The organism is Phascolarctobacterium succinatutens YIT 12067 (assembly GCF_000188175.1).
Taxonomy (GTDB): domain Bacteria; phylum Bacillota; class Negativicutes; order Acidaminococcales; family Acidaminococcaceae; genus Phascolarctobacterium_A; species Phascolarctobacterium_A succinatutens.
Genome location: NZ_GL830930.1, coordinates 57,672 through 107,442 on the forward strand (window position 1 = coordinate 57,672; position 49,771 = coordinate 107,442).

Sequence of the window (49,771 nt, forward strand, 5' to 3'; positions counted from 1 at the left end):
ACTGTTTTTATGTATTATCTGCTTGGGCATTGCCCTGTGGCATGCTGTGGCAGTGGCGCTGGCGGTGGCAATTTTTGCTCCGGTCGGCGATTTGATCGAATCTATTGTCAAACGCAGCTTTGATATTAAGGATTCCGGTAAGATTTTCCCCGGTCACGGCGGTGTGCTGGACCGTTTCGACAGCCTGCTGTTTACGGCACCGGTTGTGTATTACCTGCTGATGATTATCAGCGCTTTATCTATGTTTCAAGAATAGAGGATAGCAAATGAAGAATATTTCTATTTTGGGCAGTACAGGCTCTATCGGTCGTCAGACCTTGGAGGTGGCTGCTGCCAATCCTGAAAAGCTGAAGGTACGCGCGTTGGCTGCGCATAAAAGCGATGAGCTTTTAGAGCAGCAGATTAAGCAGTTTGAGCCTGATATTGCCGTTTTGACGGATAAGGACGCTGCTAAGCGCTTGGCTGACCGCTATCACGGCAAGACGGAAATCTTAGCCGGGGAGGAAGGCCTTCTGACTGCCGCTACCTACGAGGGAGCGGATACGGTGCTTGGTTCTATGGTAGGCTATGCCGGCCTGCGCCCGACGTTGGCTGCTATTGCCTGCGGCAAGAACATTGCGCTGGCGAATAAGGAAACACTTGTTGCTGCCGGCAGCATTGTAATGGAGGCTGTGCGTAAGCATGGTGTAAGCCTGACTCCTGTGGATAGTGAGCACAGCGCTATTTTCCAATCTCTGCGCGGCGGTACGCAAAAGGAAGTCAAGCGTCTGATTATTACGGCGAGCGGCGGTCCCTTCCGCGGCAAAAAACGCAGTGAGCTGAAAAATGTAACTTTGGCGCAATGCCTCAATCACCCAAATTGGAGCATGGGGCAGAAGGTAACGCTTGATTCCTCTACACTGGCCAACAAGGGCCTGGAGGTTATGGAGGCGCATTGGCTGTTTGATATGCCTTATGATAAAATTGCGGTCGTTGTGCATCCGCAGAGCATTGTACACAGCTTGGTAGAATTTTGCGACGGCAGTGTGATTGCTCAACTGGGTGTGCCTGATATGCGTTTGCCGATTCAGTTCGCTTTGAGCTGGCCGGAGCGCTATAATTACAGCTTTGAACAGCTTGATCTTGTTGCTGCGGGTAACCTTACTTTTGAAGCACCTGATTTAGAAGCATTTCCTTCCTTGAAGATTGCTATTGACTGCGGTAAGGCCGGCGGCACTCTGCCATGTGCCTTTAATGCTGCCAACGAGGAGGCTGTATATGCCTTTTTGGCAGGCAAAATTAAATATCTGGATATCCCTTATATCACTGCTACGGTTACAGCGCAGCATAACAATGTTCTGCGTCCGCAGCTGGAGGATATTGAAGCAACGGATGCCTGGGCGCGTGCTGCTGCCAAAGGGGTTATTGCTAAATTATAGACTGAAGGCCGGCAAAGCTTGCCGACTATCGTAAGGAGGTAAAATGCTAACAATATTAGCCGCTGTTTTTGTTTTTGGTGTGCTGGTTACGGTACACGAATTCGGTCATTTTATTACGGCGAAGCTCACAGGTATGCGTGTTGATGAATTTGCCATCGGCTTTGGTCCTAAGCTGTATCAGCAAAAGGACGGCGATACTCTGTACAGCCTGCGGGCTATTCCGTTGGGTGGCTATAATAAAATCGCAGGCATGGATCCTGACGATCCGCCTGAACCGGGAACCTTTAAATCTAAGCCGATACCGTCCAGAATGCTGGTTATTCTGGCAGGTGCGCTGATGAATTTCCTGTTGCCTATTATTCTTTTCAGCGGTATTTTTATGCTGGAGGGCAGACAGGAGCTGGTGAATGAGCCAATCCTGGGCACTGTTGTAGACGGCATGGCTGCGGAAAGAGCAGGCCTGCGTAACGGCGACCGCATTCTGACGATTAACAATAAGCCTGTCGCTACCTGGACGGAGGTTGTTACCAATTTGCGTGCGAGCGGAACTAATCCGGTAACGCTGACTGCAGAAAGTAAGGGTGCTGTAAAAAGCTACACCATGACTCCCGTGTATGACAGAGAGGCAGGCCGTCCCTTAATCGGCATCAGCCCTAAGTTCAACAAGGTCAGCCTTGGCTTTTTCGGCTCGATTAAAGAAGGCTGCGTCTATACAAAAAATATTATCGTTTCTATGCTGAACGGCCTGTACAAGATTGTTTCCGGTAAGGCTCCGGCTGAGGTGGCCGGTCCTATCGGTGTGGCGCAGATGGCCGGTCAGGTGGCGGAAAAGGGCATGCTGCCGTTGATTACCTTTGTTGCCTTTTTGAGCATCAATCTGGGCGTTATCAACCTGCTGCCGCTGCCGGCTCTGGACGGCGGACATTTTGTACTGCTGCTTTTGGAAGGCCTGCGCGGTAAACCGCTCGGCAGCAAGGCTATGACTAACATCCAGATGGTTGGTATTGCGCTGATTTTAGCGCTGACAGTATTTTCCACCTTTAAAGATATAACACGTTAAGAGGTGAACGAAAGTGATAGAACGTAGAAAAACCCGCCAGCTGCACGTAGGCAGCGTGGCTGTGGGCGGCGATGCTCCGATTGCCGTTCAGTCTATGACTAACACACATACAGACGATGCTGCTGCAACCTTGGAGCAGATTCAGCGTCTGGCAGATGCAGGCTGCGATATTATCCGCTGTGCCGTGCCTGATATGGCAGCGGCGGAGGGCCTGAAAACTATTTGTAAGGAAAGTCCGGTTCCTGTCATTGCCGATATTCATTTTGATTATAAGCTGGCTCTGGCAGCGATTGAAGCAGGTGTTGACGGCCTGCGCTTAAACCCCGGCAATATCGGCGGTGAAGAAAAGGTGCGCGCTGTGGTTGAAGCAGCGAAGGAACGCAATATTCCTATCCGCATCGGTGTCAACGCCGGCTCTCTGCCGAAGGATTTGCTGGAAAAATACGGCCATCCCACTGCGGAGGCTCTTGTGGAGGCGGCTTGGCGCCACGTGCGCATTCTCGAAGCGATGGATTACCGTAACATTAAGATTTCACTCAAAGCGCATGATGTGCCGCTGACACTGGAGGCTTATCGTCTGATGGCAGCGCAGTGTGATTATCCGCTGCATGTCGGCATTACGGAGGCAGGCACTGTCAACAGCGGTATTATCAAATCCGCAGTAGGCATCGGTACGCTGCTTGCCGAAGGCATCGGCGATACTATTCGCGTTTCGCTGACCGGTGACCCGGTGAACGAGGTGCGTGTAGCGTATGACATTCTGAAATCCCTTGGCCTGCGTGAGCACGGACCGACCTTAATCAGCTGTCCGACCTGCGGACGCACCCGCATCAGTCTGGAAAAGCTGGCGCTGGAGGTTGAACGCCGTCTGGCGGATGTTGAAGAACCCATTACGGTTGCCGTTATGGGCTGTGTGGTCAACGGACCCGGTGAAGCACGTGAGGCTGACGTCGGTATTGCCGGCGGCATCGGCGAGGGACTGGTATTCCGCAAGGGCGAAATCCTGCGCAAGGTTCCCGAAGATCAGCTTGTAAGCGAGCTTTTTGCTGAAATAGATAAAATTTTACTTGAGAGGAAGGTATCCCGTTAATGAAAGTTTCTAAAATGTATGCACCCACTCTGCGTGAGGTTCCGTCCGAGGCTGAAATCCCGAGCCATCAGCTGCTGCTGCGTGCCGGTTTTATGCGTAAATCCACCAATGGCATGTACACCTATCTGCCACTGGCTTGGCGTGTTATTAAAAAAATCGAAAATATTATCCGTGAAGAGATGGACCATGCAGGCTGCCAGGAAATCATGATGCCGATTATGCAGCCGGCAGAAATCTGGAAGGAAAGCGGCCGTTGGGACGCTTACGGTGCAGAAATGGTACGCTTGAAGGACCGTCACGGCCACGAATACTGCCTTGGTCCTACCCACGAGGAAATGGTTACTACTCTGGTTAAGAACGATGTGCGTTCCTACCGCCAGCTGCCGCTGAACCTGTACCAGATTCAGGACAAATTCCGTGACGAACGCCGTCCGCGCTTCGGCCTGATGCGCAGCCGTGACTTCATTATGAAGGATGGCTATTCCTTCGACCGTGATGAAGCAGGTCTGGACGTTTCCTATAAGGCTATGTATGATGCTTATGACAAAATCTTTACCCGCTGCGGTCTTAACTTCCGTCCGGTAGAAGCAGACAGCGGTGCTATCGGCGGTACCGGTAGCCATGAGTTCATGGTGCTGGCAGACAGCGGTGAAGCAGAAATTACCTACTGCACCAAATGCGATTACGCTGCCGATATCGAAAAGGCAGAGCTGTATCCGATAAAGGCTCCGGCAGAAGAAATGCAGGAGCTGAGCGAGGTTGAAACTCCGAACTGCAAGACTATTGCCGACGTTTGCGCTTTCCTCAACGCTCCGATTGAAAAATCCGTAAAAGCTGTTGCATACCAATGCGAAAAAGGCCTGGTACTGTGCTTCGTTCGCGGTGACCACGAGGTTAACGAAACCAAAGTACAAAACACCGTAGGCGCAGTTGAGCTGGAAATGGCTGAGGCAGAGCTGTTGGCTAAGGCTGGCACTGTCGGTGGTTATATGGGCCCTGTAGGCCTTGATCCCGAAAAGGTTATTATCGTTTGCGATGCAACCGTTATGAATATGCACAATGTTTGCTGTGGTGCTAACCATGAAGGCTTCCACTACATCAACGCTAATCCGGGCCGTGACTTCACTCCGACCTACGTTGCCGATATCCGTCTGATGGCTGAAGGCGATCCCTGCCCGCACTGCGGCGCTCCGATTGCTAAGGCTCGCGGTATCGAAGCAGGCCAGGTATTCAAGCTGCACACCAAATACAGCGCAGCTATGAAATGTACCTATCTGGATGAAAACGGCAAAGAGCAGCCGATGGTAATGGGCTGCTACGGTATCGGCGTTGGCCGTACTATGGCTGCCTGCGTTGAACAGAGCCATGATGCCGACGGCATGATCTGGCCTGTTGCTATTGCTCCGTATGAAGTACTTGTTGTACCTGTAAACGTAAAGGACGAAGCATCCTTTGCTAAGGCTGAGAAAATTTACAACGAGCTGCACAAAGCAGGCGTTGAGGTTGTTATCGACGACCGCAAGGAGCGTCCGGGCGTAAAATTCAAGGACGCAGATTTGATCGGCTATCCGCTGCGCGTAGTTGTAGGTCCTAAGACTCTGCAGACCGGCGAGCTGGAAGTAAAAGTTCGTAAGACCGGCGAAGTAAGCATGCTGCCGCTGGACGGTGATTATATCACTGCTATCAAGGAGATGCTGCAAAAGCTGTAAAAATAACTCAGTTCCCGTGTCTGCGCCCGGCGCAGGCAGAGGGAACAGAAGCTGTGAGGTGATACTGGCATGGATTTAATTAATACTTCTTTTTTGCATAACAAAGAGGTTGTTATGGTTATCAGGCTGGTTGTTGCTGCAATTCTCGGCGGTATTGTCGGTATAGAAAGAGGCAGTGGTGACCGTCCTGCCGGTTTCCGTACACATATTCTTGTGTGCGTGGGCTCGGCGCTGTTTATGCTCGTTTCGCTTTACGGCTTTGATGATGTCTATCCTCAGACTGCCAAGCTGGAGGAGGATATCGGCCAACGCCGTGACTCGGCGCGTATTGCAGCCCAGGTTGTCAGCGGCATAGGCTTTCTCGGCGCAGGCACCATTCTGCACGAGGGTTTAACTATTCGCGGTCTGACAACTGCTGCCAGTCTGTGGATGGTTTCCGCAATCGGCCTTGCTGCCGGCAGCGGTATGTACTTCCTCAGCAGCGTGGCAACCATTATCACCATGATAACTCTGGTTACATTCCATACCTGGGAAAAGCGCTTTGCTGCCAACAGCCGCAGTGACCGCCAGTTTATCCGCATCATTACTACAAACCGTTCCGGTGCTATCACCGATGTTACCGGTTATCTGTCGCTCAACGGCGTGCAGGTAAAATCACTGAACGTAAAGCGTGATAAGGAAAAGAATCGTCTGGTGTTGGAGGTCTTTCTGAAGCTCGGCAAGACTGCGCCCGATGGCGGAGATTTGGTTAGAGGGTTGCAGGGGATTGAGGGTGTTGTTGGTGTCGAAAACATGAGATAACCTATAGCACGCCATCTGCGTTGTTGCGTCGCCTCGACGTACTAAAAGTACGCCGTCGGCATCCGCGCCTAGCATCTGACGCACTCTAGCTTATCTCAGAAAAATAGAAGATAGCACACCATCTGCGTTGTTGCGTTGCCTCAACGTACATCATAATCCAACAACTTCTCCCGTCATTATTAGGAAAGGATTTAATGTGAATAAAAAATATTGCCTGATTCCTGATGAAGAAAAATTTTATAGTTTTTTAGCTTCGCTGACCTTTTCCCCGGTGGAACTGATGCAGCTTAAGCTGATGCATATCAATCAGATTTGTGTAGACGAGTCTGCCTGTCAGTGGGAGGTGCACTTTAGCTGTGCCGCCCATCTTACCGGCGGCCTGCTGCAGAAGGCGGCGCAGCAGCTTGCAGCCGCTTTTTCTTTGCAAAGCGTAGATATGATTTGCGACGGCGATGGCTCCAAATGCCAGGTGATGCAGCGTGAGCCGCAGGCAGAGGTAGAGATTACCGACTGCACCGGCGATCCGCTGCCGGAGGAAATTCCTTTACCGCCGGAGCCGCCTGATATTGAAATCGGCGAAACTCTGCCGCCGGAGCCTCCTTGTGAAGTGTCCTACAACAATCCGGAGGAGGACCCCGAGTATCTGCAGGCCATGGCAGCCTTATACGGTGAAAAGAAGGCTGACGGCCAGCTGTGGGGCAAAAAAATTAAGGGTACGCCACGTAAGCTGGATACCGTGACAGAGGAAGAGCGCAACGTTGTTATCGAAGGCACCTTTGTCAAAAGTCTGGATAAGGACGGTGCGCTGCAGACCTTTATTGATAAGGAAACGCGCGTGGGTTCTATTGTGCTTACCTTTAACGTTAGTGATGATACCGGCGGTATTTTCGTTAAGCTGCGTTTTGACAAGCGTGACGGCGGCGATCCTCGCAAGGAATGCAACGAGTTCAAAAATCTGCTGAAGCCCGGTATGCGCCTGCGTCTGCAGGGTGATGTTGCGCCAGACCGCTTTGCCTTTGACGAGATGTGCATGGTGCCTCGCGGCATTATGAAGCTCGATGCTAAGGAGGAGCGCATGGATAATGCCGAGGTCAAGAGGGTTGAGCTGCATTGCCATACGAAGATGAGTAAGCTTGATGGCCTGACGCCGATGGAGGGCCTCGTCAAGCAGGCAATCCGTTGGGGCCACAAGGCTTTGGCGATTACCGACCATGGCGTAGTGCAGGCCTTTCCGTTCTGCTTTGATGCGGCGGAGGGCAGTGACCTGAAGCTGATTTTCGGCATGGAGGGTTATCTTATCAGCGACCGCCAGACGAAGGACGATGCCGTTGATACGGAAAATCCCGATGCTGCGACTAAGGGTAAGAGTAAAATCAGCAGTCACCATATTATTATTCTGGCGAAGAATGAAATCGGTCTGCGTAACCTGTACCAGCTCGTTACTATCAGCCATCTGCGTTATCTGAATAAGCGTCCGCTGCTGCCGCGCGCTGTTATCGAGGAGCATCGTGAAGGTCTGGTTCTCGGCTCGGCCTGCGAGGCGGGCGAGCTGTATCGCGCGGTGCGCTTAGGTGCGAGCGATGAGGAGCTGGAGGAAATAGCCGGCTTTTATGATTATCTGGAAATTCAGCCTACGGGCAATAACCAGTTTTTGGTGCGCGAAAATTACTGCACGGAGGAGGATTTGCGGGAGCATAACCGCAAAATCTATGAGCTGGGCAAACGCTTGGGCAAGCTGACTGTAGCAACCTGCGACGTGCATTTCCTCAATCCTGAGGATGCACAGCTGCGTGCGATTCTGCAGGCCGGTCAGGGTTATAAGGATGCGGATTTGCAGCCGCCGCTGTATCTGCATACTACAGAGGAGATGCTTGAGGAGTTCTCTTATCTGGGAGAGGAAGCAGCCTACGAGGTTGTTGTTACCAATACCAATAAGATTGCGGATATGATTGAACGCATTAAGCCTGTTCCCGACCGCGATCAGTTGTATTCGCCTTCTATTCCCGGTGCGGAGGATGCCGTGCGTGATTTGTCCTATGCCAAAGCGCATGAATGGTACGGCGAAAAGCTGCCGCAGATTGTTGAGGACCGCTTGAAGATGGAACTGGACGCTATTATCGGCCACGGCTTCTCTGTATTGTATTACATTGCGCATAAGCTGGTTAAGCATTCTATCGACCGCGGTTACTTGGTAGGCTCGCGTGGCAGCGTAGGCTCGTCCTTTGTTGCTACGATGTTGGATATTACCGAGGTTAATGCGCTGAAGCCGCATTACCGCTGTCCGAATTGCCGTCACAGCGAATTTTTTATGAACAATGAGGTAGACAGCGGCTTTGACCTGCCGCCGAAGGATTGTCCCGAATGCGGTACGAGGATGCTGCGCGACGGTCACAATATCCCGTTCGCGGTTTTCCTGGGCTTCCACGGTGATAAGGTTCCTGATATTGATTTGAACTTCTCCGGCGGTATCGATCCCGATGATCCGTCCGCTATGTCCGACCAGAGCGTAGCGCACAAGTACACCGAGGAGCTTTTCGGCCGCGATAACGTTTGCCGCGCCGGTACGATTGCTACTATCGCCAATAAAACAGCGATAGGCTTTATCAGAAAATATTACGAGAGCAAGAATCTGCATGTGCATCCGGCGCATGTGGCTGCGCTGGTTGAAGGCTTTGCCGGCATCAAGCGCACTACAGGCCAGCATCCCGGCGGCATCATGGTTGTGCCGCGTAATATGGATATCCATTATATTACGCCGATGAACCGTCCTGCCGATGATAAGGATGGCACTACGATTACTACTCACTACGATTATCACAGCATCAATGATCGTCTGGTTAAGCTGGATATTCTGGGCCACGATGATCCGATGGTTCTGAAGATGCTGGAAAAATATCTGCAGGAGGACGTAGATCCTAACTTTGATCCCAAGAAGATTCCTGTGGGCGATGAAGAAACGATGCGTATCTTCCAGGATACAACCTCCCTCGGCGTTACGCCGGAGCAGATTGACAGTGCCGTAGGCACCTTCGGTATCCCAGAATGCGGTACGAAGTTTGTGCGTCAGATGATCAGTGACGTACAGCCGAAAAAATTCAGTGAGGTTGTGCGTGTATCCGGTTATTCGCATGGTACGGACGTATGGCTGAACAATGCGCAGGATTTGATTAAGGAAGGCAAGCCTGTTGCCGAAACTATTTCTACACGTGACGACGTTATGACGCACTTGATTTCCAAGGGCGTGGAACCCAGTCTGGCGTTTAAGACGATGGAGCACGTGCGTAAGGGCAAGGCGGCGAAAAAAGGTCTGGAGCCGAAGATGCTCGAGGCTATGCGCGCAGTAAATATTCCCGAATGGTATATCAAGTCCTGCGAAAAGGTACAGTATCTGTTCCCAAAGGCGCACGCCGTTGCGTACGTTCTTATGGCCTACCGTATTGCCTATTGCAAGGTGCATTATCCGAAAGAGTTTTATGCGGCGTACTTTACGGTACGTGCCAAGGATTTTGACTACACCCATGTTTCCAAGGGCAAGAGCTATGTAAAGAATTTTATCAAGAATGTTTACCAGCAGGGCTTCAAGGCTTCGCCTCTGGATAAAACGACTGTCACCTATCTGGAGCTGGTAAATGAGATGCTGGAGCGCGGTCTGAGCTTTGATAAGATGGATTTATATAAGTCGGACCCGATTAAATTCCTGGTTACGGAAAACGGCCTGCGTCCGCCTTTGGCTGCCTTGGGCGGTGTAGGTGAAAACGCTGCCAAGAGCATTGCTGCGGCGAGGGACATCAACCGGCCGTTTATCTCTCAGGAGGATTTGCGCCAGCGTTCCGGTGTCAACAAGAGTGTCATCGAAAAGCTGGCAGACATGGGCGTTTTGGGCGATTTGCCGGAAAATAACCAGATTGATTTGTTTGCCTGAGATAGGAGATACATATGCAAAAAATAATTTTGGCCTATAATTTTACGCCTGAGCGTCTGCAGGCGCTGAAGCTGATTTGCATGATGCTGCGCACACAGCTGCGCGCCGTGACGCGTGAGGAGCTGCTGCAGCCTGTAGGCTATCTGGCAGGCTTGCCCGAGGTGGCGTCTGTCAGTGAGGCTTACAGCGGTGACGAGGGGCAGGAGGAAATGCTGCTCATGTGCGGCTTCAGCCGTCAGGATCTGGACAGATTGCTGGCTGCCATTAAAAAGGGCAAGCTGCGTCAGGTGGCGCTGAAGGCGATGCTGACACCCACCAACTGCACCTGGAGCGGCCTGCAGCTTTTGCAGGAGCTTAGCCAGGAGCATGCTTATATGCACGGTAAAAATGCAGGCAAATAAGCAAAATTGCCGCTGCCGGTAGTTTTACTGGCGTTAAAGCGCTTTCTCTGATATAATTAGGCATGATAAACTTTAGCTACATTTAGGAGGATAATAATAATGGCAAAAGATAGTTCCTTTGACGTTGTTTCCCAAGTTGATATGCAGGAAATGGATAACGCTGTCAACCAGGTTAAGAAAGAGATTGACCAACGTTATGATTTTCGCGGCAGCAATGCTTCCATCGAGCTCGGTGAGAAGGAAGTAAAAATTGCAGCTGAGGACGAGTACAAGCTGGGCGCAATTTTAGATATGCTACGCCAAAAAATGGCTAAACGCGGTATTCCTCTGCGTTGCCTGGTTCCGGGCAAGATTGAGCCCGCTGCCAAAGGCACCGTTCGCCAATCTCTGGAAATCCAACAGGGTATTTCCAAAGAGAACGGCAAAAAAATCGTGGCAGCTATCAAAGCTTCCAAGCTGAAGGTAACTGCTCAGATTCAGGATGACCAGGTACGTGTTGCCGGTGCGAAAAAGGATGACCTGCAGGCTGTTATCCAACTGCTTAAGGCCGGAGATTTCGGCGTTGATCTGCAATTCATCAACATGCGCTAAGCATTCGTCCACGGTTTGGAAAAGAGTGGAGCAAAATGACAGAACACAAAGACTTTGACAAAAAGAAAATCAATGACGGCGAGCTGCAGAAGTATTCCGGAAGCTACAGCGAGGAAGGCCTGCTGCATAAAATCAGCCGCTACGGTGCTCACATCGGCATCGAGCTGCTGTACAAGGTCGTGCAGCTGTGGTGCGTACTGCAGAAGCCGGAGGTTCCTGCGAAGGAAAAGGCGTTGATTATGGGAGCTTTGGGGTATTTAATCGCTCCCCTGGATTTTGTGCCGGATATGACGCCGGTGCTGGGATACAGTGATGATCTGGTGGCAATTACCTTTGCGCTGCTGAAGGTGCAGGGGTATATTGATGAAGAGGTTGATGCCAGAGCCAAGGAGCTGTTGGCGAAGGTTTTTGATAAGGATGTCGTTGCGAAGCTGTAATTACAAGCAAGAAGGCACATTGCCTTACTCACATTTATGAGTAAAGAGTAATGTGCCTTTTGTTTTCAAACTATGCTTTTTGCTTAATATTAAATTGCTGTTGCTATCTATCTGTTAAATTAACCAGAAAAACACAGCTTTTTTACTCAAAATGTGCTACAATATATTTACGAAAAACGAAGGGAGTGTTTCGTATGTCTGAAGTATCTCAAGAAACTATGATGTTCAAACGTGAGCCGGAAAAGCTGAACGTTGCCGAAACTATAAAAGAAGTATATGCTGCCCTGGAAAAGAAGGGCTATAATCCTGTGGACCAGCTGGCAGGCTATCTGCTGAGCGGTGACCCCACTTATATCACCAGCTTTGAGGATGCACGCACCAAGCTGCGCCGTCACGAGCGCTATGAGCTGATTGAAGAGCTGGTAAAGAATTATCTGCAGCAGATTAACAAGTAAAAGGAGAAATTGACTTAATGCGTAAAATGTCCCTTGATGTAGGAACAAGAACTATCGGTATCGCTGTGAGCGATTTGCTGGGCATGATTGCCAACGGCGTGGAAACTATTCATCGTACTACCGAAGAACGCGACTATGCCCGCATTGCCGAGCTGATTGCCGAGCATGAGGTAGATACATTGGTTGTAGGCTATCCCAAAAACATGAACGGCACTATCGGTGAACGCGCGCAGGCCTGTGAAGCAATGGCTGAAAAGTTACGCACCATGTTCCCGAAGGTGCAGGTTGTGCTTTGGGATGAACGTCTGAGCACAGTGGCTGCCGAAAAGGTGCTGGTTGATGCGGATTTACGCCGCAAAAAGCGTAAGAAGGTTATTGATATGATGGCGGCAGTTGTTATTCTGCAAAATTATCTGGACAGCAAGAGCTTTAAAATTTGACAGATTAGCGTCCCTATTATACAATATGTTTAGATTAAAATTGAGCTTTTTATTTATTGAGCTATGACGAAAGAGGTGCCTTTATGGAAAAAGACATTAGAGATGAAGAATTAGCAGCTATGCAAGCTGAAGGTGAAGAAGAAGTTATCTGCGTTGTTCTGACTGACGAGCAAGGCAACGAGCACGAGTTCTATCAGGACATGGTTATCACTGTTGATGATAAACAATTCGCAGTACTGGTTCCGATGGAAGACTGCTGCTGCGAGGATGACGACTGCGATTGCCACGAGCATGATGAAGAAGAAGATACCTGCGTTATCGCACGCATGGACTTTGACGAAAACGGCGAAGCTGTTTACACCGCTCCGACTGACGAAGAATATGAAGCAGTTGCTGCTAAGTATGACGAAATGTTTGAGGACGAGGAGTAATTCACAGTCAGCAATTTTACCGGACTTCGGTCCGGTATTTTTATGCGATGTGACGATGTTTTCTGATGGATATAGAAAAGCTTAAAACGCTGGTGCGCGACAATCCGGTGCAGGCTGCAGCAGGTGCTTTGGCGGTGCTGCTGATTGCCGGCGTGGTAGCATTTACAATTTATCTTAACGGACAGGGCAATAATAAGGGCTTTGCCGTAGAAGGCTCACGACTTATTGTTGTCAAGGACGGCATGACTACGGCGGATATCGCCGAGCTGCTGCATGAAAAAAAGCTGGTAAAAAATCCCGCTGCCTTTAAAATGGAGGCGCGCTGGAAGGGATTGGCTACTAAGCTGCAGGCAGGTGCCTACCAGATTGACGGCGGCATGAGCAATCAGCAGATTGTTGATGTTATGGTTAAGGGACGCATCAAACAGGTGCGCTTTACCGTACCGGAAGGCTACAGCGTGGCGAAAACTGCGAAGAAGCTGGAGGCCGAAGGGCTTGGCAGTGCTGATAAGTTTATGGCAGCGGCGAAGGATTATGCACCCTATCCTTACATGCAGACCGATGACAGCAATGTGCTGTTTAAGGCAGAGGGCTTTATCTACCCGGCAACCTATGATTTCCCGGTGGGAATCAGCGAGCAGGAGATGCTCAAAATGATGGTTGCGCAGTTTGATAAGGAAATGCAGAGCAGCGGTATTGCCAAAACTGTGGCAGAACGTAACCTGCCCTTGCGTGATGTAGTAAATATGGCTTCGATGGTGGAGCTGGAGGCAGTATTTGCCGAAGAGCAGCCGAAAATCGCCGGCGTTTTTCTCAAGCGTGTGGCTATCGGCATGCCTATTCAGTCGGATACGACCATCCAGTATCTTTTGGGAACGCAGAAGGAAGTAGTTACCTTTGCGGATACCAAAATTCAGAGTCCGTATAACACCTACCAAAATCCCGGCTTGCCTCCGGGACCGATTGGCAGTCCGGGACTGACCGCGATTAAGGCGGTGCTGCAGCCGGAGCAGACAGATTATCTGTACTTTGTTGCGGAAAAGGACGGACACCATCGTTTTACCAAAACCTACGCCGAGCATCTGAAGGCGATTGAGGAAATAGGTTAATAACAGGTTATTACATATTTCTGCGCTGTCAGTGTGGCGGAGCAGAGAAGTGTTTTAAGGAGAATTAATGAGCAGAAATTTAGTTAAACCCGAATTACTGGCTCCTGCCGGTAATATGGAAAAAGGAAAAATGGCCCTGCTGTATGGTGCTGATGCTATTTATCTGGGCGGCAAGCTGTTTGGTCTGCGTGCCTTTGCCAACAATTTCTCTTTAGAGGAAATTGCGGAGATGGCAGAGTATGCGCACAGCCTCGGCAAAAAGGTTTATGTAACGGTAAATATTTTTGCGCACAACGAGGATATCGACAGACTACCGGATTATCTGCGCGGTCTGCAGCAGGCCAAGGTTGACGCACTGCTGATCAGCGATTTTGGTGTATGGAGCACTGCCCGTCAGGTTGTGCCTGATATGCCGCTGCATGTGAGCACGCAGGCTAATACCACCAACTACGCCGCTGTACAGGCGTGGGAGCAGCTTGGCGCTGAACGCGTTGTGCTGGCACGTGAGCTGTCCTTGGCAGAAATCAGCGAAATCAGCGAAAAAACCTCGGTAGAGCTGGAAACCTTCGTGCATGGCGCGATGTGCATTTCCTACAGCGGACGCTGCCTGCTGAGCGCCTATCTGACAGGGCGCGACGGCAACCGCGGTGCCTGCACTCAGGCTTGCCGTTGGGAATATAATATGTATAAACTGGGCGAGCAAAAGCGCCCAGGCGAATACTTCGACCTCGAGGAGGACGAACGCGGTACCTATGTGATGAACTCCAAGGACCTGTGCCTGATTGAATATCTGCCGGAGCTGATGCGTGCCGGTGTGTGCAGCCTGAAGATTGAAGGCCGCATGAAGAGCGTGCATTATGTAGCAACGGTAGTCAGCGTTTACCGCAAGGCTATCGACCAATGTTGGGCAGATATGGAGCATTACAGCGTGCCGGAAGCGTGGATTACCGAGCTGAACAAGGTTTCCCACCGCCAGTACACCACAGGCTTTGCTGTGGCCAAGCCTGACAGAAATGCGCAGGTTTACACCAGCTCGAAGTATGAGCAGACACACGATTTTGTTGGTATCGTTACAGGCTATGATGCTGAGAAAAAGCGCGCTTATTTTGAGCAGCGCAATAATGTAAAGGCAGGCGAGCCGCTGGAGCTTTTGATGCCCGACGGCAGCACTATGCCCTTTGTTTTGACAGAAATGCTGGATGAAGCAGGTACGTCGATTGACTGCGCACCGCATGCCCAGCAGAAATTTTCCGCAGCCAGCGACAAGCCGCTGCTGCAATTCAGCTTATTACGCAGAAAGGTTGTAAAAGAATGAGTGACAATGACCCCGGACCCCACAGTATGATCTACGCGCAGGTTGAGCCTGAGCGTATTGCAGATGTTAACTGGATTATGGAAGGCTATGAGCATCTGGCCATGGTGAGCACCGTAGACGGCACCAGCGGACTGATTAAGTTTTATGCTACGCCGGATACGTATTTTGATACACTGGATATTATTGAAAATATGCCGTTTAAGGTAGATGTAATCGATAATATGGAAAACGGAGTGTATCACAGACTTTGGCAGATTTAAACTGCAGGGAAAGGACTGCCGCAGGCAGCTTTCGTTTTTTCTACAATCGCATATAGTAAATAGTACAAGGCTGGGAGCGTTGCTCTCAGCCTTTTTTGATATAATGGTAACAAAAAGGCAGAACAATACTGCTATATTGTGAAAGAAGAGAGAAAAATGGAAGCTTTATATGATTACTTGTTGAAAAACTTTGAGCCCAATAAGCCTATCTTCTTAAGTGATGTTAAGACTAGCGGTATCAATTATGCTAATATCAGAAAACAGATGAAAAATCTGGTTGATTCCGGGAAAATCAAACGGTTTGATAGTGGCATTTATTTTCTTACGACTAAGACTATTTTTAAGTCAGGTTCTGAGCTTTCTCCTGATGATGTTCTTGAATATAAATATCTTTTGAGTGACAATAAGCGCTGTGGTTATATTAGCGGCCTTATGTTTTTTAATCAGCTTGGCCTGTCGACGCAGCTGCCGATGGTTTATGAGGTGGTTTCCAACAAGGCTACAAAAGACCGCCGCGAGACTACTCTCGGAGGCTCAAAGGTTGTTGTTCGTCGCCCTAAGGTGACTGTAAATGATGGGAACTATAAGATCCTGCAGTTTTTGGATCTTCTCAGGGACATTGATATGTATTCTGAGGTTACTGGCGATTCTTTAAAGGAAAAGCTTTACCGGTACATGGATAAGTCCGGGCTGACTGTCAACGAAATGAAACCTTATTTTTCTTATTATCCCGATAAGCTGTATAAGAATCTTGTGGAAACGGGGGTTATCTTTAATGGTATATTTGCATGAGGATCGTGAACAATTTCTTCAGGCGCTCAGATTAACATATAAACAGACCAGGCAGATGATGCAGATTATAGAAAAAGATTATTATGTTACTGTATTGCTTAAACTGCTAGCCGAAAAAATTCCTTTTATTGTTTTCAAAGGCGGGACTTCACTCAGTAAATGTCATAAGGTAATTCGTAGATTTTCCGAGGATATAGATCTTACAATTGATGTTTCTTTATCTTAAGGACAGAAAAAGAAAGTCAAAAAAGCAATACTTGATTCAGCTTTTGTGATTATTATTTATCTGGAAAGGTTGCTAAGCATTCTCGTCATCTTTATGACATTTATAAATTATTACCGTTAGTATCGCAAGATGATACGTTCAAAGATTTGATTAAGGAAGTGCGCGAAGTTCGAGCACAATCCTCTATTTGTTTTTCTGCTTTGCCAGATGTTGATGTAAGTGGATTGCTTAAAGAAATAATTAAGGAAAATGTTTACAGGAAGGATTATGAAAATCTGACAATACAGTTATTAGAAGAAAATATTTCGTATGATATGGCTATAGAAGCATTAAAAAAAATTGACTGAAAGCAAGTTTTTTGATTCTTAGCTTCCCCCAAAAACTCAACACCGCCCGACAGTATTACCAAGTGATGCTGTCGGGCTTTTTTACGCCTGTTAAATTTTTTACCTAAATTTAACAGGAAAAAATTCGGCTTTGCGTATATAATAATGCATAAGAGTATTGATAGGTGGTGTTTTGCATGATTTTCTGCGTGGAGGATGAACAAAATATTTGCGAGCTGGAGGTTTATACCCTGCAGTCCGTTGGCATGGAGGCACAGGGCTGCAGCAGCGGCCGAGAGCTTTTCGCTTTGCTGGAAAAGCAGGTGCCTGAGCTGATTGTTTTAGATATTATGCTGCCGGATGAGGATGGCGTAAGCATTCTCAGACGTTTGCGTGCTGATAAACGTTATTCGAATATCCCCGTGATTATGGCTACAGCCAAGGGCTCGGAGTTTGATAAGGTCAAGGGTCTGGACAGCGGTGCTGATGATTATATTGCTAAGCCCTTCGGTATGCTGGAGATGGTGGCGCGCATCAAGGCTGTGCTGCGCCGCTGCGCAGCACCACGCCGCGATGAGGACGACGAGGAAACTATCCGCATCGGTCGCCTGGAGGTCAAACAGATGGAGCATAAGGTGAGCGTAGGCGGCAGTGAGGTTGTGCTGACGCTGAAGGAATACGAGCTGCTGCGTAAGTTTTTGCAGCATCCGGGTATTGTCTTTTCGCGCGACAAGCTGCTTAACGATATCTGGGGCTATGAATTCAGCGGTGAAACTCGCACCGTTGATGTGCATATCCGTACTCTGCGCCAGAAGCTTGGTGAGGCAGGCGAGCTGATTGAAACTATCCGTGGCGTTGGCTACAGAATGGCGGCCGTAAAATGAAGCAGAGGCTGTTTCGCAGTATACTGCTGCTGACAGGGGCAGCGGTAGGCCTTGTTTTGCTGCTCTTCTTCTGGGTTTCCTGCCAATATATTACGCAGGACAGCTTCGCCAGCCTTAAGCGTGAGGCTAATCTGCTGATTGTGGCTGACGGAGAGGGCAATGTGCCGGTGAGCGAGCTGCAGCGCTTGCAGCTTGCCGACCGCTTAACGCTTATTGCGCCGGACGGTCACGCCTTGTACGACAATTATGCTGACGCTGAATCAATGGAGAACCATCTGCAGCGCGAGGAGGTGCAGGAGGCACTGAAAGGCGGTGAGGGCCGCAGCCAGCGTGCGTCCGAAACCTTGGGCAAAAACATTCTGTACTATGCCGTGCGCTTGCAGGACGGCAATGTACTGCGCCTTTCGCGCACGAATGACGCTGTTTTTCAACAGTATAAAATAATTCTTGGTTACTTTGTGCTGTTGGCGCTGGTAGTTTTGTGCGGTGCCTTTTGGGCAGCCAAAACAATTACCGCCAGAATACTGCGACCATTGGAAAACCTTAATCTGGAGCAGCCTGATTCTGAAGCTGTAGTTTACCCTGAGCTGAAGCCGATTGTGGAGTATTTTGAGCTGCAGCAGGAAAAGCTGCAGAAGGAAATGCGCCGTTACAAAAATAAAAAGCAGGAGCTGAAGGCCGTAACTAATAATATGGATGAAGGCTTGCTGTTCCTTAATCCGGTTTGGGAAATCGAATCGATTAATAAAAGTGCCGTAAAATTCTTTGGCAAGGAAAAGCAGGAGCTTTTGGGAACGAGCTTTTTTATGCTTGATGACAGTGACGAAATCCGTCAGCTTTTGGCAAAAATTGAGCAGGAGGGCAAGGGGCGCCTGGTAATCAACCGCGGCAGCAGCTATTATCAGCTAAACGGCAGCAGAATTACCGATAAGGGCTTTGTGCTGCTGATTATGGATGTGACGGCGCGTACTGCTTCGGAAAAAATCCGCCGTGAGTTTTCGGCTAACGTTTCGCATGAGCTGAAGACACCGCTGCAGTCGGTGCTGGGCTATTCGGAAATTATGCTCAGCGGCCTGGTGAAGCCGGAGGATACCAAGCGCTTTCTGCAGAAAATCAACGATGAGGCGCACAATCTGCTGCGTCTGATTGATGACATCATGCAGCTGTCGAAGCTCGATGAGCTGACGCATGATATGATGGAGGAATTTACGCTGCAGGATGTGGCGCAGAGTGCGCTGGCACGCCTGAAGGACAAGGCATGCAGATTGCAGGTCGGCCTGCAGCTTGTTGACAGCACCGGCGGCGACAGCAAGCTGCTTGGTATTTCTTCTCTGATGGAGGAAATTTTCTTCAACCTGTTGGATAACGGTCTGAAGTATAATCATCCCGGTGGTGAGGTTACGCTGCGCCTGAGCGAAGGAGAAAATAAGTATACGGTGAGCGTAGCTGATACCGGTATGGGCATTCCCGGCAGCGAGCTGCCGCATATTTTCGAACGCTTTTACCGTGTCGACCGCAGCCGTCATAAGGCGATTGAGGGTACTGGTTTAGGTCTTTCCATCGTCAAGCACGGCGTCGTCTTCCATGGCGGCAGCATACGTGTGGTGAGCACTGTAGGGCAGGGGACGGAGTTCATCATGAAGTTCCCCAAACCGAAGTATGAGGCGGAAAAATAAGCGCTTTATTTATGTATACAACACAGAGCGCCTAAGATGTGATACAATAGGAGCAGTACTATGAGTGCTGCTCTTAATTTATTTTGAAGGAGGACGCAGATATGCGAGTTGTTTTAACTATCGTAGGCAAGGATAAGGTAGGTATTACCGCTAAGGTGAGCAATGCTTTAGCAGAAATGAATATTAACATCATCAACATCAACCAAAACATTATGCAAGGCTTTTTCAATATGGTGCTGATTGCTGATATGTCAGAGGCTAACGTGCCTATTGCCGAAGCAGGCGACAAAATGGCTGCTTTGGGCGAAGAAATCGGCGTAGAAATCCGTCTGCAGAGCGAAGAAATTTTCAGCGCAATGCATCGTATATAGGAGGCTGTCATGTTATTTAATACTGACGATATTTTAGAAACTACGCGCATGATTACCCAAAATAAGCTGGATGTGCGTACTATCACCATGGGCATCAGCCTGCGTGATTGCGGTCATCCGGATATCAAGGTAACAGCGCAGAAAATTTATGATAAGATTTGCCGTAAGGCAGAGCATCTGGTAAAAACCGGTGAGGATATCGAGGTTGAGTTGGGCGTGCCCATTATCAACAAGCGTATTTCCGTAACGCCGATTTCCATGGTTGGGGAAAGCTGCGACAGCAACGATTATGTACCGCTGGCACAGGCTTTGGACAACGCAGGCAAGCAGGTTGGCGTTAACTTCATCGGCGGCTTTTCCGCTCTCGTGGACAAGGGCTATACCAAGGGCGACCGCAATCTGATTGCGTCTATTCCGGAAGCATTGGCAGTTACCGACATTGTTTGCTCTTCCGTAAGCGTTGGCTCTACCAAATGCGGTATCAATATGGATGCTGTAAAACAAATGGGCGAGGTTGTAAAGGCTGCTGCCGAGCGTACTGCTGACCGCGATGCAATCGGCTGTGCTAAGCTGGTTGTATTCTGCAATGCTGTGCCTGATAACCCGTTCATGGCAGGTGCCTTCCACGGCGTAACCGAACCGGAAAGCGTTATCAACGTTGGCGTAAGCGGACCGGGCGTTGTTAAATACGCACTGGAGCAGGTGCGTGACGGCGATATCGGTATGGTAGCCGAAACGATTAAAAAGACTGCCTTCAAGATTACCCGCGTCGGCCAGCTGGTAGCACAGGAGGCTGCACGCCGCTTGAATACCCAGTTCGGCATTATCGACCTGTCTCTGGCTCCGACTCCGGCAATCGGCGACAGTGTTGCGCATATTTTGGAGGAAATCGGTCTGGAAAGCTGCGGCGGCCCCGGCACTACCGCTACCCTGGCTATGCTGAACGACGCAGTTAAAAAGGGCGGCCTGATGGCTTCCAGCTATGTTGGTGGCCTGAGTGGTGCGTTTATCCCCGTAAGTGAGGACGCCGGTATGATTGCTGCGGTAGAACGCGGTGCTCTGTCCTTGGAAAAACTGGAATCTATGACCTGCGTATGCTCCGTTGGCCTTGATATGATTGCTATTCCCGGTGATACCACGGCAGCTACTATTTCCGCAATTATTGCCGATGAGGCTGCTATCGGTATGATTAACAATAAAACTACTGCAGTACGTCTGATTCCTGTTCCGGGCAAGGACGTAGGCGACCGCGTTGAATTTGGCGGTCTGCTGGGTTATGCGCCTGTTCTTGGCGTGAAGAAGTTCAGCGCTGAAAAGTTCATCAACCGCGGCGGACGTATTCCTGCACCGGTAAGGAGTCTGACGAACTGATGCGCAAGGCTCAAAGAGAAGCTATTCTGGCCAAGCTGGAGGAAACCTACAAGGGCAGCAAGACGGCGCTGAATTATAATTCACCGTTTGAGCTTTTGGTAGCTGTAATTCTTTCGGCCCAATGTACGGATGAACGCGTAAATGTGATTACGGCGCGTATGTTTCCGCGTCTAAATACGCCGGAAAAAATGGGCGCGCTGACGCAGGAAGAAATGGAAGCGGAAATCCGCGACTGCGGTCTGTATCATGCCAAGGCCAAAAACCTGCTTGGCATGTGTCATATGCTGACGCAGCGCTTTAACAGCGTGATTCCGAATGATATCAAAACGCTGATGGAATTACCCGGCGTGGGGCAGAAAACGGCGAACGTTATCGCCAGCATTATCTATAACATTCCGGCGCTGGCAGTAGATACGCATGTTTTCCGTGTGTCGCACCGTTTGGGATTGGCACAGGGCAAGGACCCGCTGGCTACCGAAAAGGAGCTGGAAAAAATTATTCCGCGTGAAAAGTGGAGTGACGCGCATCACTGGTTTATCTGGCATGGGCGCAAAATCTGTAAGGCACGCAAGCCGCTGTGCCGCGGCTGTGTGGTCGTAGAGGAATGCCCGTTCAAAGAGAAAAACTTTGAGTAAGTCTGCCTGGTGCTAAACGCGTAAGCGTTTACAGGCGGTGCTTGCGGTAGAAGTGCTGAAATAGGTTATAAATACAAAACGAAGCAAAAAAGGCCTGCGGCCCGTAAGGGTTGCAGGCCTTTCGGCATGCGTTGATTTACTTTCCTTGTGTCCGCAGAAGATGGACTTTTTTGGTGGATTTTATGCTGTCTTTTTATGACGCACACAGTTAGTAATGGCTTTGCCTTGCTATGAGTGCAGTTCACATTTTTGTCAAGAAATTGTCTACTGTGACAAAAATATTTTACATTCTTTTCTTTGTAATAATTATTAAAGTATAAAATATATAAAAGAGAAAATTCTAACAACTATGATTAATGCGTAAAAGTGACGAATGAAAAATTGTTTATGAATATTTTACTATTTAGTGTCTTTATGAAGAATACGAAAGTTTGACGTACGGAGATGAAAAGAGTACAATTAAAGCAGGTAAAGGAGACGAACTGCTAAATTTTCAAGGCCTTGAATTTTAGTACCACCTTATCTGAGTTATATTTGATTAACGAAATGCTTTTAACGAGGATTAAGATTGCGTCACTGTGGCGCAGCGTGGAAAAGGGGGATTGAAAATGAAAAAGACTAGAAAACAGACTGTTTTAGCAAAGTGTGTGCTGGCAACAATTATGGCAATGGGCATGATGGGTTATACTACTGTTTGGGCTGACACGCCTACCCCGTCTCCTGTTGACAAGACTGTTTCCAAAGACGCTGCAGGACAGATTTATGATGCTGCCTATGGTACTGACGGATGGAACAGAAAATATTTCTGGACTGACTTGGGACATGCGCAGGTACAGATCGGCTCCGGCGAGCAGATTGAATTGTTCACACCTTTTATTTATCATACCTATAACGATCAATGGAATCCGCAAGGCAATGGTTACAGACCTGTACATACAGGTGATAATTCCGAAATGCAGTGCAAAGAGTCTATGAGCAATATTACCGTAGGCGAATTTGACAGAATTATCAAATCTCTCTATACAAATGATATTACCATGGCAAAGACCATTTACGGTGAAGCAGGTCAGGTAGGCCTGAAAGATACTGTTATTAAAGCGGTTAGAGCAACTCCCGGTCAGGGGAAGACAGTCAATACCTATGAGTTGGTAAGAGCTAATGATGAGGTGCTTGCTGCAGCCATTGTTGATACCGATACCAAGATTACTGGCAATGAATTGACCTTTGCAAATGGCACGCTGACTTCCAAGATTACTGATAATGCCGGCGGAGTTTACACCGACAGCGTAGACGGTATTGCTTCTCAAGGCTGGGTAAACGAGCAGATGCAAGGTATTGTTGATACTAATACCACTAATACCGGCATGGAAGGAAGCCTGGATGAATATGGCACGCTGACGGTAAAGGTTAAGGATTCCGACCAGCACAGCGTACAGACTGAGGTAGAAGGTATTGCTTCCCGCAGCTGGGTAACTAATCAGTTGGAAGGCATTGCCGGGACTGATACTGTTACTACCGTAGAAGCAAAAACCAATATGCTGAAAATCACCGATGAAGGCACCAATGGCAATCATGCGTATAAGGTTGATATCAACGGCGACCAGCTGGGCGATTTTGTACAGCAGTATGATACTAACACCGTTACTACCGCACAGGCAGACGGCAAAGGTTATGTAAATGTTGCTGAAATGGTTGATGATAACGGTAATTACAATTACACCGTGGGTATTAACGAAGATAAGCTCATCAATACCATTAAGGATAATGATACCAACACCATTACTACTGCTGAATCTGTTCACGATATCATTACTGTAAATAATAGCATGGAAGGTCAGGAAGACGGTAAGAATTATCAAATCGGTATCAATGAGGACGCTCTGAAGGGCTACATCAAGGAAACAGCACAGGATACCGATACTGTTACTACCGTAGAATCTAAAACCAATATGCTGAAAATCACCGATGAAGGCACCGATGGAAACCATGCGTATAAGGTTGATATCAACGGCGATCAGTTAGGTGATTTTGTACAGCAATATGATACTAACACCGTTACTACCGCACAGGCAGACGGCAAAGGTTATGTGAATGTTGCCGAAATGGTTGATGATAACGGTAATTACAATTATACCGTAGGAATTAATGAAGATAAGCTCGTTGAAACTATTCAGGCAAATGATACTAACACCGTTACTACCGCACAGGCTGACGGCGACGGTTATGTAAATGTTACCGAAATGGTTGATGATAACGGTAATTACAATTATACCGTAGGAATTAACGAAGATAAACTCATTCAAACCATTCAGGAAAATGATACCAATACTATTACTACTGCAGAATCCGGTCATGCTATCATTACTGTAAATGACAGCGTAGGCGGTAGCGGTTTGGATGATAAGAATTATGTAATTGGTATTGATTAAGAATTATGTAATTGGTATTGATGAAGATGCTTTGAAGGGCTTCATTCAGGAAAACACCCAGGATACTAATACCGTTACTACCGTTGCTGTAAATACCAATATCCTGACGATTGAAGATAATGGTGAAGACGGCAACCATGCATATGAGCTTGGCATTAATAGCGAACAGCTGGGCGATTTTGTTAAGCAGTATGATACTAACACTATTACTACCGCGCAGGACGATGGCAATGGTTATGTAAATGTTGCTGAAGCTGTTGATGCAGACGGTAACTACAAATACACCGTAGGGTTTGATGAAGCTAAGCTCATTAACACCATCAAAGAAAACGACACCAACACCGTTACTACCGTAGCAGATGATGGCAAGGGTTATATTGGAGTAACCGACGCAATGGATGCTGACGGCAATCATAACTATACTGTAGCATTTGATGAAGGCAAGCTGATTCAGACCATTGAAGCGAAGGATAAGTTCGTTAACGGCGGCAGCATCGGTGCAGACGGCAAAATCACTCTTAAAGTAAGAAACGGCGAAGATGTTAAGCTGGATGGCCAGCTGAAGGATGCACAGCTGACTGAAATTGAGAGAGACAAGGCAGCCGGAACCGCTACTCTGGTAGTAAAAGACGGCTACACCAATGAAGAAGTACGCAGACTGACGATTGACGATATCGCAAGCAAGGCACAAAACGATAAAGAGCATGCTGAATTCAGAGAGCATTTCAGCGAACTGGATTATCGTGTTGACAACCTCGGCAGCCGCGTTGACAAGGTTGGTGCCGGTGCTGCCGCTCTCGCAGCGCTGCACCCGATGGATTTCGATCCCGATGACAAGCTGACCTTTGCAGCAGGCTACGGCAATTACAAGGGCAAAAACGCTGCTGCGGTAGGCGCGTTCTACCGTCCCGATGAAAAGGTTATGCTGAGCGTAGGCGGAACCTTCGGCAACGGCGAGAACATGGTAAACGCAGGTATCTCCTTCTCTCTGGACCGTACCGCACGCGTAAGCAATTCTCGTACAGCGATGGCTAAGGAAATCGTGGACCTGAGAGCTAATGTAGCTAACCTCACCGCGCTTGTAGGTCAGCTGACCGCAGGCATGGGCGGCACGATTGAGATGGACAGAATGAAGCTCTTCCCGGATGTTCCCGAAAACCACTGGGCTTACGAATACATCGGCCGTCTGGCGGCAGCAGGCATCGTTGAGGGTTATCCTGATGGTATGTTCAACGGCAACCGCATGATGAGCCGTTACGAATTTGCAGCTATGCTGTACAGAGCATTGGAAAAAGGCGTGAAGCTTGATCACAAGCTGGTTCGTGAATTTGAACCCGAAATGGGCCGTATCCATGTTGCCCGCATCTCCGGTGCGGATGGCGACAGAGGCAAGATTGAACGTGTACGCGTATACGGCGGCGACAATCGTGACCACTATGGCAGCAAGCTGAATTGAAAATGCAGGCAACTACATAGTTTAAACCTTAAATAAACACTCCCTTTTCTATAATTAAAAGAGGAGAACACCCAGTCCTTTACAGGATAAAAGGTGTTCTCCTCTTACTTTTGTTTTACACAGTGTTTTGCTTAATCCCAGCGCTTGAGCATGTCCTCAATAATTTCCTTATTGGTTTTGCGGCGCTTCTTCTCGTAGTTACGGAAGTTGTTATCTCTGTGGTCGGTGGAGTAGTCGGCGTAATCGAAGTCATCGTCGCTGCGTTCGTAGCTGCGGTTGTAGTCGCCGTGGCCATCGTCCAGGGAGAGGGGGATTTGCTGTGTGTAGGTATAGGGTTGTGTGTACATGATTGACCTCATAGATTTTGGAAGAATTGGCTGTGCAATTAATATATCCTTACGCTTGGTTTTCGAGAGAGCCTCTCCTTGGGGAGAGGTGGCATCGCAAAGCGATGACGGAGAGGGGATTTCTCTAAAGCAACGTTGCCGGCTTTCCCCTCTCAGTCACCCTATCGGGTGACAGCTCCCCCCTAGGGGAGCCTTCTCTTGCCCTATTGGTAATGCATCTTGCCTCTCTAATGAAGACATTGCAGTTTGCGAGTCGTTTTCTTCTTCCTGTTTCCTATTACATATAATTATGCTCTTTTACATGGTCGGAGTGCAGCAGCTGCTCTGCTTTTTCACTCAGCGGTTTTTCCAGGAAGTCCTTATAAAGCTCCTGTACATCCGGATTGTTGTGGGACTGGTGCAGAGGACGGTTGCTGTCGATGGTATAGAGCTTATTGCCAAGTACGTCGGCACGCTCTTCGCCGTCATGAATCGGCTGGCCGCCGCCGCCAACGCAGCCGCCGGGGCAGGCCATAACTTCCACAAAGTCATAATGAACCTTGCCTGCTTTCAGCTCGTCAAGCAGCTTGCCTGCATTACCCAGACCGCTTACGGTACAGGTGCGCAGTGTTGCGCCGCCAAGGGTGAATTCACGTACCTTGCGGCCTTCTGTGCCGCGGACGTCGGTGAAGGCATCTTCGGGAGCTTCCTTGCCTTCGATTACATGGTAGGCAGTACGCAATGCTGCTTCCATTACGCCGCCGCTGGCACCGAAGATAACTCCTGCGCCGGTGCTCTGACCCAGCGGATTATCAAAGGGCTGTTCGTCCAGCATTGCCGGGTTGATGTGCTCGGCACGCAGCAGGCGGATAAACTCGCGCGTGGTGAGTACAATATCTACATCATGGGTGCCGCTGCTGCGCATAGAGAAGAGAGCGGCCTCGCGTTTTTTGGAAACGCAGGGCATGATGGAAATAGAGCAGATTTCCTTCGGCTTCAGGCCCTTCTTCTGTGCAAAATAGGATTTTGCCAGCGCACCGAAAATCTGTTGCGGAGATTTGGTGGTAGAAAGGTTAGGCACGAAGTACGGATGAGTTTTGTTTACATAGCTTACCCAGCCGGGGCAGCAGGAGGTGAACATAGGCCAGCTGTGGTCCTGCGGCTTTTGCAGATGCTCTAAAAGCTCGCTTGCTTCCTCCATGATGGTAACGTCGGCAGCGTAGCAGGTATCGAAGACATAATCGAAGCCGATTTTCTTCAGTGTTGCTACCATGCGGCCTTCGGTTGCCAGCTCGGGCGGCAGGTTAAAGGCTTCGGCCCAGGAGGTGCGTACTGCAGGTGCAACCTGTACTACGGTTACCTTATTGGGATCGGCCAATACGTCATAAATTTTGGGAACATCGTTACGCTCCTTCAGCGCGCCAACGGGGCAGTGGGTGATACACTGACCGCAGAGGCTGCAGTCACTGTCCTCAATGGAAACATTGCCGGCAACGTCTACGGTAGTACGGGCACCGGTGTTCTGCACATCCCAGATATGCAGCTTCTGCACCTTGTCACAAATCTGGACGCAGCGCATGCATTTGATGCATTTTTTGGAATCGCGGATGAGCGGGAACTCCTGGTTCCAGGGAGTGTCGACAACATCGCGCTCATAGGGAATATCGTAAATACCAAGATCATTGGCCAAAGTCTGCAGGCTGCAGTTGCCGCTGCGCACGCAGGTTGCGCACATGCAGTCATGCTGGGATAAAATCAGCTCCACGTTGGTGCGGCGGATGCTGCGGGCCTTAGGGGAGTTGGTATAAACTACCAGACCTTCCTGTACCGGAGTGGTACAGGCGGTAACTACACGGTTCTGTCCCTGAATTTCAACTACGCAGACCTTGCAGGCACTGATTTCGTTGATGCCTTTAAGATAACACAGGCGGGGGATTTCGATGCCGACAGTGGCAGCAGCCTGCATGATTGTTGTCCCCTGGGGAACGGAAACTTTTTGTCCGTCGATTGTCAGGTTTACCATTTTAAGGTTCTGCCTCCTTTCAGTGTGCTGAAGCCGAATTTGTCGCAGCGCAGGCAGCGTCCTGCTTCTTGGCAGGCTTCCTGCTTGGTCATGCCGCATTCAATCGGCTCAAAGGTATGTTTACGTTCGCCTGCTTCGGTTTCGTGCATTTGGATACGGCCGCAGGGACGTTTATCGTCAATAGACGGGTCGGGAATAACTACATCACAGGAAATGGTGTGATTATAGCCCAGATATTCATCAATATTAGCGGCAGCAACCTTACCGGCAGCAATAGCACGGATTACGGTTGCAGGACCGGTTACGCAGTCGCCACCGGCGAAGACGCCTTCATTGTTGGCAAGCTCACTGCTTGAGAGTGCGGAAATAGTACCGCGTTTGATTTTGATGCCGGCTTCCTCGAACGGACGCAGCTCAATGCCCTGACCGATAGCAACAACGATAACGTCGCAGGGAATGCGCTCCAACTCTACGTCAGCGTGAATCGGACGTGCACGTCCCCAGGCATCGATAGGACCGATGATTTGCGGTTCAGCCCAGAGAGCGGCCACATTACCTTCGGCATCTGCTTCAATGTGATGCGGAGCCTTTAAGCCGTACAGCTCAGCGCCCTCGGCAATAGCACCTTCGATTTCCTCGGGCAGCGCTGTCATGTCATCCTGACGACGGCGGTAGGCGATGATAACCTTTTTGGCACCGAGACGGATGGAGCTGCGGGTGCAGTCCATAGCAACGTTGCCGCCGCCGATAACAACAACGGTTTTATCCTTAAAGTCAGGCATTTTTTCCTCACCGATGTTGCGCAGCATTTCTACCGCACTGATAACACCGTGGGAATCCTCGCCTTCAATACCGATTTTTTTGTCGGTGTGAGCACCGATGGCAATATAAACCGCGTCAAACTCCTCACGCAGCTTTTCGAAGGGGATATCGCCCTCCTCGTTACCGATTCTGGTGTTGAGATGTACTTCTACGCCGGTGGACAAAATAGCGTCTAGGTCCTCCTGCAGGCGTTCACGCGGGAAGCGGTAAGCAGGAATGCCGTAGCGCAGCATGCCGCCGAGCTTGCTCTTTTCTTCGAACACAACAGCATGATGGCCCATCAGCTCCAGATAGTAGGCTGCGGACATACCGCTGGGGCCACCGCCGATGATAGCGATACGTTTGTTGGTAGCAGGCTGCTTTTCGGGCAGCGGAACAGTGTTGCTGGGCGCGTTATCGACAGCCATACGCTTCAGACCGCGGATATTGATAGGAGCATCAATCATGCTGCGGCGGCAGCGTGCTTCACAGGGATGCTCGCAGATAAGACCGCAGGCAGTCGGGAAGGGGTTATCCTTGCGGATGAGCTTGACAGCGTCGGCATAACGGCTTGCGCCAACCAGTGCAATGTAACCGGGGATATCAACCTGTGCCGGGCACAAAGCAACGCAGGGGATAGAATGATGGACGTTGACAGAGCATTTGCCCTTCTTTATGTGGTTAATGTAATCTTCACGGAAGCCTTCCAGACCGGCCAAAACCATTTTGGCTGCTTCGAAGCCGATGGCGCAGTCAGCGCTGTTGGCAACATTTTGCGCAGTGCTTTCGATTAAATCCAGAGTGTGCATGTCAGCCTTGCCGGCGAGCACGTCTTCCATAAGATTCTGCAGCTGCGCGAGGCCTACACGGCAGGGTACGCATTTGCCACAGGTTTGTGCGTGGCAGACTTTGAGGAACGACAGCTGCAGGTCAACAGGGCACAGTCCCGGGGGGCTGGCGATGATGTGTCGTTCCAGGTCCTTGTACAAGCGCTCGACCGTAAGCTGTGCCTGGTCGGGTGTTTCGATTCTTAAACGGCTCATAATTTTCCTCCAAAAAGCATACACTAAATATATAAAGGTATAAACTATATTATACAGAAAAAAGCTGAATTTCGCAATAATAAAGAAGATAGTTTTTATGTAACAATCTGAGCAAAACAAGCTCGCAAGCGCTTTTTTCGTCTGCTGCCGCAGCAAAGCATTCTTGCGGAGGCTATGCTTTTTTTGCCGTATTTTTTGTGTTATACTAATACTGAGCTTTTTAGAATTAATGCTGTCGGCAGAACGTTTGCATCCGGCAGCTTAAAATATTGGAGGGTTGGATATGCAGCTTACTGCTACACATTATATAAGCCTGGCTGTAACGCTTCTGGTGACGCTGCTGCCGGGGCTTTTGGCAGCCAGAAGGGTGAAGTCTGCCGATGATTATAACGTAGGAGGCCGCAGCTCGGGCGCAGGCCTTGTCGCGGGCACGATTATCGGCACGATTGTCGGTGGCGCTGCTACCGTTGGTACGGCGCAGCTTGGCTTCAAGCTGGGGCTGACGGCTTGGTGGTTTACGCTCGGCAGCGGCATTGCGCTTTTGCTGATGGCGGCGTTTTATGCTGTGCCCTTGCGCCGCAGCTCACTGACCACCGTAGCGGAGTATCTCGTTACGGATTATGGCAAGCCTGCGGGGTGGCTGGCGACCTTCAGCGCCTGCGCCGGTATTTTTTTCAGCATCGTAGCGAGCACGCTGACGGCGTTGCATCTCATTGCAGGCTTGTTCGGCGTACCGCTTTTGGCTGCAGCGGCCATTGTTATCGCTGTTACTTTGCTGCTGGTGTTTTTCGGTGGCCTCAGCAGCAGCGGAATGGCCGGGATTTTTAAGATTGTGCTGATTTTCGCCAGCATTTTCGTCGGCGGCGTGATGGCCTACGCCGATATGGGACATTGGCAGGGCTTGACGCAGAGCTTTGCGGCATATCCCTGGTTCAGCCTTTTCGGACGCGGCGTGGAGGACGGTCTTGTCAGCCTCGGTTCGATGATAGTGGGCGTTATTTCTACGCAGACCTATGTGCAGGCGCTGTTTTCGGCGCGCGATACCAAAACTGCAGCTGTTGGCTGCTGTGCTGCCGCACTGATAGTAATTCCCGTGGGATTGCCGTCAGTAATGATCGGTATGTTCATGCATCTGCACCATCCGGAGATAAATTCTATTGACGCACTGCCGCTGTATCTCGTTACCTATCTGCCGCAATGGCTCGGAGGTATCGGCCTGGGCGCCGTGCTGCTTTCGGCCCTGGGCTCAATCGCAGGCCTGGCGCTGGGCGTAGGTACGATGATTTCGCGTGATATCGTCAGCAAAATCTGGCTTAAGGCTACGGCTGCAGGCCAACTGTGGGCAAGCCGCCTGAGCGTGCTGGCCGTTTCTGTCACTGCGATGGTGTTTGTCTTTATGCACCTTGATTCGTCGGTGCTGGAGTGGAATTATCTCTCCATGGCGCTGCGGGGAAGCGGTATCTTTCTGCCGCTGACGTTCTGCATTTTCTTCCCGGGCAGGGTGCGCGCTTCAATGGGCGTGGCTGCTATGGGTGCAGGCATTTTTGCGGCGCTTTTCTGGAAGCATATCAGCCCGTGGGAAATCAACAGTCTGTTGCCGGCGCTCGTGTATAATCTGTTCTTTTTACTTATCGGTCTGGCGTGGGGTAAAAAAGGGGAATAGAAGCGAAAAAGCTGCTTTTACAGCAAGCGGTTTGCTTGCAAAAAGCAGCGTAATATGCTATATTATAGACAAAGGACAACCGCCCACGTCGGTGGGTTGCCAAAGCTTTTATTGCGGAAGAACCGCCCTGTCACTAGGCAAAGATTAAGGGCGGTTTTCCTATGTCTGGGTTATTTACTGAACTGAAAAATAAATGTCAGCAACGCCAGAATGAATACGCCAAAGGCCATCAGGTCCTTAAAGTCGTAGTTCTTCATAGGCATCATCTCCATTCTGTTGGAGAATGATGGCAATGCCACCCGTAAGCACGATTGTCCAAAGTCTGAATATATTGTAACATAGATAAAGAGAACATACAACGAACGAATTGTGAATTCACGGTTGTATGTTTTTTCAGTTTTAGGCAGGAATTTTATCTGTAATGCTAGAATAGTTTTACATACATTTGCCGCAGATTTGCGCGGCAGCGGTCTTTTAATTTAAGGAGCAAGAGATGACAAAACGCTTTACTCATTTACATGTACATACGGAATACAGCTTGCTGGACGGCGCTTCGAAAATCCACGAGCTGGTGGCCTACGCTAAGGAGCTGGGCATGGACAGTCTGGCGATTACCGACCACGGCGCAATGTACGGCGCAGTGGAATTTTATCAGGAGTGTACCAAGGCAGGCATCAAGCCGATTATCGGCTGCGAGGTTTACCTGTCCAAGGGCTCGCATCTGGAAAAAAATAACCGCGGCATGTACCATTTGATTCTGCTGGCGGAGAACGATACAGGCTACCATAACCTGATGAAAATCGTTAGCATTGGTCAGCTGGAGGGCTTTTATTATAAACCGCGCGTAGACAAGGACGTGCTGCGAACGTATCACGAGGGCGTTATCTGTCTCAGTGCCTGCGTTGCCGGCGAGGTGCCGCAGATGATTTTGCAGGACAACCTGGAGGGAGCACGTCGCTGCATTCAGGAATATATCGATATTTTTGGCAAGGAAAATTACTTTTTGGAAATTCAGGACCATGATCTTGATGAGGAGCACAAGGTCAGCGCGGAGCTGAAGCAGCTGGCGCAGGAGTTCGGTCTTGGCCTGGTAGCGACAAATGATTTGCATTATGTGCAGCAAAAGGATGCCGCAGCGCAGGATATTCTGCTGTGCATTCAGACGACCAGCACGGTTGATGAGCCGGACCGTATGCGCTTTAACAACGACAGCTATTATCTGAAAAGCTATGATGAGATGGAGGCGCTGTTCGGCGATTGTCCGGAGGCTTTGAGCAATACCAATAAAATTGCTGACCGCTGCAATGTGAAGATGGAGTTCGGCCATCTGCTGCTGCCGGAGTTCCCGGTGCCGGAGGGCTTTGATGCCGTGAGCTATCTGCGTCACCTGTGCGAGGAGGCCTTGCCTAAGCGCTACGAGGTTGTGGATGAGAAGGTCCGCAAGCGTCTGGATTTTGAGCTGGACATCATCAACACTATGGGCTATGCTTGCTATTTCCTCATTGTCTGGGATTTTATCAATTATTGCCGTAGCCATGATATTCCGGTCGGTCCGGGACGCGGCAGTGCCGCAGGCAGTATCGTGGCCTATCTGCTGCGCATAACGAATATCGAGCCCTTGCGTTACCATCTGCTGTTCGAACGCTTTTTAAATCCTGAACGCGTCAGCATGCCTGATATTGATACCGACTTCTGCTATGTGAAGCGTAATCAGGTGCTGGATTATGTAGTGCGCCGTTACGGACAGGAGCGTGTGGCGCAGATTATTACCTTCGGCACACTGCAGGCGCGCGCGGCAGTGCGCGACGTCGGCAAGGCGTTGGGCATGAGCTACGGCGAGGTAGACGAAATCGCCAAGCTGATTCCGCGTGAGCTGGGCATTACGTTGGAGAAGGCGCTGAACGGCAGCAAGGACTTCCGTCAGGCATATGACTCGCGCCCGGAGGTCAAAAAGCTGATTGACCTTGCGCAAAGCGTGGAGGGCCTGCCGCGTAACGCAGGCACGCATGCCGCCGGTGTTATTATCGCACCGCATAATATGAAAAATTACGTACCGCTGCAGCAGGGCAGTGAGGGTGGCGTCATCACCCAGTACGATAAAAATAAGGTAGAAGAGCTTGGTCTGCTGAAGATGGACTTTTTAGGCCTGCGCACGCTGACAGTTATTGGTGACTGCATTCGCTTTATCCGCGAAACTACGGGTGAAGAGGTTGATATTGATAATATACCGTTGGCAGATGAGGCGACCTGCGCAATGCTGCGCCGAGGTGAAACGGCCTGCGTTTTCCAGCTGGAGTCGGCTGGCATCACCAAGCTGGTTATGGATTTGGCTCCCGAAAGCTTTGAGGACCTGATTCCATTAGTGGCTCTGTACCGTCCGGGTCCTTTGGGCACCGGTATGGCAGAGGACTTTATCGCCGGCCGTCACGGACAGCGCACGGCGAAGGTATTACATCCGCTGATGGAGCCTATTTTGAAGGATACCTACGGCGTTATTCTGTATCAGGAGCAAGTTATGCAGATAACCTCCGCACTGGCAGGCTTTACGCTCGGTCAGGCAGATATTCTGCGCCGTGCGATGGGCAAGAAGAAGGCCAAGGAGCTGGATTCTATGCGCCAGTCATTTATTGACGGTGCCAAAAAGCTGCATGATATCCCCGAAGAGCTCAGCGACCAGATTTTCTCGCTCTTGCAGCACTTCGCCGGTTACGGCTTCAACAAATCACACTCCGTAGCCTATGCGCTGGTAGCCTATGAAACCGCTTATCTGAAGGCGCACTGGCGTCCGCAATTCTATGCGGCCTTCCTCAACAGCATTATCGGTGATGCGGATAAGGTGAGCTGGTATATCAACGTCTGTCGTAATGATAATGTCAAAATCCTGCCGCCGGATGTCAACGAAAGCGGTCACAACTTTACGGTACATAAAAATTCGTCTATCCGCTTCGGCCTGGCGGGCATCAAAAATACTGGTGATGCCGCAGTAGATGCCATTATCAGCGCCCGTAACGAGGGCGGTCCGTTCAAGAGTCTGACGGATTTCTGCTGCCGTGTGAATATGCGTGTGGTCAACAAGCGTGTTATCGAAAATATGATTAAATGCGGCGCAATGGATTCCTTCGGCGCCAGACGCTCGCAGATGCTGTCTATTATAGAGCAGGCGGTTGATTTGGGTGCCGCCTGCCAGAGGGACAAGGCTAACGGCCAGCTGGGGCTGTTCGGTGACGATAGCTTCGGCGTGACGGAAATCAAGCTGCCGCCGCTGCCGGAAATCCCCAAGCAGCTTATTCTGCAGAACGAAAAGGAAATTATCGGCTTTTACGTTACCGACCATCCGCTGAGCGATTACAAGCAGATGCTGCAGCGCTTCATGCCGCTGCACCAGTTCGGCGGTGAAACGCAGGTACAGGACGGACAGTTCGTGCGCGTGGCCGGTATTATTACGGACTGCACAATTAAAAATACCAAGCGCGGTGATACGATGGCCGTTCTGACGCTGGAGGATTTCAGCGGACGCTTCCCGGTTATCGTTTTCCCGCAGGCTTATCATACAAATGTCAAGGATATCTATGAGGACAGTATTGTGGCGATTGAAGGACGCTTCAGCGTGGATGAGCGTGAAAGCAAGATTATTGCCAACAGCGTGCGCGCTCTGCCGTCCAAGCCGCCTACGGAAATCCGCCTGCGCATCGAAGCGCATCTGGAAAATCCGCTGGTGCAGCGTGAGCTGATGCAGCTGTTTCAAAAATACAAGGGTGATGACTGCGTATACCTGCAGCTGATGGGCTCGCGTAAGCTTATCAAGACAACGCCTAACTTCTGGGTGAACAGCGAAGCACCGGGCTTTGCCGAGGATGTGGTCAAAATACTTGGTGAAAACTGTGTGGTAAAGAAAGATTGATGTAATTATTTGAGCTGTTTTTCATAAACTTTCATGATATACTTGCAAGTTTAAGTACAAAAATGCTAAAATAAAGAGAAGAATGTAAAAAAGCCGGAGCAGCAGCTCCTGTAATAAGCTTAAGGAGGCAGCAAATGAATATTCTCGTTTGTTTAAAACAAGTGCCGGATACGGCAAAAGTAAAATTTAACCGCGAAACCAATACCTTAGACCGTACGGGTGTAGAAAATATTATGAACCCCTATGACCGTCAGGCATTGGAGGTAGCACTGTGCCTGAAGGATAAGGAAGGCGCTAAGGTAACTGTACTGACCATGGGCCTGCCCCAGGCAACCGATATTCTGAAGGAAGCAATCGCTATGGGCGCTGATGACGGCGTTCTGCTGAGCGACCGTGTTCTGGGCGGCAGCGATACTCTGGCAACCAGCCTGGCTCTGGCTGCTGCTGTAAAACATCTGGGCGAGTTCGACCTCGTGCTCTGCGGTAAGCAGGCAGTAGACGGCGACACCGCACAGGTTGGCCCGGAAATGGCAGAGCATCTGGGAATTCCTCAGATTACCGGCGCTCTGAGCCTGAGCTATGAAGACGGTAAATTTGTTGTTGTCCGTGAAAACGAAAACTACCAGCTGACTCTGGCTTGTGCTGCACCGCTGCTGGTTACCGTAACCAAATCCGAAAAAGAGCCGCGTTTTGCCAGCATTAAAGGCAAAATGAAAGCTCGTAAGGCTCAGATTCCTACTCTGACCGTTGCTGACCTGGATATTGATCCTGCAACCGTAGGCCTGAAGGGCTCTCCGACTAAGGTTAAAAAAGCCTTCACCCCGACCCCGCCTGAAATCAATGGCGAAATCATTACCGAAGCAGATGCTGATGCAGCAGTAGATATGCTGTTTGAAAAGCTGGTTAAGGCAGAGGTTATTACCCGCTAAGGTGAACCATGCTGATAAAAGTAAACAGGCAGCTTTGCTGTGGCTGTGAGGAATGTGTGGCAGTCTGCCCGATGGGCGCTGCGACGCTGCGTGAGGGCAAGGCGCAGATTGATATGCGGCAGTGCGTCTGCTGCGGTGCCTGCATCCGCGAATGTCCCATGGAGGCTATAGCTATTGCCGAAACTGACGATACTGAAGATAACGAATAGGAGTGTGTAAATATGTGGGTTATTGCTGAACAGGAAAATGGTCAGCTGATGAATGTTACCTTTGAGCTGTTGGGCGCTGCCAAAGAGCTGTGTGCCAAGCTGGAGGAAAAATGCTGTGCGGTACTGGTGACCGCTGCTGCCGGCGAACTGCCGCAGCAGCTGATTGCTGCCGGCGCTGATGTTGTTTATGTTGTTGAGGATGCTAAATACGCAGATTATGATACCGAGTTATATACCGATGCTATCTGCCAGCTGTCAAAGAAATATGATCCGGCTTCCATTATGTTCGGTGCTACCGATGACGGCCGTGACCTGGCTCCGCGTGTTGCAGCACGTCTGCATACCGGCCTGTGCGCTGACTGCACCGCTTTGGATATAACCGATGACAAGCTCGTTGCCTGGACTCGTCCCGCACTGGGCGGCAATATCTGCGCTACCATCATCTGCGACGTTAACCGTCCGCAAATGGGTACCGTTCGTCCTAAAGTATTCAAACCGGCAGAAATGGACAACAACCGCACCGGTGAGGTTATTGCCTTCACTCCGGAAGCAGGCGCTGTAAGCCGTGTTGAACTGGTTAAAAAAGAAGCTCTGAGCAGCGAAAACGCTGTTAAGATTGATGAAGCTGATATGATCGCAGCAGGCGGCCGCGGCTTCGGCAGCAAGGAAAATTTCGACGTGCTGGAACAGCTGGCTGCTCTCTTTGAAAATTCCGCAGTAGCAGGCACCCGTGCCGCTATTGATGAGGGCTGGCTGACTCACTCCCAACAGGTTGGCCAATCCGGTAAATCCGTTACTCCGCATATCTACTTTGCCTGCGGCATCAGCGGTGCTATCCAGCATCTGTCCGGCATGAAGGACAGCGATATCATCATCGCTATCAACAAGGATGCAGAGGCACCGATTTTCACCGTTGCTAATTATGGCATCGTAGGTGATGTAAACGTAATCCTGCCGAAGCTGATTGAAAAAATCAAAGCTTACAAGGCTTAATACAATTACCTGATTTACAGGAGGCATTCTAGTATGTGGAAAACAATTTATATTGCCCACACTGAGGAACAAGCCCAAAAAATAAAGCAAATGCTGACGGAAAACGGCTTTTTGGTACAGCTGAAAAGTGCCGGAGGCAAGCATAATAAGGCTTATGAAATCTGCCTGCCGGTTTCGGAGGCAGAGGATGCCTATGAGGTTTTGTGTGAGAATAAGTTTCAGTACTGAGGAGGCGCAGTCCTGATGAAGAAAACGAAGATTATCTGTACAGTAGGTCCCAGCACGGACAATGTAGAGCTGTTGCGTAAGATGATGCTTGCAGGCATGGATTTGGCACGCTTCAACTTTTCGCACGGCAATCATGAGGATCATAGCAAAAGGCTGCAGCTGGTGCGCCGGGCAGCAGAAGAGGCCGGTAAGGTAATTGCTACGATTGCAGATACCAAAGGCCCGGAAATGCGCCTGGGCATGTTTGCCGAAAGCAAAATCGAGCTGAACGAGGGCGATGATTTCTGCCTGACTACCGAGGATTATCTGGGCGACCGCCATATGGCACACGTCAATTATGCCGGTCTGCCGCAGGAGGTAGAAATAGGCAGCAATATTCTGCTGGCCGACGGACTGCTTTCCTTAAAGGTTGTGCGCATTGACGGCTGCAAGATTTATACCAAGGTGGTCAACGGCGGTGAGCTGAGCTCGCGCAAACGTGTGGCCTGCCCCGGTATCGAGCTGAAGCTGCCGTTTTTGTCGGAGCAGGACAAGGCAGATATTCTTTTTGCTGTCGAGCATGATATGGATTACATTGCGGCATCCTTCGTGCAGAAGGCCGATGATGTTATCGCTATCCGTAAAGTGCTTGAGGAAGCAGGCTCTTCCATCGGGATTATTTCCAAAATCGAGAATGAGGCCGGTGTGCAGCATATCGATGAAATTATCGGCGTATCCGACGGCATTATGGTTGCCAGAGGCGACCTGGGCGTAGAGATACCTACCGAGGATGTACCTTTGGTACAGAAGGATATTATCGCGCGCTGCAACAAGGCGGGCAAGCCTGTTATTACGGCTACGCAGATGTTGGAAAGCATGATTAACAGCTATCGTGCAACCCGTGCCGAGGCCAGCGACGTTGCCAACTCTATTTTTGACGGCAGCGACGTTATTATGCTGAGCGGCGAAACTGCCAGCGGCAAATATCCGCTGGAGGCTGTGCAGACGATGGCTAAGATTGCCGTTCGCACGGAAAATGCGCTTGATTATGTTCATATCTTTCAGAAAAAGGGCATCAGCGAGCGCATCCATTCTACCGATGCCATCAGCCATGCTACAGTGCAGATTTCTCAGGAAATAAAGGCAGATACTATTCTTACGATTACCGAATCAGGCTTTACGGCGCGTATGATTGCCAAATATAAGCCTCAATGTACTGTTGTTGCTGTATCACGCTTGCCTGAGCGCGTGCGTGCGATGCAGCTTTATTGGGGTGTGCTGCCGCTTTTGGGGCCATACTCCACAAATACTGATGAAATGATAGAGCTGTCTTTGCAGTGTGCTTTGCATCACTCCGTGATTAAGGACGGCGCATCTGTTGTTATAACTGCCGGCGTGCCTATCGGTACTCCGGGCAGTACAAATCTGATTAAGGTGGTTACAGTGGGTACCAAACTTATCAGCGGTACCGGTATCGGCAGCAAGACTGTCACCGGCCGTATCTGCGTAGGCAGAACTGCGGCAGATTTCAAGGACAAGCTCCAAAAGGGCGATATACTTGTAGTTGATGTGCTGAACGATGAGTTTGTACCGCAGGCTGCTGCCAAGGCAGCAGCGATTATCGCCGAAGAGGGCGGCCTGACATCCTCCACCGCTATTGTTGCCGTAACCTGCGGTCTGCCTGTTATCGTAGGCGTGGAGAAAGCAACCTCCAAGCTGGCCGACGGCCTGCTGGTAACGGTGGATCCTGTTTCCGGTGACGTCTACGAAGGCGATATTAACCTGTAGGAATATGGTAACAGAACTTATTTTAGAAACATGTATTGCTCTGCGTGACGGCAGAGAACAAAACGCCTGCACAGCTTTTTCGGGTATTATTGCTGAAGCAGCAGATAATGAAGCATTACAAGCAATCAGCTGCTGTCTGCTGGTGGCCTTACGCCACCGGCAACGGCAGCTTTTTGCGGCTTGGATGCAGGAAAGCAGGCCGCGTTTGGAGCAGCTGTTGGTCAATCCGCAGCTGGCACATCAGGGCGGCAGCGTTCTGCTGCGGCTGACGTTTGCCGTGTGCGACAGGCGCCTGGATGAAGTGCGTCCTATGCTTGCACTGCTGGTGCGGTGCTGGCTGCGGACGTACGCCGGCGATACTGCAGTGCTGCAGGAATTTATGGGCGAATGGCTCAGTCTGGCGGCGCGTATGGCACGCAGGCGGTGGCGCGAGGAGACGGCGTTTCTGCTGCGTGAGGCCGGGCGCTGGCTTTTAAAGCAGCAGGACCTGCAACGGTGGGCGTGGAGCCTGCAGCAGCTGCAGCTGCATTTCGTCGTGTACGCACGCTGGGATGGCTTTGACAAGGCCTGCAGAATTTACAGGGAGCTGACGCTTCTGTACCGCCTGCTGCTGCGGCGTGTGCCGAAGGCACAACCTGCGCGGCAGACAGCGCTTCTGCAGCTGCTTTTGCGTCACCTGCGTGATGTAACCGCTAACGTATCGCGTTCGGCGATGCTGGATGATGCGGATATCTTTCGCCAATGGTACAGCTTTTTCTGGCAGCTGACTGCCGACGACAAGAGCGCCAGAGAGGAGCTGCTGCGGCTGCTGCAGCTTGCTATCACCTATTGGCAGCAGACCATGCCCAAAACCAGCCGCAAGCAGGCAGTACTCCTTAAGGATTTGCTGCAGCCGAACCTGATTGACGGGCAATACGCATTGTTATTACAAAAAATTATATAAATCCTGAAGACAGGAGGTAGAAAATATGTCAAAGATTGTCGTAGTAGGTAGCTGTAATATTGATATTACTGTTGAATGTGACCGCTGGGTGCATCCCGGAGAAACTATTTTCGGCAACCGCCTGACCGTTTCTCCCGGCGGCAAGGGTGCCAACCAGGCTGTTGCTGCAGCCCGCCTGGGAGCAGATGTTATGATGGTCGGCTGCATCGGTGATGATGTGTACGGCCAGCTGGTATTGAAGGCTTTAAAGGAAAATAACGTTGATTCCACCTATGTGAAGGTGCTGCCGGGTGAAAACAGCGGTACCGCACACATTACTGTAGCGGAGGACGATAACACGATTATCGTTATCAAGGCTGCCAATGACCTGGTATCCCCGTCGCTGATTGATGAAGCGTGGGAGGATATCAGCAAGGCAGACATGGTGCTCTTGCAGCACGAAATTCCTGCCGCTACTAACGCTTATGTTATCGAAAAATGCGCAGCGCACGGTGTACCTGTGCTGCTGAACCCCGCACCTGTTGCTCCGGTGCCGCAGGCTCTGCTGGATAAGATCACTTATCTGACTCCCAACGAGCACGAGGCAGCAACATTGTTTGCCGGTAAGGGCAAGGCGGATATCCTTGATCAGAACCAGGGCAAGGTGATTATGACGCTGGGCAGCAAGGGTGTTGCCTATGCAGAAAAGGGACAGGTTATTACTGTTCCCGGCTTTAAGGTAAAGCCGGTTGACACTACGGGTGCAGGCGACACCTTTAACGGTGCCTTTGCTGTTGCCCGTGCAAATGGCAAATCCATGCAGGAAAGCATCAGCTTTGCCAATGCTGCCGCAGCTCTTTCGGTGCAAAAGCTGGGAGCACAGGGCGGTATGCCTTATTTACATGAAGTAGAGGAGATGCTTAAGTAATGCAAAAGGGTGGAATGTTGAACAGCTCTATTGCGAAGGTGCTGGCTGATTTGGGCCACACCGACACTATCGTTATCGGTGACTGCGGTCTGCCTGTACCTGCAGGCGTACAGAAAATCGACCTGGCTCTGAAGCCGGGAACTCCTTCCTTCCTGGAGGTTGTTGAGGAAGTAGCCAAGAATATGGTTATCGAAAAGGTAGAAATTGCAGCGGAAATGGAAGGCAGAAATCCTGCTGTCTACGGCGCTATGAAGCAGCTTTTCACTGAAGAGCAGTGGATTATCGATGCAGACCACGAAGCCTTCAAGGAGGCAACCAAGCATGCAAAATGCATTATCCGCACCGGCGAAATTACTCCTTTTGCCAATGTGATTCTGCACAGCAATGTTTTCTTTTAAAAATTAGCGTAAGGTAGGAATAAGGAAAAGTATGGAGATTGAATTAAGAAATATCCATAAGGCCTTTGGTTCTAATGAGGTGCTCAAGGGTGTTGACCTGAAGCTTAAAAGCGGTGAGGTACACGCTCTGATGGGTGAAAATGGTGCCGGCAAATCAACACTGATGAATATCCTGACGGGTATTCACAAGCAGGATAAGGGACAGATTTTTGTCGACGGCAAGGAAATCAGCTTCAAAAATCCTCTGGAGGCAGAAGCTTACGGCATCGCCTTCATCCATCAGGAGCTGAATATCTGGCCGAACCTGAGCATTCTGGAAAACCTGTTTTTGATGCACAGCGTAACCAACGGCATGGGTATCCTGGATTTTAAGGCTATGCGTGCTATGGCAGAGCAGAAATGCCGTGAAATTGAAATTGAGCTGCCACTGGATATGGAAGCCGGCGAATGCTCGGTAGGACAGCAGCAGATGACGGAAATCGTCCGTAACCTTCTGCTGGATGCCAAGGTTGTTATTATGGACGAGCCTACGGCGGCGCTGACAGAAAGAGAAACAGAAAAGCTCTTTGAGGTTATGCGCTCCCTGAAAAAACGTGGTGTAGCAATGGTGTATATTTCGCACCGTATGGAAGAGGTTACGCAGAACTGCGACACGATTACCGTTATGCGTGACGGCGTATCCGTTGCAACCAAGCCTGTTAAGGAATACAGCATGGAGCAGATTGTCCGCGATATGGTAGGACGCTCCATTACGGAATTTTATCCAGACCGCCGCAATAAGCCGGGCGAGGTGCTGCTGGAGGTTAAGCACTTTGAACAGCCGGGAGTTTTCCATGATATTAACTTTAACCTGCGCAAGGGCGAGATTTTGGGCTTTGCCGGCCTTATGGGCAGCGGCCGTACCGAAATCATGCGCGCCGTTTTCGGCGTTGATCCTCATGCAGGCGGCGAGCTGGTTTTCAAGGGCGAGCCTTTGAAGATTACCAAGCCTGAGGATGCTATTAAGGCAGGATTGGGCTTCGTAACCGAAAACCGCAAAACAGAGGGCCTGATTCTGGACTTCTCCATTTTGCGTAACATTGCTCTGCCGAGTGTTGACAGCTTTGCCCAAAGCGGTGTCATCAATTTTAATATTCTTAATGATTTTGCCGATAAAATGGCAAAAAAGCTGGGCGTAAAGACCAGCAGCCTGGACCTTGAGGCCGGTGCGTTGTCCGGCGGTAACCAGCAGAAGGTGGTTATTGCCAAATGGGTTGGCAGACACCCGGAGGTCATTATTATGGATGAGCCTACCCGTGGTATCGACGTAGGTGCAAAACGCGATATATATGAGCTGATGAACGAGCTTACTGCAAGTGGCGTTTCGATTATTATGGTTTCTTCGGAGCTGCCGGAGGTATTGGGCATGAGCGACCGCATCGTCGTTGTCCACGAAGGCCGCATTGCCGGCGAGCTGCTGCACGATGAAGCAGACCAGGAAAAAATCATGACACTTGCAACGGGAGGGCAATAAAAATAATGGATGTAAAAGCAATCTTAAAAAAATCCGGTTCCATAATCGGACTTATTGTGTTGTTTGTGGTCATTTCCTGCCTTAACAGCAGCTTTATCGATCCCAGCAACCTGAAAAACCTGCTGCGTCAGGTTTCTATCAATGCCTTAATTTCCTTTGGCATGACCTTTGTTATCTTAACCGGCGGTATTGATTTGTCCGTCGGCAGTATTCTGGCGCTTTCCAGTGCACTCATGGGCAGCTTTATCAAGGGCGGTATGGATCCTGTATTCGGTATCGTGCTGGCCTGCCTCATCGGTGCTGCACTGGGCAGTGTCAACGGCCTGGTAATTACCTACGGCAAGGTGGCGCCCTTTATCGCAACCTTGGCGACGATGACTATTTTCCGTGGTCTGACTTTGGTATATACCAACGGCAACCCTATCAGCAGTCTGTCCGAGGATGACCGATTCCTGGAATTTGGCCAGGGCTATGTTGCCGGTCTGCCGGTTCCTGCTATTATGATGCTGATTATGTTTTTCATTTTGTGGTTCATCCTGCACAAAACTCCGCTGGGACGCAAAACCTATGCTGTCGGCGGTAATGAGAAGGTTTCCTTCATTGCAGGTATCAAAATCAACCGCATTAAAATATTTGCTTATACCGTAACAGGTTTCCTTTGCGGTATGGCAGGCGCTATTCTTACCAGCCGTCTGAACAGTGCTCAGCCTACTGCCGGTACCGGCTATGAGCTGGATGCTATCGCAGCTGTAGTATTGGGTGGCACCAGTCTTTCCGGCGGTAAGGGCCGCATCTTCGGTACCATTATCGGTGCGCTGATTATCGGCACTCTGAACAATGGTCTGAATATCTTAAACGTATCCAGCTTTTACCAACAAGTTGTCAAAGGTATAGTAATTTTGCTGGCTGTGCTGATGGACAGAAAGAAAAACTAAGCGTGATGCGGACGTAAAGCACCATCCAGTGCTTTTCAGCCGCAGCCTGCTTAATTCAAGTTTTTGTCTGCATAGTAATTTCTAATTCCGGGAGGTATTTTCTCACATGAAAAAAATTTTATTGGTATTAACCTGCATTGTAGCAATGGCTATGATGATTGTCGGCTGCGGCGGCAGCGACAAGAAGGATGCTGCAAAAGGCAACGACAAGAAAATCACCGTTGGCTTCTCCGTATCCACTCAAAACAATCCGTTCTTCGTTTCCCTGGCTAAAGGCGTAGAAGCTAAGGCTAAGGAGCTGGGCGTAACTGTAAAGGTTGTTGACGCTCAGAACGATCCTGCAAAGCAGGCTAATGATATTGCTGACCTGCTGCAGCAAAACATCAGCGTTCTGCTGGTTAACCCTGTTGACTCTGATGCAATTTCTACGTCCGTAAAGGCTGCCAACAAGGCTAACATCCCTGTTATCTGCCTCGACCGCAGTGCTAACCAGGGTGATGTAGCATGCCTGGTTGCTTCCGATAACGTAAAGGGCGGCGAAATGGCTGCTGATTACATTATCAAAAAGCTGGGCGAAAAGGTTAAGGTTGCTGAGCTGGAGGGTATCCCCGGTGCCAGCGCTTCCCGTGAACGCGGCGAAGGCTTCCACAAGCTGGCTGACAGCAAGCTGACCGTTGTTGCTAAACAGACTGCTGAATTTGACCGCAGCAAGGGCCTGACTGTAGCAGAAAACATGCTGCAGGCTAACCCGGACATCAAAGCTATTTTCGCTCAGAATGACGAAATGGCTTTGGGTGCAATCGAAGCTGCTAAGAGTGCTGGCAAGCAAATCTTCATCGTTGGCTTTGACGGCACTGCTGACGGCGTAAAGGCTGTAGAAAGCGGCGCTATGAGCGCTACTATCGCTCAACAGCCGGAAATCATGGGCCAGCAAGGTCTGGAAGTAGCTGTTAAAGCTGCTAAAGGCGAAAAAGTAGAAGCTAAGATTTCTGCTCCGCTGAAGCTCATCGAAAAGAAATAATAGCCGCTTAATTTATATTAACCTGACAACTTGAAGCAATAATGCCTCTGCGCGTTCGTGTGGGGGCATTTTGTTATGGTGAAAGCTGATACATTTTTGTGAGCGTTATTTACAAAATTATTTGCCGCACTTGACAAAAAGCGCTGCATTTTATATACTAACAGTTAAGCTAAGAAGAAGAGTAGTAGTCTGCAACCTCAGCGAGCCGTGACAGTGCAAGGCGGCAAAGGCGGATGAAGGCACTTTGGAGCTGTAAAAGTATATTGATTGAGGCGGGCTGCATTTTTTGCAGTCAAGCAGGGTGGAACCGCGGAGTCCGAGCTGTATGCACTCCGTCCCTGTAACATTTAAGTTACGGGGACGCGGGTGCTTTTTGTTTTTCGGACCAAGCTGCTGCCATTGCCGTCTTTGTAACAAATATAGGAGGTAAAACATGGATTTTCAGACAATTATTTTGAAGCTGCAAAAATTCTGGGCAGGCCAAAACTGCATTATGGCACAGCCCTATGACATCGAAAAAGGCGCAGGCACAATGAACCCGTCTACCTTTTTACGCGTACTCGGACCTGAGCCCTGGCGTGTGGCTTACGTAGAGCCTTCCCGCCGCCCGGCTGACGGCCGTTACGGTGATAACCCAAACCGTCTGTTCCAGCATCATCAGTTCCAGGTTATCGTTAAGCCCTCTCCGGAAAACATTCAGGAGCTGTATCTGCAGAGCCTGGCTGAGCTCGGCATTCATCAGGAGGACCATGATATCCGCTTTGTAGAGGATAACTGGGAATCTCCAACTTTGGGCGCTTGGGGCCTTGGCTGGGAGGTTTGGCTGGATGGTATGGAAATCACCCAGTTCACCTACTTCCAACAGGTAGGCAGCATTGACGTTAAGCCTGTTACCGTTGAAATCACGTACGGCCTGGAGCGTCTGGCTATGTACATCCAGGGCGTAGAAAACGTATTCGATATCCAATGGGTTGGCGACATTACCTACGGTGACGTTTTCCACACCAACGAGGTAGAGCAATCCTTCTACAACTTCCAGGTAGCAGACACCGCGCTGCTGTTTGACCTGTTCGACAAATATGAAGCAGAAGCTAAGCGCGTTATTGAGCTTGGTTATATCCGTCCTGCTTATGATTACGTTCTGAAATGCTCCCATGCATTCAACCTGCTGGATTCCCGCGGAGCAATCAGCGTAAGTGAACGTACTGCCTACATCGGCCGTGTACGTGCGATGGCCCGCCTGTGTGCAAAGGCTTATGTAGCACAACGTGAAGAAATGGGCTTCCCGCTGCTCAAGAAAGGGGAGAATAAATAATGGAAAAATTACTTTTTGAAATCGGTACAGAAGAGATTCCTGCGAAATTTATGCCTGCCATTCTGGCACAATTAAAGGATTTGACAGAAAAGAAAATGACTGAGCTGCGCATTCCCTTCGAAGCAGTTAAAACCTATGGCACTCCCCGTCGTATGACCTTCATTGCCAGCGGCGTTGCCGAGGCTCAGGAGGACAGCACTGTTGAGGCTAAAGGTCCTTCCGCAAAAATCGCTTTCGTAAGCGGCGCTCCCTCTAAAGCAGCTATCGGCTTTGCTCGCGGCCAAGGAGTTGACGTAAAAGAGCTCGTTGTTCGCGATGATTATGTATATGCTGTTAAGCATCTGGCAGGCCAACCGGTTAAGGATTTGCTGCCGGGCCTGCTGACTGATATCCTCACCAGCCTGAACTTCCCGAAAAACATGCGTTGGGCAGATCATGAATTTAAATTCGTCCGTCCGATTCGTTGGCTGGTTGCACTGTTCGGCGATGAAGTTATCCCTGTTGAAATTACCGGCGTAAAATCCGGCAAATTCAGCCGCGGTCACCGCTTCCTGCGTCCTTCCGCACTGGATAACGCTAAAGCTCATGAGTCTATCGGCGATGCTGCCAAGGCTCTGTTCGACACTGTAAAGAGTAAGGCTAAGAACGCTGTAGCTTCCGCTGCTATCGGCACCATCGGCGCTGTAGAAATCCCTGATGCTGATTCCTATGAAAAGGTTATGTATGACAACTATGTAATGGTTGACCAGAACGCTCGCCGTGAGCTGATTCGTCAACAGGTTACTGACCTGGCAATTGCCGAAGGCGGTCATGCAGAAATCAATGAAGACCTGCTGGAGGAAGTAAACTATCTGGTAGAATGGCCGACTGCTCTGTGCGGCAAATTCGAAGAAAAATTCCTTGCTCTGCCGAAGGAATGCATCATCACCCCGATGCGAGAGCATCAGCGTTACTTCCCGGTACTGGCAGAGGACGGCTCCCTGCTGAACAAGTTCATCACCGTCCGCAACGGCGGCAAGGAGCATTTGGAAATTGTTGCTCACGGTAACGAGCGCGTACTGCGTGCACGTCTGAGCGACGCTGAATTCTTCTTCAACGAAGACAGAAAACAAACTTTGGCTGACCGTCTGGAAAAACTCAAAACTGTTTCCTTCCAGGAAGGCCTGGGCAATATGAACGATAAGAGCAAACGTCTGGTACAGGCTGTTGATATGCTGGCTATGGCTATCAATGCCAAGGTTGATAAAGAAAAGCTGGAGCGCACCGCTCTGCTGTGCAAATGCGACCTGGTAACCGGCATGGTTATCGAATTCACCGAGCTGCAGGGCGTTATGGGCCGCGAATATGCTAAGCTCGACGGTGAAGCTCCTGAGGTTGCACTGGGTATTTACGAGCATTATCTGCCGCGCTTTGCCGGTGACGAGCTGCCGACTACCGATATCGGCCGTCTGACCGGTATTGCCGATAAACTGGACAACATCTGCGCTACCTTCAGCCGCGGTCTGGCTCCGACCGGCTCTCAGGATCCGTACGCACTGCGCCGTCAGGCTCTGGGCATCATCAACATTTTACTGGACGGCAACTACCATGTATCCCTGTACAAGGTTATCGCCGGCGCTCTGTACCTGCTGAACATCCCGGCAGAGGACACCAAAAAGCTCGTACCGCAGATTGCTGAGTTCATGAAACAGCGCCTGCGCAATATGCTGATGGATCAGGGCATCCGTTATGACGTAGTTGACGCAGTTCTGGCTGACCAGATGAACGACGATTTCACCGATCTTGTTGCCCGTGCTAAGGCTCTGAACAGCTTTGTTGCTTCCGCAGAGGCTCCGGCACTGATTCAGGCTGCAACCCGTGTTGCTAACCTGTGCAAGAAGATTGAAGAAGAATCTGCAATCAACCCGCAGCTCTTTGCAGTTGAAGCTGAAGGCGCTCTGCACAATGCTGCTATGGCAGCCAGCAAGGAAGTGCTGGTTGCAGCAACCAAGTATGACTATGCTGCAGTTATGGCTGAAGCAGTTAAGCTGGTTGACCCGATTAACAAATTCTTCGAAGACGTTATGGTTATGGACGAGGACGTTCGCGTGAAGAACAACCGTCTGGCACTCTTGGCAGCAGTTAAGGATATTACCCATGCTGTAGGTGACCTGAGCGTTATCGTACAATAATAAAAACTAAGGAGATTAGTCTAATGGAACAATTTAATGCAGAAGCAAAAGCACTTGTAGAAATGCAGAACGAATACGTTTTGCTCACCAGCAAAAACCCCAGCGAAATGTGCCACGATGATTTCATCCGCGCAGAAGAGCTGAACGTACAGATCAAGGACGCAACCAAGGTTATGGCTGCGTTGGCAATCGAATTTGCTGGCTACAAAAAAGACGAAAAAGGCCTGTGGGTAGAAAAATAATTCTCTCGCTGTGCTTTTTAACAGCCTTTGGGGCTTAAGACCATAAGCCTGGCGTGATTGTTTTTGTAATTTAACCGGTCTCTGATATGCTATTACATATAGCTGTCGGAGGCCGGTTTTATTTTTTAGCTTTTTGAGTAATAAAAAAGCATCGGAGCCCCTGACCATTATCGGTCGGGACTCCGATACTGAGAAAAGAAGTGTTTTATGAATGTAAGGCATCAACTGTTACAGCTTTGCCGCCCACAATCCGTGCAGATTGCAATAAGCATAAGCAGCGAGCGGAGCTGCACCCTCGGCAAGAGCGAAAACAGCCTCCGGCTTGTCACCGGGCTTTAAGATATAGCGCTGACCGCCATGAGTTGTCTGCAGATAAATCCATTGGATGTAGTGCTTTTCAATCATGGGATGCTCCACGCTGCCTACAGCTACACGCACAGTGCTGCCGTCAACGGTAATTACGGGCACATGCTTTTCCTGCGCTGCGTCTTCAGTGTTGGCAACAAGCTCCTGCATGGGCTTGCCGCAGCAGACAAGCTCACCGCCGCCGTCGTGAATCAGGCCGACAATATTACCGCAAATACTGCATTTTAAAAATTTTACTGTCATTGTGCATCGCTCCTTTCGCAAAATAAAACCTTTATAGACCCGGAAACTCAATGTCCCTAACTTAATTATAGCTTATGTTATATGAAAAGTATATAGCTTTACAGAAAATGTTGCACACTTCTCACAATTACAGGAAAGATGCAAAGTGATATTTTGGCGTTATGTAGGCTGCGGAATTGATGTAAAGCATTATCTTAGCGGCTAGCGTAAAGTTTTTGTAGGAAAAACG

The 49,771-nt window shown here is 49.8% G+C and carries 47 protein-coding genes (1 of these 47 running past the window's edge); 42 read left to right on the forward strand and 5 right to left on the reverse strand.

Annotated features, from left to right (window positions below; translation table 11 throughout):
• The 26 genes from HMPREF9443_RS09005 to HMPREF9443_RS10430 form a co-directional block, all read left to right on the forward strand.
• A protein-coding gene (locus HMPREF9443_RS09005) for a phosphatidate cytidylyltransferase (RefSeq protein WP_009146291.1) crosses the window boundary here: on the forward strand, nt 1–256 show its 3' end. It extends 623 nt beyond the left edge of the window; only the last 256 of its 879 coding nucleotides appear in the window; its start codon lies off the left edge, out of view; its stop codon occupies nt 254–256.
• A gap of 10 nt (nt 257–266) precedes the next feature.
• Entirely contained in the window at nt 267–1,418 is a 1,152-nt protein-coding gene (locus HMPREF9443_RS09010) for a 1-deoxy-D-xylulose-5-phosphate reductoisomerase (protein WP_009146292.1), read from the forward strand.
• A gap of 43 nt (nt 1,419–1,461) precedes the next feature.
• A complete protein-coding gene (rseP, locus tag HMPREF9443_RS09015) occupies nt 1,462–2,478 on the forward strand; it encodes an RIP metalloprotease RseP (protein WP_009146293.1) in 1,017 nt (338 codons plus the stop codon).
• Between the two features lie 16 nt (nt 2,479–2,494).
• Complete coding sequence (ispG, locus tag HMPREF9443_RS09020; RefSeq protein ID WP_087942322.1) at nt 2,495–3,568, forward strand: flavodoxin-dependent (E)-4-hydroxy-3-methylbut-2-enyl-diphosphate synthase; 1,074 nt, start codon at nt 2,495–2,497, stop codon at nt 3,566–3,568.
• Entirely contained in the window at nt 3,568–5,277 is a 1,710-nt protein-coding gene (locus HMPREF9443_RS09025; protein WP_009146295.1) for a proline--tRNA ligase, read from the forward strand. Before ispG ends, HMPREF9443_RS09025 begins: the two co-directional genes overlap by 1 nt.
• Nucleotides 5,278–5,346: 69 nt before the next feature.
• The gene (locus HMPREF9443_RS09030) at nt 5,347–6,078 is read left to right on the forward strand and encodes an MgtC/SapB family protein (protein WP_009146296.1); all 732 of its coding nucleotides are present in this window, start codon (nt 5,347–5,349) and stop codon (nt 6,076–6,078) included.
• A gap of 196 nt (nt 6,079–6,274) precedes the next feature.
• Nucleotides 6,275–10,000 (forward strand): PolC-type DNA polymerase III, encoded by a 3,726-nt coding sequence (locus HMPREF9443_RS09035; RefSeq protein WP_009146297.1) that lies wholly within the window; start codon nt 6,275–6,277, stop codon nt 9,998–10,000.
• A 14-nt stretch (nt 10,001–10,014) separates the two neighbouring features.
• Nucleotides 10,015–10,401, forward strand: a complete 387-nt coding sequence (locus HMPREF9443_RS09040; RefSeq protein ID WP_009146298.1) for a DUF3783 domain-containing protein — start codon at nt 10,015–10,017, stop codon at nt 10,399–10,401.
• 99 nt (nt 10,402–10,500) lie between these two features.
• Nucleotides 10,501–10,992 (forward strand): YajQ family cyclic di-GMP-binding protein, encoded by a 492-nt coding sequence (locus HMPREF9443_RS09045; RefSeq protein WP_009146299.1) that lies wholly within the window; start codon nt 10,501–10,503, stop codon nt 10,990–10,992.
• Nucleotides 10,993–11,027: 35 nt separating this feature from the next.
• Nucleotides 11,028–11,429 (forward strand): YkvA family protein, encoded by a 402-nt coding sequence (locus HMPREF9443_RS09050; protein ID WP_009146300.1) that lies wholly within the window; start codon nt 11,028–11,030, stop codon nt 11,427–11,429.
• 194 nt (nt 11,430–11,623) lie between these two features.
• Complete coding sequence (locus tag HMPREF9443_RS09055) at nt 11,624–11,884, forward strand: IreB family regulatory phosphoprotein (protein WP_009146301.1); 261 nt, start codon at nt 11,624–11,626, stop codon at nt 11,882–11,884.
• 17 nt (nt 11,885–11,901) lie between these two features.
• A complete protein-coding gene (gene ruvX, locus HMPREF9443_RS09060) occupies nt 11,902–12,324 on the forward strand; it encodes a Holliday junction resolvase RuvX (protein WP_009146302.1) in 423 nt (140 codons plus the stop codon).
• An 83-nt stretch (nt 12,325–12,407) separates the two neighbouring features.
• On the forward strand, nt 12,408–12,755 hold the full coding sequence (locus HMPREF9443_RS09065) for a DUF1292 domain-containing protein (RefSeq protein WP_009146303.1): 348 nt from the start codon (nt 12,408–12,410) through the stop codon (nt 12,753–12,755).
• 65 nt (nt 12,756–12,820) lie between these two features.
• Nucleotides 12,821–13,864, forward strand: a complete 1,044-nt coding sequence (gene mltG / locus HMPREF9443_RS09070) for an endolytic transglycosylase MltG (protein WP_009146304.1) — start codon at nt 12,821–12,823, stop codon at nt 13,862–13,864.
• A gap of 67 nt (nt 13,865–13,931) precedes the next feature.
• Nucleotides 13,932–15,179, forward strand: a complete 1,248-nt coding sequence (locus HMPREF9443_RS09075; RefSeq protein ID WP_009146305.1) for a peptidase U32 family protein — start codon at nt 13,932–13,934, stop codon at nt 15,177–15,179.
• Nucleotides 15,176–15,439 (forward strand): DUF4911 domain-containing protein, encoded by a 264-nt coding sequence (locus HMPREF9443_RS09080; RefSeq protein ID WP_009146306.1) that lies wholly within the window; start codon nt 15,176–15,178, stop codon nt 15,437–15,439. The genes HMPREF9443_RS09075 and HMPREF9443_RS09080 overlap by 4 nt, the downstream gene beginning before the upstream one ends.
• A 138-nt stretch (nt 15,440–15,577) precedes the next feature.
• Entirely contained in the window at nt 15,578–16,231 is a 654-nt protein-coding gene (locus tag HMPREF9443_RS09085) for a hypothetical protein (protein ID WP_009146307.1), read from the forward strand.
• 58 nt (nt 16,232–16,289) lie between these two features.
• Complete coding sequence (locus tag HMPREF9443_RS11235; RefSeq protein ID WP_302291567.1) at nt 16,290–16,457, forward strand: nucleotidyl transferase AbiEii/AbiGii toxin family protein; 168 nt, start codon at nt 16,290–16,292, stop codon at nt 16,455–16,457.
• Between the two features lie 146 nt (nt 16,458–16,603).
• Nucleotides 16,604–16,804: a hypothetical protein gene (locus HMPREF9443_RS10840; RefSeq protein WP_009146309.1), complete on the forward strand. Its 201-nt coding sequence runs from the start codon at nt 16,604–16,606 to the stop codon at nt 16,802–16,804.
• 176 nt (nt 16,805–16,980) lie between these two features.
• Nucleotides 16,981–17,667: a winged helix-turn-helix domain-containing protein gene (locus HMPREF9443_RS09095; RefSeq protein ID WP_009146310.1), complete on the forward strand. Its 687-nt coding sequence runs from the start codon at nt 16,981–16,983 to the stop codon at nt 17,665–17,667.
• Entirely contained in the window at nt 17,664–19,343 is a 1,680-nt protein-coding gene (locus tag HMPREF9443_RS09100; protein WP_009146311.1) for a sensor histidine kinase, read from the forward strand. Before HMPREF9443_RS09095 ends, HMPREF9443_RS09100 begins: the two co-directional genes overlap by 4 nt.
• Nucleotides 19,344–19,444: 101 nt before the next feature.
• A complete protein-coding gene (locus HMPREF9443_RS09105; protein ID WP_040565414.1) occupies nt 19,445–19,714 on the forward strand; it encodes an ACT domain-containing protein in 270 nt (89 codons plus the stop codon).
• Between the two features lie 9 nt (nt 19,715–19,723).
• Nucleotides 19,724–21,085: a PFL family protein gene (locus HMPREF9443_RS09110; protein ID WP_009146313.1), complete on the forward strand. Its 1,362-nt coding sequence runs from the start codon at nt 19,724–19,726 to the stop codon at nt 21,083–21,085.
• Entirely contained in the window at nt 21,085–21,720 is a 636-nt protein-coding gene (gene nth / locus HMPREF9443_RS09115) for an endonuclease III (protein ID WP_009146314.1), read from the forward strand. The genes HMPREF9443_RS09110 and nth overlap by 1 nt, the downstream gene beginning before the upstream one ends.
• A 608-nt stretch (nt 21,721–22,328) precedes the next feature.
• Nucleotides 22,329–24,149: a hypothetical protein gene (locus tag HMPREF9443_RS09120; RefSeq protein ID WP_040565415.1), complete on the forward strand. Its 1,821-nt coding sequence runs from the start codon at nt 22,329–22,331 to the stop codon at nt 24,147–24,149.
• Entirely contained in the window at nt 24,142–25,605 is a 1,464-nt protein-coding gene (locus HMPREF9443_RS10430) for a YadA-like family protein (protein WP_009146316.1), read from the forward strand. Before HMPREF9443_RS09120 ends, HMPREF9443_RS10430 begins: the two co-directional genes overlap by 8 nt.
• 131 nt (nt 25,606–25,736) lie before the next feature.
• Here HMPREF9443_RS10430 and HMPREF9443_RS09130 read toward each other — a convergent pair whose 3' ends face one another.
• The 3 genes from HMPREF9443_RS09130 to HMPREF9443_RS09140 all read right to left on the reverse strand — a co-directional run bounded on the left by HMPREF9443_RS09130 (nt 25,737) and on the right by HMPREF9443_RS09140 (nt 29,798).
• Nucleotides 25,737–25,952 carry a hypothetical protein gene (locus tag HMPREF9443_RS09130; protein ID WP_021719892.1) on the reverse strand — a complete coding sequence of 72 codons (216 nt, stop codon included), beginning with the start codon at nt 25,950–25,952 and terminating at the stop codon, nt 25,737–25,739.
• A 277-nt stretch (nt 25,953–26,229) separates the two neighbouring features.
• Nucleotides 26,230–27,954: a [FeFe] hydrogenase, group A gene (locus HMPREF9443_RS09135; RefSeq protein ID WP_009146318.1), complete on the reverse strand. Its 1,725-nt coding sequence runs from the start codon at nt 27,952–27,954 to the stop codon at nt 26,230–26,232.
• Nucleotides 27,948–29,798, reverse strand: a complete 1,851-nt coding sequence (locus HMPREF9443_RS09140; protein ID WP_040565416.1) for an NAD(P)-binding protein — start codon at nt 29,796–29,798, stop codon at nt 27,948–27,950. The genes HMPREF9443_RS09135 and HMPREF9443_RS09140 overlap by 7 nt, the downstream gene beginning before the upstream one ends.
• A gap of 283 nt (nt 29,799–30,081) precedes the next feature.
• Between HMPREF9443_RS09140 and HMPREF9443_RS09145 the strand changes: the two genes are divergently transcribed.
• Nucleotides 30,082–31,461 carry a sodium:solute symporter family protein gene (locus tag HMPREF9443_RS09145; protein ID WP_009146320.1) on the forward strand — a complete coding sequence of 460 codons (1,380 nt, stop codon included), beginning with the start codon at nt 30,082–30,084 and terminating at the stop codon, nt 31,459–31,461.
• A 170-nt stretch (nt 31,462–31,631) separates the two neighbouring features.
• Here HMPREF9443_RS09145 and HMPREF9443_RS11125 read toward each other — a convergent pair whose 3' ends face one another.
• Nucleotides 31,632–31,760, reverse strand: coding sequence for a hypothetical protein (locus HMPREF9443_RS11125; RefSeq protein ID WP_268257878.1), 129 nt, complete (start codon nt 31,758–31,760; stop codon nt 31,632–31,634).
• A 194-nt stretch (nt 31,761–31,954) separates the two neighbouring features.
• On the opposite strand from HMPREF9443_RS11125, the gene HMPREF9443_RS09150 reads away from it, so the two are divergent.
• The 15 genes from HMPREF9443_RS09150 to HMPREF9443_RS09220 all read left to right on the forward strand — a co-directional run bounded on the left by HMPREF9443_RS09150 (nt 31,955) and on the right by HMPREF9443_RS09220 (nt 48,933).
• Entirely contained in the window at nt 31,955–35,362 is a 3,408-nt protein-coding gene (locus HMPREF9443_RS09150) for a DNA polymerase III subunit alpha (protein WP_009146321.1), read from the forward strand.
• 134 nt (nt 35,363–35,496) lie between these two features.
• Complete coding sequence (locus HMPREF9443_RS09155) at nt 35,497–36,291, forward strand: electron transfer flavoprotein subunit beta/FixA family protein (RefSeq protein ID WP_009146322.1); 795 nt, start codon at nt 35,497–35,499, stop codon at nt 36,289–36,291.
• An 8-nt stretch (nt 36,292–36,299) separates the two neighbouring features.
• A complete protein-coding gene (locus HMPREF9443_RS10620; protein WP_040565417.1) occupies nt 36,300–36,500 on the forward strand; it encodes a 4Fe-4S dicluster domain-containing protein in 201 nt (66 codons plus the stop codon).
• 12 nt (nt 36,501–36,512) lie between these two features.
• On the forward strand, nt 36,513–37,493 hold the full coding sequence (locus tag HMPREF9443_RS09165) for an electron transfer flavoprotein subunit alpha/FixB family protein (protein ID WP_009146324.1): 981 nt from the start codon (nt 36,513–36,515) through the stop codon (nt 37,491–37,493).
• A 33-nt stretch (nt 37,494–37,526) separates the two neighbouring features.
• On the forward strand, nt 37,527–37,721 hold the full coding sequence (locus HMPREF9443_RS09170; protein WP_009146325.1) for a hypothetical protein: 195 nt from the start codon (nt 37,527–37,529) through the stop codon (nt 37,719–37,721).
• Between the two features lie 15 nt (nt 37,722–37,736).
• Nucleotides 37,737–39,488 carry a pyruvate kinase gene (pyk, locus tag HMPREF9443_RS09175; RefSeq protein ID WP_009146326.1) on the forward strand — a complete coding sequence of 584 codons (1,752 nt, stop codon included), beginning with the start codon at nt 37,737–37,739 and terminating at the stop codon, nt 39,486–39,488.
• Between the two features lie 4 nt (nt 39,489–39,492).
• Nucleotides 39,493–40,431, forward strand: a complete 939-nt coding sequence (locus tag HMPREF9443_RS09180; RefSeq protein ID WP_009146327.1) for a hypothetical protein — start codon at nt 39,493–39,495, stop codon at nt 40,429–40,431.
• 25 nt (nt 40,432–40,456) lie between these two features.
• Nucleotides 40,457–41,338 carry a ribokinase gene (gene rbsK, locus HMPREF9443_RS09185; protein ID WP_009146328.1) on the forward strand — a complete coding sequence of 294 codons (882 nt, stop codon included), beginning with the start codon at nt 40,457–40,459 and terminating at the stop codon, nt 41,336–41,338.
• A complete protein-coding gene (rbsD, locus tag HMPREF9443_RS09190) occupies nt 41,338–41,736 on the forward strand; it encodes a D-ribose pyranase (protein WP_009146329.1) in 399 nt (132 codons plus the stop codon). The genes rbsK and rbsD overlap by 1 nt, the downstream gene beginning before the upstream one ends.
• Nucleotides 41,737–41,767: 31 nt before the next feature.
• Nucleotides 41,768–43,249 (forward strand): sugar ABC transporter ATP-binding protein, encoded by a 1,482-nt coding sequence (locus tag HMPREF9443_RS09195; protein ID WP_009146330.1) that lies wholly within the window; start codon nt 41,768–41,770, stop codon nt 43,247–43,249.
• Nucleotides 43,250–43,254: 5 nt separating this feature from the next.
• Nucleotides 43,255–44,184, forward strand: a complete 930-nt coding sequence (locus HMPREF9443_RS09200; RefSeq protein ID WP_009146331.1) for an ABC transporter permease subunit — start codon at nt 43,255–43,257, stop codon at nt 44,182–44,184.
• Between the two features lie 106 nt (nt 44,185–44,290).
• Entirely contained in the window at nt 44,291–45,205 is a 915-nt protein-coding gene (gene rbsB / locus HMPREF9443_RS09205) for a ribose ABC transporter substrate-binding protein RbsB (protein ID WP_009146332.1), read from the forward strand.
• 433 nt (nt 45,206–45,638) lie between these two features.
• The gene (glyQ, locus tag HMPREF9443_RS09210) at nt 45,639–46,520 is read left to right on the forward strand and encodes a glycine--tRNA ligase subunit alpha (protein WP_009146333.1); all 882 of its coding nucleotides are present in this window, start codon (nt 45,639–45,641) and stop codon (nt 46,518–46,520) included.
• Nucleotides 46,520–48,691, forward strand: coding sequence for a glycine--tRNA ligase subunit beta (gene glyS, locus HMPREF9443_RS09215; protein WP_009146334.1), 2,172 nt, complete (start codon nt 46,520–46,522; stop codon nt 48,689–48,691). The genes glyQ and glyS overlap by 1 nt, the downstream gene beginning before the upstream one ends.
• 23 nt (nt 48,692–48,714) lie before the next feature.
• A complete protein-coding gene (locus tag HMPREF9443_RS09220) occupies nt 48,715–48,933 on the forward strand; it encodes a hypothetical protein (protein WP_009146335.1) in 219 nt (72 codons plus the stop codon).
• A gap of 228 nt (nt 48,934–49,161) precedes the next feature.
• Here the strand turns inward: HMPREF9443_RS09220 and HMPREF9443_RS09225 are convergent, their stop codons facing one another.
• Entirely contained in the window at nt 49,162–49,542 is a 381-nt protein-coding gene (locus HMPREF9443_RS09225) for a desulfoferrodoxin (protein WP_009146336.1), read from the reverse strand.
• Nucleotides 49,543–49,771 lie beyond the last annotated feature (229 nt).

What these genes read in the sequence shown, in the direction of transcription:
- HMPREF9443_RS09055 (WP_009146301.1), top strand. Translation starts at nt 11,624, where the DNA reads ATGTCTGAAGTATCTCAAGAAACTATGATGTTCAAACGTGAGCCGGAA.
- HMPREF9443_RS11235 (WP_302291567.1), top strand. Translation starts at nt 16,290, where the DNA reads ATGCAGATTATAGAAAAAGATTATTATGTTACTGTATTGCTTAAACTG.
- HMPREF9443_RS09150 (WP_009146321.1), top strand. Translation starts at nt 31,955, where the DNA reads ATGACAAAACGCTTTACTCATTTACATGTACATACGGAATACAGCTTG.
- ruvX (WP_009146302.1), top strand. Translation starts at nt 11,902, where the DNA reads ATGCGTAAAATGTCCCTTGATGTAGGAACAAGAACTATCGGTATCGCT.
- glyS (WP_009146334.1), top strand. Translation starts at nt 46,520, where the DNA reads ATGGAAAAATTACTTTTTGAAATCGGTACAGAAGAGATTCCTGCGAAA.
- HMPREF9443_RS09180 (WP_009146327.1), top strand. Translation starts at nt 39,493, where the DNA reads ATGGTAACAGAACTTATTTTAGAAACATGTATTGCTCTGCGTGACGGC.
- HMPREF9443_RS09130 (WP_021719892.1), bottom strand. Translation starts at nt 25,952, where the DNA reads ATGTACACACAACCCTATACCTACACACAGCAAATCCCCCTCTCCCTG.
- HMPREF9443_RS09030 (WP_009146296.1), top strand. Translation starts at nt 5,347, where the DNA reads ATGGATTTAATTAATACTTCTTTTTTGCATAACAAAGAGGTTGTTATG.
- HMPREF9443_RS09075 (WP_009146305.1), top strand. Translation starts at nt 13,932, where the DNA reads ATGAGCAGAAATTTAGTTAAACCCGAATTACTGGCTCCTGCCGGTAAT.
- glyQ (WP_009146333.1), top strand. Translation starts at nt 45,639, where the DNA reads ATGGATTTTCAGACAATTATTTTGAAGCTGCAAAAATTCTGGGCAGGC.
- pyk (WP_009146326.1), top strand. Translation starts at nt 37,737, where the DNA reads ATGAAGAAAACGAAGATTATCTGTACAGTAGGTCCCAGCACGGACAAT.
- HMPREF9443_RS09080 (WP_009146306.1), top strand. Translation starts at nt 15,176, where the DNA reads ATGAGTGACAATGACCCCGGACCCCACAGTATGATCTACGCGCAGGTT.
- HMPREF9443_RS09220 (WP_009146335.1), top strand. Translation starts at nt 48,715, where the DNA reads ATGGAACAATTTAATGCAGAAGCAAAAGCACTTGTAGAAATGCAGAAC.
- HMPREF9443_RS09110 (WP_009146313.1), top strand. Translation starts at nt 19,724, where the DNA reads ATGTTATTTAATACTGACGATATTTTAGAAACTACGCGCATGATTACC.
- HMPREF9443_RS09105 (WP_040565414.1), top strand. Translation starts at nt 19,445, where the DNA reads ATGCGAGTTGTTTTAACTATCGTAGGCAAGGATAAGGTAGGTATTACC.
- HMPREF9443_RS09165 (WP_009146324.1), top strand. Translation starts at nt 36,513, where the DNA reads ATGTGGGTTATTGCTGAACAGGAAAATGGTCAGCTGATGAATGTTACC.
- rbsK (WP_009146328.1), top strand. Translation starts at nt 40,457, where the DNA reads ATGTCAAAGATTGTCGTAGTAGGTAGCTGTAATATTGATATTACTGTT.
- HMPREF9443_RS09095 (WP_009146310.1), top strand. Translation starts at nt 16,981, where the DNA reads ATGATTTTCTGCGTGGAGGATGAACAAAATATTTGCGAGCTGGAGGTT.
- HMPREF9443_RS09100 (WP_009146311.1), top strand. Translation starts at nt 17,664, where the DNA reads ATGAAGCAGAGGCTGTTTCGCAGTATACTGCTGCTGACAGGGGCAGCG.
- HMPREF9443_RS09170 (WP_009146325.1), top strand. Translation starts at nt 37,527, where the DNA reads ATGTGGAAAACAATTTATATTGCCCACACTGAGGAACAAGCCCAAAAA.
- HMPREF9443_RS09155 (WP_009146322.1), top strand. Translation starts at nt 35,497, where the DNA reads ATGAATATTCTCGTTTGTTTAAAACAAGTGCCGGATACGGCAAAAGTA.
- HMPREF9443_RS09200 (WP_009146331.1), top strand. Translation starts at nt 43,255, where the DNA reads ATGGATGTAAAAGCAATCTTAAAAAAATCCGGTTCCATAATCGGACTT.
- HMPREF9443_RS09040 (WP_009146298.1), top strand. Translation starts at nt 10,015, where the DNA reads ATGCAAAAAATAATTTTGGCCTATAATTTTACGCCTGAGCGTCTGCAG.
- rbsD (WP_009146329.1), top strand. Translation starts at nt 41,338, where the DNA reads ATGCAAAAGGGTGGAATGTTGAACAGCTCTATTGCGAAGGTGCTGGCT.
- HMPREF9443_RS10620 (WP_040565417.1), top strand. Translation starts at nt 36,300, where the DNA reads ATGCTGATAAAAGTAAACAGGCAGCTTTGCTGTGGCTGTGAGGAATGT.
- HMPREF9443_RS09025 (WP_009146295.1), top strand. Translation starts at nt 3,568, where the DNA reads ATGAAAGTTTCTAAAATGTATGCACCCACTCTGCGTGAGGTTCCGTCC.
- rbsB (WP_009146332.1), top strand. Translation starts at nt 44,291, where the DNA reads ATGAAAAAAATTTTATTGGTATTAACCTGCATTGTAGCAATGGCTATG.
- HMPREF9443_RS09135 (WP_009146318.1), bottom strand. Translation starts at nt 27,954, where the DNA reads ATGGTAAACCTGACAATCGACGGACAAAAAGTTTCCGTTCCCCAGGGG.
- HMPREF9443_RS09050 (WP_009146300.1), top strand. Translation starts at nt 11,028, where the DNA reads ATGACAGAACACAAAGACTTTGACAAAAAGAAAATCAATGACGGCGAG.
- HMPREF9443_RS09010 (WP_009146292.1), top strand. Translation starts at nt 267, where the DNA reads ATGAAGAATATTTCTATTTTGGGCAGTACAGGCTCTATCGGTCGTCAG.
- HMPREF9443_RS09225 (WP_009146336.1), bottom strand. Translation starts at nt 49,542, where the DNA reads ATGACAGTAAAATTTTTAAAATGCAGTATTTGCGGTAATATTGTCGGC.
- HMPREF9443_RS09065 (WP_009146303.1), top strand. Translation starts at nt 12,408, where the DNA reads ATGGAAAAAGACATTAGAGATGAAGAATTAGCAGCTATGCAAGCTGAA.
- HMPREF9443_RS09140 (WP_040565416.1), bottom strand. Translation starts at nt 29,798, where the DNA reads ATGAGCCGTTTAAGAATCGAAACACCCGACCAGGCACAGCTTACGGTC.
- HMPREF9443_RS09120 (WP_040565415.1), top strand. Translation starts at nt 22,329, where the DNA reads ATGAAAAAGACTAGAAAACAGACTGTTTTAGCAAAGTGTGTGCTGGCA.
- HMPREF9443_RS09145 (WP_009146320.1), top strand. Translation starts at nt 30,082, where the DNA reads ATGCAGCTTACTGCTACACATTATATAAGCCTGGCTGTAACGCTTCTG.
- rseP (WP_009146293.1), top strand. Translation starts at nt 1,462, where the DNA reads ATGCTAACAATATTAGCCGCTGTTTTTGTTTTTGGTGTGCTGGTTACG.
- mltG (WP_009146304.1), top strand. Translation starts at nt 12,821, where the DNA reads ATGGATATAGAAAAGCTTAAAACGCTGGTGCGCGACAATCCGGTGCAG.
- nth (WP_009146314.1), top strand. Translation starts at nt 21,085, where the DNA reads ATGCGCAAGGCTCAAAGAGAAGCTATTCTGGCCAAGCTGGAGGAAACC.
- HMPREF9443_RS09195 (WP_009146330.1), top strand. Translation starts at nt 41,768, where the DNA reads ATGGAGATTGAATTAAGAAATATCCATAAGGCCTTTGGTTCTAATGAG.
- HMPREF9443_RS09045 (WP_009146299.1), top strand. Translation starts at nt 10,501, where the DNA reads ATGGCAAAAGATAGTTCCTTTGACGTTGTTTCCCAAGTTGATATGCAG.